This is a genomic window from Caulobacter sp. GW822-FHT01G02 (assembly GCF_058802865.1).
In genome coordinates this window covers 1-57,671 of record NZ_JBXAON010000012.1, presented here as the reverse complement: position 1 = coordinate 57,671, position 57,671 = coordinate 1, and the positions used below count along the sequence as shown (strand labels likewise).

Annotated in this window: 44 protein-coding genes (1 of these 44 running past the window's edge); 35 read left to right on the top strand and 9 right to left on the bottom strand. The window is 67.9% G+C overall.

Going from position 1 to position 57,671, the window contains the following annotated elements:
• Positions 1-1,254 carry the 3' portion of an adenosine deaminase family protein gene (locus tag AC1RNC_RS25045; RefSeq protein ID WP_492888715.1) on the top strand. The gene continues 345 nt to the left of window position 1, outside the view, so the window shows 1,254 of its 1,599 coding nt (coding positions 346-1,599); the start codon falls outside the window, past its left edge; the stop codon is at positions 1,252-1,254.
• 15 nt (positions 1,255-1,269) lie between these two features.
• On the opposite strand, the gene AC1RNC_RS25040 is transcribed toward AC1RNC_RS25045, so the two are convergent.
• Entirely contained in the window at positions 1,270-2,625 is a 1,356-nt protein-coding gene (locus AC1RNC_RS25040; RefSeq protein WP_492888714.1) for an NCS2 family permease, read from the bottom strand.
• Between the two features lie 459 nt (positions 2,626-3,084).
• On the opposite strand from AC1RNC_RS25040, the gene AC1RNC_RS25035 reads away from it, so the two are divergent.
• The 9 genes from AC1RNC_RS25035 to AC1RNC_RS24995 all read left to right on the top strand — a co-directional run bounded on the left by AC1RNC_RS25035 (position 3,085) and on the right by AC1RNC_RS24995 (position 15,807).
• Positions 3,085-3,540, top strand: coding sequence for an Lrp/AsnC family transcriptional regulator (locus AC1RNC_RS25035; RefSeq protein ID WP_492888713.1), 456 nt, complete (start codon positions 3,085-3,087; stop codon positions 3,538-3,540).
• Between the two features lie 122 nt (positions 3,541-3,662).
• Complete coding sequence (locus AC1RNC_RS25030) at positions 3,663-5,453, top strand: amidohydrolase family protein (RefSeq protein ID WP_492888712.1); 1,791 nt, start codon at positions 3,663-3,665, stop codon at positions 5,451-5,453.
• Between the two features lie 306 nt (positions 5,454-5,759).
• Entirely contained in the window at positions 5,760-8,846 is a 3,087-nt protein-coding gene (locus tag AC1RNC_RS25025; protein WP_492888711.1) for a TonB-dependent receptor domain-containing protein, read from the top strand.
• A gap of 208 nt (positions 8,847-9,054) precedes the next feature.
• Positions 9,055-10,518 (top strand): amidohydrolase, encoded by a 1,464-nt coding sequence (locus AC1RNC_RS25020; RefSeq protein WP_492888710.1) that lies wholly within the window; start codon positions 9,055-9,057, stop codon positions 10,516-10,518.
• Positions 10,515-11,804: an amidohydrolase family protein gene (locus AC1RNC_RS25015; protein ID WP_492888709.1), complete on the top strand. Its 1,290-nt coding sequence runs from the start codon at positions 10,515-10,517 to the stop codon at positions 11,802-11,804. Before AC1RNC_RS25020 ends, AC1RNC_RS25015 begins: the two co-directional genes overlap by 4 nt.
• Positions 11,788-12,894, top strand: a complete 1,107-nt coding sequence (locus AC1RNC_RS25010; RefSeq protein WP_492888708.1) for an amino acid ABC transporter substrate-binding protein — start codon at positions 11,788-11,790, stop codon at positions 12,892-12,894. Before AC1RNC_RS25015 ends, AC1RNC_RS25010 begins: the two co-directional genes overlap by 17 nt.
• Entirely contained in the window at positions 12,891-14,027 is a 1,137-nt protein-coding gene (locus AC1RNC_RS25005; protein WP_492888707.1) for an ABC transporter permease subunit, read from the top strand. Before AC1RNC_RS25010 ends, AC1RNC_RS25005 begins: the two co-directional genes overlap by 4 nt.
• A gap of 71 nt (positions 14,028-14,098) precedes the next feature.
• Entirely contained in the window at positions 14,099-15,073 is a 975-nt protein-coding gene (locus AC1RNC_RS25000; protein ID WP_492888706.1) for an amino acid ABC transporter permease, read from the top strand.
• The gene (locus tag AC1RNC_RS24995; protein WP_492888705.1) at positions 15,070-15,807 is read left to right on the top strand and encodes an amino acid ABC transporter ATP-binding protein; all 738 of its coding nucleotides are present in this window, start codon (positions 15,070-15,072) and stop codon (positions 15,805-15,807) included. The genes AC1RNC_RS25000 and AC1RNC_RS24995 overlap by 4 nt, the downstream gene beginning before the upstream one ends.
• A 28-nt stretch (positions 15,808-15,835) precedes the next feature.
• Here AC1RNC_RS24995 and AC1RNC_RS24990 read toward each other — a convergent pair whose 3' ends face one another.
• On the bottom strand, positions 15,836-16,480 hold the full coding sequence (locus AC1RNC_RS24990) for an RNA polymerase sigma factor (RefSeq protein ID WP_492888704.1): 645 nt from the start codon (positions 16,478-16,480) through the stop codon (positions 15,836-15,838).
• Between the two features lie 602 nt (positions 16,481-17,082).
• Between AC1RNC_RS24990 and AC1RNC_RS24985 the strand changes: the two genes are divergently transcribed.
• Positions 17,083-18,159, top strand: a complete 1,077-nt coding sequence (locus AC1RNC_RS24985; protein WP_492888703.1) for a PLP-dependent cysteine synthase family protein — start codon at positions 17,083-17,085, stop codon at positions 18,157-18,159.
• Positions 18,160-18,271: 112 nt separating this feature from the next.
• Here AC1RNC_RS24985 and AC1RNC_RS24980 read toward each other — a convergent pair whose 3' ends face one another.
• On the bottom strand, positions 18,272-19,441 hold the full coding sequence (locus AC1RNC_RS24980) for a citrate synthase family protein (RefSeq protein ID WP_492888702.1): 1,170 nt from the start codon (positions 19,439-19,441) through the stop codon (positions 18,272-18,274).
• Positions 19,442-19,563: 122 nt separating this feature from the next.
• Here AC1RNC_RS24980 and AC1RNC_RS24975 point away from each other — a divergent pair, with 122 nt between their 5' ends.
• Genes AC1RNC_RS24975 through AC1RNC_RS24960 form a run of 4 tightly spaced genes read left to right on the top strand, consistent with a single transcriptional unit; the run spans position 19,564 to position 24,834 of the window.
• Positions 19,564-21,735 carry a TonB-dependent receptor gene (locus tag AC1RNC_RS24975; RefSeq protein WP_492888701.1) on the top strand — a complete coding sequence of 724 codons (2,172 nt, stop codon included), beginning with the start codon at positions 19,564-19,566 and terminating at the stop codon, positions 21,733-21,735.
• A gap of 27 nt (positions 21,736-21,762) precedes the next feature.
• The gene (locus tag AC1RNC_RS24970; protein ID WP_492888700.1) at positions 21,763-23,079 is read left to right on the top strand and encodes a CitMHS family transporter; all 1,317 of its coding nucleotides are present in this window, start codon (positions 21,763-21,765) and stop codon (positions 23,077-23,079) included.
• Positions 23,080-23,111: 32 nt separating this feature from the next.
• Entirely contained in the window at positions 23,112-24,542 is a 1,431-nt protein-coding gene (locus AC1RNC_RS24965; protein ID WP_492888699.1) for an acyclic terpene utilization AtuA family protein, read from the top strand.
• A complete protein-coding gene (locus tag AC1RNC_RS24960) occupies positions 24,526-24,834 on the top strand; it encodes a DUF4387 domain-containing protein (RefSeq protein ID WP_492839893.1) in 309 nt (102 codons plus the stop codon). The genes AC1RNC_RS24965 and AC1RNC_RS24960 overlap by 17 nt, the downstream gene beginning before the upstream one ends.
• 171 nt (positions 24,835-25,005) lie before the next feature.
• Here AC1RNC_RS24960 and AC1RNC_RS24955 read toward each other — a convergent pair whose 3' ends face one another.
• Positions 25,006-25,929, bottom strand: coding sequence for a beta-1,6-N-acetylglucosaminyltransferase (locus AC1RNC_RS24955; protein ID WP_492888698.1), 924 nt, complete (start codon positions 25,927-25,929; stop codon positions 25,006-25,008).
• Between the two features lie 687 nt (positions 25,930-26,616).
• Between AC1RNC_RS24955 and AC1RNC_RS24950 the strand changes: the two genes are divergently transcribed.
• Both AC1RNC_RS24950 and AC1RNC_RS24945 read left to right on the top strand, forming a co-directional pair.
• A complete protein-coding gene (locus tag AC1RNC_RS24950; RefSeq protein ID WP_492888697.1) occupies positions 26,617-26,820 on the top strand; it encodes a hypothetical protein in 204 nt (67 codons plus the stop codon).
• The gene (locus AC1RNC_RS24945) at positions 26,817-27,002 is read left to right on the top strand and encodes a hypothetical protein (protein ID WP_492839896.1); all 186 of its coding nucleotides are present in this window, start codon (positions 26,817-26,819) and stop codon (positions 27,000-27,002) included. Before AC1RNC_RS24950 ends, AC1RNC_RS24945 begins: the two co-directional genes overlap by 4 nt.
• Before the next feature lie 42 nt (positions 27,003-27,044).
• Here AC1RNC_RS24945 and AC1RNC_RS24940 read toward each other — a convergent pair whose 3' ends face one another.
• The gene (locus AC1RNC_RS24940; RefSeq protein ID WP_492839897.1) at positions 27,045-27,509 is read right to left on the bottom strand and encodes a chemotaxis protein CheW; all 465 of its coding nucleotides are present in this window, start codon (positions 27,507-27,509) and stop codon (positions 27,045-27,047) included.
• Positions 27,510-27,532: 23 nt separating this feature from the next.
• Positions 27,533-29,041, bottom strand: a complete 1,509-nt coding sequence (locus AC1RNC_RS24935; RefSeq protein WP_492888696.1) for a methyl-accepting chemotaxis protein — start codon at positions 29,039-29,041, stop codon at positions 27,533-27,535.
• A 253-nt stretch (positions 29,042-29,294) separates the two neighbouring features.
• Between AC1RNC_RS24935 and AC1RNC_RS24930 the strand changes: the two genes are divergently transcribed.
• The 9 genes from AC1RNC_RS24930 (at position 29,295) to AC1RNC_RS24890 (ending at position 43,528) form a co-directional block, all read left to right on the top strand.
• Positions 29,295-29,681 (top strand): PAS domain-containing protein, encoded by a 387-nt coding sequence (locus AC1RNC_RS24930; protein WP_492888695.1) that lies wholly within the window; start codon positions 29,295-29,297, stop codon positions 29,679-29,681.
• 163 nt (positions 29,682-29,844) lie between these two features.
• Positions 29,845-31,116, top strand: coding sequence for a TetR family transcriptional regulator (locus AC1RNC_RS24925; RefSeq protein WP_492888694.1), 1,272 nt, complete (start codon positions 29,845-29,847; stop codon positions 31,114-31,116).
• Between the two features lie 174 nt (positions 31,117-31,290).
• Complete coding sequence (locus AC1RNC_RS24920) at positions 31,291-33,555, top strand: TonB-dependent receptor (protein ID WP_492888693.1); 2,265 nt, start codon at positions 31,291-31,293, stop codon at positions 33,553-33,555.
• Between the two features lie 91 nt (positions 33,556-33,646).
• Positions 33,647-35,254 carry an alkaline phosphatase D family protein gene (locus tag AC1RNC_RS24915; protein WP_492888692.1) on the top strand — a complete coding sequence of 536 codons (1,608 nt, stop codon included), beginning with the start codon at positions 33,647-33,649 and terminating at the stop codon, positions 35,252-35,254.
• Between the two features lie 8 nt (positions 35,255-35,262).
• Entirely contained in the window at positions 35,263-36,834 is a 1,572-nt protein-coding gene (locus AC1RNC_RS24910) for an alkaline phosphatase D family protein (protein ID WP_492888691.1), read from the top strand.
• Positions 36,835-37,018: 184 nt separating this feature from the next.
• Positions 37,019-37,552, top strand: coding sequence for an RNA polymerase sigma factor (locus AC1RNC_RS24905; RefSeq protein WP_492888690.1), 534 nt, complete (start codon positions 37,019-37,021; stop codon positions 37,550-37,552).
• Positions 37,539-38,591 carry a FecR family protein gene (locus AC1RNC_RS24900; protein ID WP_492888689.1) on the top strand — a complete coding sequence of 351 codons (1,053 nt, stop codon included), beginning with the start codon at positions 37,539-37,541 and terminating at the stop codon, positions 38,589-38,591. Before AC1RNC_RS24905 ends, AC1RNC_RS24900 begins: the two co-directional genes overlap by 14 nt.
• Before the next feature lie 70 nt (positions 38,592-38,661).
• On the top strand, positions 38,662-41,475 hold the full coding sequence (locus AC1RNC_RS24895) for a TonB-dependent receptor (RefSeq protein WP_492888688.1): 2,814 nt from the start codon (positions 38,662-38,664) through the stop codon (positions 41,473-41,475).
• Between the two features lie 10 nt (positions 41,476-41,485).
• The gene (locus tag AC1RNC_RS24890) at positions 41,486-43,528 is read left to right on the top strand and encodes a phosphocholine-specific phospholipase C (protein WP_492888687.1); all 2,043 of its coding nucleotides are present in this window, start codon (positions 41,486-41,488) and stop codon (positions 43,526-43,528) included.
• Positions 43,529-43,553: 25 nt separating this feature from the next.
• Here the strand turns inward: AC1RNC_RS24890 and AC1RNC_RS24885 are convergent, their stop codons facing one another.
• The gene (locus AC1RNC_RS24885) at positions 43,554-44,762 is read right to left on the bottom strand and encodes a TetR/AcrR family transcriptional regulator (protein WP_492888686.1); all 1,209 of its coding nucleotides are present in this window, start codon (positions 44,760-44,762) and stop codon (positions 43,554-43,556) included.
• A gap of 243 nt (positions 44,763-45,005) precedes the next feature.
• On the opposite strand from AC1RNC_RS24885, the gene AC1RNC_RS24880 reads away from it, so the two are divergent.
• The 9 genes from AC1RNC_RS24880 to AC1RNC_RS24840 all read left to right on the top strand — a co-directional run bounded on the left by AC1RNC_RS24880 (position 45,006) and on the right by AC1RNC_RS24840 (position 57,059).
• Complete coding sequence (locus AC1RNC_RS24880) at positions 45,006-47,297, top strand: TonB-dependent receptor (protein ID WP_492888685.1); 2,292 nt, start codon at positions 45,006-45,008, stop codon at positions 47,295-47,297.
• Positions 47,298-47,311: 14 nt separating this feature from the next.
• Entirely contained in the window at positions 47,312-48,388 is a 1,077-nt protein-coding gene (locus AC1RNC_RS24875) for a tyrosine-protein phosphatase (protein ID WP_492888684.1), read from the top strand.
• Positions 48,389-48,496: 108 nt separating this feature from the next.
• Positions 48,497-49,084 carry an RNA polymerase sigma factor gene (locus AC1RNC_RS24870; protein ID WP_492888683.1) on the top strand — a complete coding sequence of 196 codons (588 nt, stop codon included), beginning with the start codon at positions 48,497-48,499 and terminating at the stop codon, positions 49,082-49,084.
• A 78-nt stretch (positions 49,085-49,162) separates the two neighbouring features.
• Positions 49,163-50,098: a FecR family protein gene (locus tag AC1RNC_RS24865; RefSeq protein ID WP_492888682.1), complete on the top strand. Its 936-nt coding sequence runs from the start codon at positions 49,163-49,165 to the stop codon at positions 50,096-50,098.
• 83 nt (positions 50,099-50,181) lie between these two features.
• Positions 50,182-52,962 carry a TonB-dependent receptor gene (locus tag AC1RNC_RS24860; RefSeq protein ID WP_492888681.1) on the top strand — a complete coding sequence of 927 codons (2,781 nt, stop codon included), beginning with the start codon at positions 50,182-50,184 and terminating at the stop codon, positions 52,960-52,962.
• A gap of 15 nt (positions 52,963-52,977) precedes the next feature.
• Positions 52,978-54,117: a glycerophosphodiester phosphodiesterase gene (locus AC1RNC_RS24855; protein WP_492888680.1), complete on the top strand. Its 1,140-nt coding sequence runs from the start codon at positions 52,978-52,980 to the stop codon at positions 54,115-54,117.
• Between the two features lie 134 nt (positions 54,118-54,251).
• Positions 54,252-54,914 carry a TetR family transcriptional regulator gene (locus AC1RNC_RS24850; RefSeq protein WP_492888679.1) on the top strand — a complete coding sequence of 221 codons (663 nt, stop codon included), beginning with the start codon at positions 54,252-54,254 and terminating at the stop codon, positions 54,912-54,914.
• Positions 54,915-54,964: 50 nt separating this feature from the next.
• Positions 54,965-56,224, top strand: coding sequence for an acetyl-CoA C-acetyltransferase (locus tag AC1RNC_RS24845; RefSeq protein ID WP_492888678.1), 1,260 nt, complete (start codon positions 54,965-54,967; stop codon positions 56,222-56,224).
• Between the two features lie 70 nt (positions 56,225-56,294).
• Positions 56,295-57,059 carry an SDR family NAD(P)-dependent oxidoreductase gene (locus AC1RNC_RS24840; RefSeq protein ID WP_492839917.1) on the top strand — a complete coding sequence of 255 codons (765 nt, stop codon included), beginning with the start codon at positions 56,295-56,297 and terminating at the stop codon, positions 57,057-57,059.
• Positions 57,060-57,147: 88 nt separating this feature from the next.
• Here the strand turns inward: AC1RNC_RS24840 and AC1RNC_RS24835 are convergent, their stop codons facing one another.
• Together AC1RNC_RS24835 and AC1RNC_RS24830 are read right to left on the bottom strand one after the other, a co-directional pair.
• Positions 57,148-57,591: a MerR family transcriptional regulator gene (locus AC1RNC_RS24835; protein ID WP_492839918.1), complete on the bottom strand. Its 444-nt coding sequence runs from the start codon at positions 57,589-57,591 to the stop codon at positions 57,148-57,150.
• Positions 57,591-57,671: hypothetical protein (locus AC1RNC_RS24830; RefSeq protein WP_492888725.1), on the bottom strand; the 81-nt coding region annotated here is incomplete at its 5' end. The genes AC1RNC_RS24835 and AC1RNC_RS24830, both read right to left, overlap by 1 nt.

Below are 57,671 nucleotides of genomic sequence, written 5' to 3'. Positions count from 1 at the left end.
CCCGACCTCTACAGCGACATCGTCGATGCGCTCTCCACCCGCCGCTTCGAGCAGGGAGTAGGCGATCCGGAAATCTCCGGCCATCGTCGTTTCTTCCGCACCTTTGGTCGCTCGGGACGGGGCGGCGGCGAGGACCGCGGCGTGCGGATCCAGGCCGAGGCTCTACGCCAGGCCGCGCTCGACAACACCCTGTATCTAGAGCTGATGGCCGGCTCGAGCGCCTCGCGCGGGGTGATCGAGGCTTCGGCCGCCATCCCGTGGTCCGATCCCTGGGGCCGGACGGCCGACGGCTCGCCGCCCCAGCGCCTGGACGCCAGGATCCTTCAGGCCCGTCTCGACCAGCTGAAGCCGGCCATCGCCAAGGCCATGCCGGCGGCGATCGCCGGGGCCGACGCCAATGACAAGGCCATCGCCGCCCTCAATCGATGTGGGACTGCAAAGCCCGAGCCGGCCTGCGATGTGACGCTGCGCTATCTGCTGTCGATCTCGCGCCAGCGCCCGCCGGAGGTGGTGTTCGGCCAGATGGCCGCCGCCTTCGCCCTGGTGAAGGCCGATCCGCGCTATGTCGGGATCAATATCCTGGAGCCCGAGGACGGGCCGGTGTCGCTGCGCGACTACCGGCTGCACATGCGCCTCTTCGCCTTCTTCAAGACGCTGTATCCCGACGTGCCCCTGACCCTCCACGCGGGCGAGCTGGCCATGGGCCTGACGCCGCCGCGCGACCTGCGCTTCCATATCGCCGAGGCGGTCGAGGTGGCCGGGGCCCGCCGCATCGGCCACGGGGTCGACATCGCCTACGAGGATGACGCCGAAAAGCTGCTGGCGCGCATGGCCCGCGACAAGATCGCCGTCGAGATCAACCTGACCAGCAACGACGTCATCCTGGGCGTGAAGGGCAAGGACCATCCGCTGCCGCTGTATCTGGCGGCCGGTGTGCCCGTGACCCTGTCGACGGACGACCTGGGCGTCTCGCGAAGCGATCTGACTCACGAATACATGCGCGCGGTCCTGGAACAGGGCGTGCGCTACGGTCAGCTGAAACAGATGTCGCGCGACAGCCTGACCTACGCGTTCCTGCAAGGCGCGAGCCTGTGGGATGGTCCCTGCGCCGAGGCCAGCGGCCCGACGCCGTCTAGACCCTGCGCGGCGGTGCTGAAGACCAGCCCCAAGGCGCGCGATCAGTGGCGCCTTGAACGGGCCTTCGACACCTTCGAGACCGAGATGAAGGCCATTGTCCCGAAGCTCGCCCCGTAGAGCCTGTCCGGCGGTTCAGCCCGCCGTCATCCAGACGAAGCGGGCCACGAACAGTCCCGCGAGCACGAACAGCAGCCAGTCGCCGCGCCGGGCCTGGCCGCGCACGATCTTCAACGCCGCGAAGACAGTGACGCCGAACGCCAGGCCGTTGGCGATCGAGAAGGTGAGGGGAATGATGATCAGCGTCAGGAAGGCAGGCACGGCGGTGTAGGCGTCGTCCCAGTCAACCTCGGCCAGGGGCGCCATCATCAGCCCGCCGACGATGATCAGGGCCGGGGCCGTCGCCGCCGCCGGAACCAGTTGGGCATAGGGCGCCACGAACACCGCCAGCAGGAACAGGATGCCGGTCACCACCGAGGCCAGGCCCGTGCGACCGCCGGCCTGCACGCCGGCCGCGCTCTCGACATAGCTGGTCACGGTGCTGGTGCCGACCACGGCCCCGACCATGGTGGCGACCGAGTCGGTGGTCAGGATGCGGTTCAGGCCGGGGATCTTGCCCGACGCGTCGACAAGGCCGGCGCGCTTGGTCACCGCCACCAGGGTGCCGATGTTGTCGAAGATGTCGACGAACAGAAAGACGAAGATGATCTCGAGCAGGCCCAGACCGTGCCCGCCGAAACCCAGGGCGCCGGCGATATCCAGCTTGAACGCCGTCTGCGTCAGCGCGGTCAGGCTGTAGGGCTGAGGCGTGAACGCGACCTGGCCGCACAGCCAGGCAATGATGCTGGTGACGACGATGCCGATCAGCAGGGCGCCCTTCACGCGCCAGGCGCTGAGGCCGGCGATCAGCACCAGCCCCAGAAGCGCCAGGGCGGGGCCTGGCTGGCGCAGGTCGCCAAGAGCCACGAAGGTCGCCGGATTGCTGACCACGATGCCGGCGTTCTTCAGACCGATGAAGGCGATGAACAGGCCGATGCCGCCGGCGACGGAGGCGAAGAGGTGTACGGGAATGGCCGCGATGATCATCTGCCGGATGCCAGCTGCCGTCAGCAGCAGGAAGATCACACCTGACAGGAACACGCAGCCCAGGCCTACCTGCCAGGGTACGCCCATCTGCAGCACGACGGTGTAGGTGAAGTAGGCGTTCAAGCCCATGCCGGGCGCCAGGGCGAGGGGCACGTTGGCGACCAGGCCCATGGCCAGGGTGGCGAATCCGGCGGCGATGCAGGTGGCCACGGCCACGGCGGCGACCGGAAGGCCCGCATCGGACAGGATCGCCGGGTTGACCATGATGATATAGGCCATGGCGACAAATGTCGTGGCCCCGGCCAGGATTTCGGTCCGAACGCTGGACCCCCGCGCGCTGACGCCGAAGTGACGGTCCAGCGCCGCCGTCGTTCCTGTCGCGCCCTGCGAGGCCTTACCACTCATAGGTCTTCCCGATCCTTCGCCGCGCCCCCGAGGAGGGCGCCGGTACGCCAAATAAGAGGGCGCCTCGCGCGGAATGCGCGCGACGTCCGCGAAGCCAGGCGCGCCATGGCGACGGACCCTGTTCTTCGTCGCCAGACAGATAGCCGCGACGTCGCCGCGCGGGGTGTTGGATAATGAAGCTGTTACTTACTGGCGTGAAATCGGCGATCGATGCCGAATGTGTTGGCGCGTCGCGCCCGTCGCGCAGGCGCCGACTCGACGCGAGAAGAGGTTTCGCCGGGCTGAGTCACGGAGCCGGCCGGAGAGACTCGCCTTCACAAGTCCCTTACGCCATGTGGGCGATATCCCGCCGTTTTGGAGGCATGTGGTGAAAACCCTGGACTCTGTCGCGAAAGTCGAAAGACAATTTGGCTTCGCGGAGAAGGCTTGGGAGAATTTGATTTGGCGGCGGATGGTGGATTGGATCGGATAGACCGGCGCATCCTGGAGATCGTCCAGGAAGACGCCTCGCTGACGGTCAACGAACTGGCCGAGGCGGTCTCTCTGTCTCAGAACGCCTGCTGGCGTCGTCTCAAGCGGCTCGAGGACGACGGCTACATCCTCAAGCGGGTGGCGCTCGTCGACCCCGTCAAGCTCGGCTCGGCCATGGTGGTGTTCGTCACCGTCCGCGCGGCCGAGCATAGCGACGAGTGGCTGGCCGCCTTCGCCGGCGCGGTCCGCTCCATCCCCGAAGTGGTCGAATTCTACCGCATGAGCGGCGAGGTCGACTATCTCCTGAAGCTTCGCGTCAAGGACATCGCCGCCTATGACGGGGTCTACCGGCGCCTGATCAAGGCCGTGCGCCTGCTCGACATCAGCTCGGCCTTCGCGATGGAAGAGATGAAGTTCACCACCTCGGTGCCCATCGCCCTCTGACCGAGCGCGGCGGCGCAAAAAAAACTCATCCGAGCGCCGGCTTTCCGATGTGGCGAAGGGCGCGCGCTACGTCTTAGGAAGCGGCGCCGGGGCGCGTCGGGCGGATGAGCGAGCACAGAGCGATGGCGAACACGAAGCGGGGCTGGACCTGGCGAGCGGCGGCGGCGGTTTCGGCGTCCGTCTTGGCGCTGCACGCGGCCCAGGCGGCCGAGCGGCCGGCGGCGCCGATCGCCATCGTCGGGGCGAGCGTCTTCGACGCCACGGGCGCCGCGCCGCGCAAGGCCACGGTCGTCATCCGCGACGGGCGCATCGCCGAGGTCGGGCCGGACGTCAAGGTTCCGCGCGGAGCCCAGGTGATCGACGCCAGGGGCGAGGCCCTGCTGCCGGGCTTCTTCGATCTCCACACCCATTGGACCGGCGGCGGCGTTCCGGCGACCACGCCGCAGATCGCCACGGCTTACGTCTCGGTCGGCGTGACCACGGTCAACGACTTCAACGCCGCGCCGGAGTCATTCGCGCCGCGCCGCCAGTGGCTCTCGACCCTGGTGGCCCCGCACGTCAATTTCGCCGCGCGCGTCAGCACGCCCGGTGGTCATGGCGCCGACTGGGCCGATACGGCCACCACCAAGTGGGTCAACACCCCCGAGGCCGCCCGGGCCGCGATCCAGTCCCTGGCCCCCTACAAGCCCGACCTGATCAAGGCCTTCACCGACGGTTGGCGCTATGGTTCCTCGCCCGACAACACCAGCATGGACGGCTGGACGCTCAGCGCGCTGGTCGAGGAGGCCCACAAGGCCAACCTGAAGGTCTTCACCCACACCGTGACCGTCGAGCGCGGGGCGGTGGCGGGGCGCGCGGGCGTCGACGTCATCACCCACAGTCTGCAGGATCGCTTGCTCGACGACGAGGCGCTGGCCGCGATCAAGGCCGGCGGCACGGCCGACACCCCGACCCTGGCGGTCTATGAGCCCGTGAAGCCCGGCGAGCCCGCGCGCGATCCGGCCGATCCGAAGAACCGTCAGAGCTTCCGCAAGTTCGACTACGCCCTGGCCAACGCCAAGCGTCTTCACGACGCGGGCGTGACCCTCGGCCTGGGCACCGACGCGGGCATGCCCGGCGCTCCCCACGGCCAGGCCAGCCTGCATGAAATGGAGCTGCTGGTGCGCGCGGGCCTGACCCCAAGCCAGGCCCTGATCGCCGGCACCGCCGCCAGCGCCAAGCTGATGAACCTGCAAGCCGACCGCGGCACCATCGAGCCGGGCAAGCGCGCCGATCTCGTGCTGATCAAGGGCGAGCCCTGGACGAACATCGCCGACGTGCGCAAGACCGACCGCGTCCTGATCGACGGCAAGCTCGTCTTTGGACCAGGCGCCCCGCCGATGAGCGCCAACGTCGCCGCCAGCATGCCGGCCATCCCGGCCAAGGCCCTGATCGACGACTTCGAGCGCGCCGATGGCCGCTCGAGCCTGGACACCCTGCGCACCGACGACCCCGACGGCGGCATGGATCGCACCGTCGAGATCAGTCAGGTGATCTCGCGAGGCCCCCAAGGGCGCGCCCTGTCGATCGCCGCGCGCATGGCCATGAAGGCCAAGCCGAGCGCCGGAGTCATCATCCCGTTGACCCGCGGGTCCATCCAGCCGGTCGATGCGAGCGCCTTCAAGGGCGTGCGCTTCGAAGTGCGCGGCGAGGGCGCCTACGCGCTGGGCGTCACCACCGTCTCGGGTCGCTGGTCGGCGCCGTTCGAAGCCGGCGCGGACTGGCGCGTCGTCGAGATTCCGTTCTCGGCCCTGACGGCCGTGCGCGGCAAGGACGGATGGTCCGCCGCCAACCTGACCGAGGTTGAGTTCATGGGTGGCCGCAAGGGGGGCGAGAAGCTCTGGATGGAGATCGATAACGTCAGCTTCTACTGACGTTGAAGCGATCGGCCGACGACCGCGGGGCGGCGGCGTGGTCAAGGCGCCAAAGGCTCAGTTTCCCTGGCGCCGCTCCGCCAAAATCTGCCGCGCCGGCAAAAACCTAGAAGTTTAGTGGGGGTTTGGGAGCCAGTCGGCGCCCGCTTCCCGGGCGATGGGCGCCCAGCCCGCAGGCAACATCGGCGGCGGCGATTTTATCGTCCGACCCAGGTGGGGCAGCGGCGGCGGCTTACGTCTCAGAGCCTGTCGATCGAGAACGGCGCAAGCCTGCCGGCGGCGAAGCAAGGACCAGAGGGGATCAAGATGAACCAGCACACCAACCGCCGTGGGCGGACGATTTTGATGGCCACGACGGCCGCCTTCCTGGGCGCGGCCGTGGCCCACGCCCAGACCCAAGCCACGCCGCCCGCCGAGCCGCAGGACGCGGCCACCGTCGAGGAAGTGATTGTCGTCGGCAGTCAGATCGCCGGTTCCAAGGTCACCGCCGCCGTGCCGGTCACCGTGGTCGACGCCGCTCAGATCGCCTCCACCGGCGCGGTCTCGGGCGATGATCTGCTGCGTGCGGTGCCGCAGATGGGCAATGTCACCTTCAACAGCACCAATGGCGCCACCAGCAGCAATTTCGCCCGCGGCGACGTCGGCTCGATCAATCTGCGCGACCTGGGCGTGGGCAACACCTTGGTTCTGCTCAATGGCCGACGGGTGGCGACCTGGCCGGGCACCCAGGCCGACGCCAACCTCGCTCCCGTGCTGACCACCAACTCCAACACCCTTCCGGTCTCGGGCATCCAACGCCTTGAAGTGCTGCGCGACGGGGCCGCGGCCCTCTATGGCGCCGACGCCGTGGCCGGGGTGCTCAACACCGTGCTGCGCGACGACTTGGACGGCGGCTCGGTCAGCGTGCGCTATGGCGGCGCCGAGGGCACGGGTATGCGCGATTTCAACCTCAACGCCACCGTCGGCCATAATTTCAAGGAGCGCCGCGGCAACGTCACCGTGTCGGTCGACTACGCCTACCGCAGCGCCCTGAAGTCGACCGACCTTGACTACACCGCCAGCGGCGACAAGCGCCCGCTGTTCGCCGACACCAGCTTCGCCGGGTCCAACACGCTAGATCGTCGCAGCACGCTCAGCCCCTGGGCCGACCTGACGGTAGTCGGCCAGACCGGCGCGGTCCGCCAAGGCACGACCAATCTGACGACCGCCGCCGGCGTCTTCCACATCCAGCCCACCGCCGACGGCTCCTGCGCCTCGGTCCTAGCCAACGGTATCTGCATCGGCACGGGCACGCGCGCCACCGCCGGGGCCGCGCGCGACACCCGCTCGGACGGTCAGGCGACCTATGGCCTGTCGGTCATGCCCAAGCTGCGCCGGACGAACCTGTTCTCGACCTGGCGCTATGACCTGACCGACAACGTCACCGCCTATGGCGAGCTGGGCTACTACTTCTCCAAGACCCACAGCGTTCAGGACTCGGTCTTCACCATCGGCTCGACCAAGATCACGGTCCCGACCTCCAACTATTGGAATCCGTTCGGCCCGACCACCTTCGCCGACGGTACGGTCAATCCCAATCGCTTGGCTAACCTGAATATTCCCGCCTCCGGCCGCGCGGTGACCCTGACCAACTACCGGTTCGGCGACCTGGGCCCGACCAATGTCGACGTCAAGGGCAAGCAGGTCCGCGTCCTGGGCGGGCTGAAGGGCGACGCCTATGGCTTCCGCTGGGACAGCGCGCTGCTCTACACCGAGGCCGGCGTCACCGACGTCCAGGACGGCGTCAGCTCCACGGCCCTGCAGAAGCAATTGGCCCTGTCGACCCCCGACGCCTACAACCCCTTCAATGGCGGCGGCGTCAGCAACCCGACCGGCGCAGACACCACCCCCAGCAGCAAGGCCGCGCTCGACGCCATCCGCGTCAAGACCTATCTGAAGGGCCGCTCGACCCTGGCCCAGTGGGACTTCAAGGTCTCCAAGGCCGATCTGATCGCTCTGCCGGGCGGCGACCTTGGCCTGGCGGCCGGCGTCGAGCTGCGCCGCGAGACGATCAGCGACAACCGCGACGCCCGCGTCGACGGCTCCATCAAGTTCACCGACGCGGTGACCGGCGAAGTCCAGACGTCCGACCTGTTCGGCGTCAGCCCGACCCCCGACTCCAAAGGGTCGCGCAAGGTCGCCTCGGCCTATGCCGAACTGGCCGTGCCGATCATCTCGCCCGACATGAACGTGCCGCTGGTGCGCAATGTCGAGATGCAGCTGGCTGGCCGCTACGAGCACTACAGCGACTTTGGCGACGTGGCCAAGCCGAAGGTCGCCCTGGCCTGGGACCTGGTCGACGGCGTTCGCGTCCGCGGCTCCTACTCCAAGGGCTTCCGCGCGCCGAACCTGCTGCAGGTCAATTCCGCGATCGTCACCCGCGGCAACACCCGCACCGACTACATCTTCTGCGAAGCCGACCTGCGGTCCGGCAAGATCAGCACCTTCAGCGCCTGCTCGGCCTCGATCGTCGCCACCGCCCAGCGGGCCGGCAATCCCGACCTGAAGGCCGAGACCTCCCAGAGCCAGTCGATCGGCCTGGTGCTGCAGCCCAAGTTCATTCCTTCCGAGCTTGGCCGCTTCACCCTGACCGTCGATGTCTGGGACACCAAGCAGAACGGCATCATCGGCGTGTTCGGCGAGGGCAACGCCCTGATCCTCGACTACCTGATGCGGGTCCAGGGCTCGAGCAATCCCAACGTCATCCGCCTGGCCCCCACTGCCGACGATATCGCCCGGGTGGCCGGCACGGGCCTGGCGGCCGTCGGCCAGGTCACCTACGTCAAGGACCAGTACCAGAACCTCAATCCGCAGGATGTCCGCGGTCTCGACGTCGGCCTCAACTGGCGTCTGCACGGCACCCGCTTCGGCGATTTCGACGCCGACATCAATGTCGCCCACTTCAACAAGTTCTATCGCCAACCGTCGGCCGACATCGCCGCTCTGATCGCCGCGCGTGACGCCGGCAAGATCAATGCGGGCACCTCGATCACCGGCGGCGGCGATCTCCTGCGCCAGAACGGCACCCCCAAGACCAAGGTCTCGGCCTCGCTGACCTGGCGCTACGAGCAAGTGACCGTGGGCGCCTTCACCAAGTACATCTCGTCGATGGACGATACGAGCCTGCTGGCGGCCGACGGCACGCCCTGGCAGGTGGAGTCACAGGTCACCGGCAACCTCTATGGCCAGTGGACGGTCGCCAGCGGCCGGTTCGACGGCGCCAAGCTGCGGCTCGGGGTCAACAACATCACCGACGAGACCCCGCCGCTGTCGTCGGGGACCTACGGCTATCTGGGCGCGGTCTACCAGCCCTACGCCCGCTACTGGTACTTCAGCCTCAGCAAGTCCTTCTAGCCTCGAGGCGGGTCATGACGCCCCGGCGGACCTTCGGGTCCGTCGGGGGCGCTCTTGAAGGACGCTTTCTCCCCAGGGGCGTTCGGAGCGCATGACCGCCACGGCCCGCCGGGCGCTTTCTGCCCAAAGCGTCCGGCGGGGACCGCCTTCTTCTTCCCGCGTTGGCCGCCGGCCGGATTGGCCCGGACAGGTTCAGGAGACTCTCGTGTTGCAACAATCCAGACCCGTCCGGGACGCCCAGGCGCGTCGCCGCGCGCCCTGGCTCGCCGCCTCGGCGGTCCTGCTGCTGACGGCCTGCGCCGCCGCGCCCCGGCCGCAAGCTCCCGCCGCGCCGCCGCGTCCGGCCGCTCCCCCGCCCAAGGGCCTGGTTCCGGCCCGCGATCCCTATCCCAGCACCTACGCCCCCCCGGCCTCGGGTCTGGTGGCGATCGTCAACGCCAATATCTACACCGGCACGGGCCAGAAGATCCTCGGCGGCACAGTGGTGTTCGACGCGGGCAAGATCGTTTCGGTCGGCCCGAGCGCGGCCCCGCCGCCGGGAGCCAAGGTGATCGACGCCAAGGGCCGCTGGGTAACGCCCGGCCTGATCGACGCCCACTCCCACCTTGGCGTCTTTCCCGCGCCGGCCGTGACCGGCCAGATCGACGTCAACGAGAACATCGATCCCAACACCGGCTATGTCTGGGCCGAGCATAGCGTCTGGCCCCAGGGCGCCGGCTTCGAGCGCGCGCGGGCCGGCGGGGTGACCAGCCTGCTGGTCCTGCCCGGCTCGGCCAACCTGTTTGGCGGCCGCACGGTCGCCCTCAAGAACGTCCCGGCCGTCACCGCCCAGGGCATGAAGTTTCCCGGCGCGCCCTATGGCCTGAAGATGGCCTGCGGCGAAAACCCCAAGGGCCGCTACGGCGCGCGCGGCCGCACCCCCGCCACCCGCATGGGCAATGTCGCCGGCTATCGCCGCGGCTGGATCGAGGCGGCCGACTACGGCAAGCGCTGGAGCGCCTACGACAAGAAGGCCGCAAAGGGGGAGGGGGGCGACCCGCCCAAGCGCGACCTGACCCTGGAGACGCTTTCGGGCGCTCTGGACGGCGATCTGCTGGTGCAGAACCACTGCTACCGCGCCGACGAGATGGCCAATCTGATCGATGTCTCCCACGAGTTCGGATACCACATCACCGCCTTCCACCACGCGGTCGAGGCCTACAAGATCGCGCCCCTGCTGGCCCGCGAGCACATCTGCGCGGCCGTCTGGTCGGGCCGCTGGGGCTTCAAGATGGAGGCCTATGATGGCATCGAGGAGAACGCGGCCCTGCTGACCAAGGCCGGGGTGTGCGTCTCCCTGCATTCGGACGATCCCAACATCATCCAGCGCCTCAACCGCGAGGCCGCCGTGGCCCAGGCGGCGGGCCGCCGCGCCGGCATCGACATTCCCGACGCCGAAGCCATTCAGTGGATCACGCTCAACTCGGCCAAGATCATGGGCGTGGCCGACCGCACCGGCTCTCTGGAGCCCGGCAAGATGGCCGACATTGTCCTGTGGAGCGCCGATCCCTTGAGCATCTACGCCGTCGCCGACCAGGTGTTCATCGACGGTGTCCTTCAGTTCGACCGCAAGGCGCCGCGGCGTCCGTCCGACTTCGAGCTAGGCCAGAACCGCGGAGACCTCACCCAATGAAGCCCTTCAGCACCGTCCTGGCCGGGCTTCTGGCCGCCTCGGCGATCGCCGTCCCGGCCCTGGCCGGACCCGCCACCGCCATCGTCCACGCCCGCCTGCTGACCATGGGGCCGGCCGGGGAGATCGCCGACGGCGCGGTCATCATCCGTGACGGCAAGATCGTCGCGGTGGGCGCCAACCTGACCCCGCCTGCCGGCGCGACCGTCATCGACGCCAAGGGCGCGGTGGTGACGCCAGGCCTCTTCGCCGCCAACACCGTGCTGGGCGTGCGCGAGGTCAACTCGGTCAAGGGGACCGATGACGCCAAGAGCGCCTCGTCTGAACTGGGCGCGGCCTTCGAGCCGCAGTATGGCCTCAACCCAGAATCGACCCTGATCCCGGTCGCCCGTCTGGGTGGAGTGACCCGAGCGATCGTCGTGCCCGCCCCCGGCGGGGACGGCGAGGGCGGCGGCGACGAGGCCGGCGGATCGCTGTTCGCGGGCCAGGTCTTCGCCATCCGCCTGGCTGGAGACCTGCTCTTCAAGCCCCGCCTAGCGGTGGCCATGTCTTTCGGCGAGAACGGGGCGGGCGGCTCGCGCGGCGCCGAGATCGGCCTGCTGCGCGCGCGGTTCGACGAGGTGCGCTTCTACAAGCAAAACCGCGCCGCCTATGACCGCGGCGAGACCCGGACCCTGGCCCTGTCGCGCGAGGACCTCGAAGCCCTGATCCCCGTGGTCGAAGGGCGCGCGCCCTTGCTGGTGACGGTTCATCGCGCGTCCGACATCCGCCAGGTCCTGGCCTTCGCGCGCGAGCAGCGTCTTCGCGTGATCCTCAACGGCGCCGAGGAGGGCTGGCGCGTGGCCGCCGACATCGCCGCCGCCAAGGTCCCGGTGATCCTCAACGCCACCGCCGACCTGCCGCGCACCTTCGAGATCGTCGGGGCCAGCCTGGAGAACGCCGCGCGGCTGCGCGCGGCCGGCGTCGAGATCGCCATCGTCAGTCCCGATCCGGCCCACCGCGTGCGCGAACTGCGCTACGAGGCCGGGTCGGCGGTCGCCCAGGGGCTGCCTTACGCCGCCGCTCTGGAGGCCATCACCGTGGCCCCGGCGCGGATCTTCGGCCTGGCCGACCATCTGGGCTCGCTGCAGCCGGGCCGCGTGGCCGACCTGGTCGTCTGGGATGGCGATCCCCTGGAGCCGCGCACCCTGCCCACCGCGATCTATATCGACGGGATCGTTCAGCCCCTGCGCTCGCGCGCCCTCGACCTGCGCGATCGCTACGAGGCCGGCGATGGCGCGCCGCGCTAGAGCCTTCGCCGCCTGGGCGGCCTTGAGCCTGCTCACCGCCTGCGGCGATCCCGGCAGCGCGGTCGATGGCCCACCGCCCAAGGCGGTCGGCGTCGAAGGCGCGCCGGTGGCTCTCGCCGGAGGCGGGGCGGGGCAGGGGCGGACCCTGGCCGCGGTGCGCGGGCGGGGCTACCTCGTCTGCGGCGTGCAGCAGGGCCTCATCGGCTTCGCCTACGCCGACAACGCAGGCCGCTGGCGAGGCTTCGACACCGACTTCTGCCGGGCCACGGCCGCGGCCATCTTTGGCCGCGCCGAAGCCGCGCGCTTCGTGCCGACCTCCTCGACCGAGCGCCTGACGGTGCTGCAGGCCGGGGAGGCGGACGTCCTCTGGCGAAACACCTCGGCCACCTTCTCGCGCGACGCCAAGTTCGATTTCGCCGGGGTCAACTACTATGACGGCCAGGCTTTCATGGTGCGCAAGGCGCTGGGTGTGACGCACGCGGCCCAGCTCAACGGCGCGCGGGTCTGCATCCAGACCGGCTCGACCAGCGAGCTGAACCTCACCGACTATTTCCGCGCCCACAAGCTCACCTACGAGCCGGTGGTCTTCGACACCGAGGACAAGGCCCGCGCCGCCTACGGCCGCGAGCAGTGCGACGTCTACACCGCCGACCTCTCCAACCTGGCCGCCGCCCGCGCCACTCTAGCCAGGCCCGACGACCACCTGATCCTGCCCGAGGTGATCTCCAAGGAGCCCTTGGGGCCGGTCGTGCGCCAGGGCGACGACGGCTGGGGCAATGTCGTGCGCTGGACGCTCAACGCCATGATCCTGGCCGAGGAACTGGGCGTGACCTCGGCCAATGTCGAGGCCATGCGTCAGCACAGCGACAATCCCGAAATCCGCCGTCTGCTCGGCGCCGAGCCCGGCTATGGGGCGATGATCGGCTTGTCGGACGACTTCGCCTATCAACTGATCAAACAGGTCGGCAACTACGGCGAGGTCTTTGATCGCAACCTTGGCGCGGCCACGCCCTTGAAGATCGAACGCGGCCTCAACGGCCTGTGGAACGCCCAGCCGGCCGGTCTGATCTTCGCGCCGCCGATGCGATGAGCCGCCCGCCCGTTTCCCCCATCACCTCCGCGCGCCTGGCGGGCTGGGCCTGGCAGGGCCTGGCCCTGGCCGTTCTCGGCCTGGTTCTGGTCATGGCCGCTCGCACGGGCGCGGCCAACCTGCGGGCCAGCGGCCTAGCCTCGGGCTTTGATTTCCTGCACCGCGCCGCCGGGTTCGACATCGCCGAGACCGCCATCGCCTATTCGCCGCGCGACAGCAATGCGCGGGTGTTCTGGGTCGGCACGGTCAACACCCTCCGCGTGACCGCGCTGGCCGGCGTGTTCGCCACGGCCTTGGGCGTCGGGTTCGGCGTGGCCTCGCGGACCCGCGCGCCGTGGATGCGCGGCTTGGCGCGGGCCTATGTCGAGCTGACCCGCAACATGCCGCTGCCGATCCTGCTGCTGGTGCTCTACAGCCTCCTGGCCATGGCTCCGCCGCCGCGCGAGGCCATCGAGCTTGGCGGCCTGGGCTTTGTCAGCAATCGCGGGCTCTATCTGCCGCGTATCGAGTGGCGCTGGGGTTCTGGGACGGCCTTGGCCGGCGCCGGCCTGGCCCTGGCCGCGCTGGTCGGGATCTGGCGCGCCGCGCCCACGCGCCGCGTCGCCATGGCGCTGAGCATCAGTTGGCTCGGATTTTGCGGACTCGGGCTCGTGCTCTCGGTATCGGGCCTGGATCTCCCGCGCCCGCGGGGCTTTGGTTTCGTCGGCGGTAGTGTCCTTTCCCCCCCGCTGCTGGCCCTGGTCGCGGCGCTGTCGCTCTATAGCGGCGGCTACATCGCGGAGGTCGTCCGCGGCGGGCTGGCGGCGGTGGACGCCGGCCAGGTCGAGGCCGCCCAGGCGCTGGGCCTGTCGTCGATCCAGACCCTGCGGTGGGTGACCTTGCCCCAGGCCTTGCGCGTGGCCGCTCCGCCCCTGGCCAGCCAATATCTGAACCTGGCCAAGAACGCCTCCTTGGCGATCGTCGTCGGCTATCCGGATCTGGTGGCGCTGTTTGGCGGCACCGTCCTCAACCAGACCGGCCAGGCGGTCGAGACGCTGGGCATGATCCTGGGCTTCTATCTCGTGCTCAGCCTGTCGCTGAGCGGGCTGATCAATCTGTGGGCCGCGCGTCAGGCGCGATGGGCGGTGCGATGAGCGTCCGCCGTTTTCCGAGCCTTCCGGGGCGAGCGCGCCAGCCATGGACCGCCTGGGCGGCGGGGCTCGCCATGACCCTGGCGGCGCTTGTTCTCGCCGCGCCGGCGCTGCGGTGGCTCTTCTGGGATGCGACCTGGATCGGGCAAAGCCGGGCCGCCTGTGATCCCGCCGGCGCCTGCTGGGCGATGATCACCGCCCGCGCGCCGCAGATCCTTCTGGGCTTCTATCCGGCCGGCCATGGCTGGCGTGTGGGCCTGGCCGTGGCGATGGTGGCCGTCGGCCTGGCTCCCCTGGCCTGGCGACGCCGGGCGGGGCTGACCATGCTCACCGCGCCCGTCGGCGCGCTGGCTTGCCTGGCCTTGATGGGCGGCGCCGGCGTTCTGCCCGGCGTGCCCAGCGCCTATTGGGGCGGCTTGGCGCTGAACCTGATCGTGGGCGCGGTCAGCGCCATCTTCGCCCTGCCGATCGGCGTCCTCCTGGGTCTGGCCCGGCGCAGCCCCTTGCCAGTCATCCGGATCTTGGCCGGCGCCTATGTCGAGGCGGTGCGGGCCGCGCCCCTAATCGTGGTGCTGTTCGCCGCCGCCGTGCTCGTCCCGCTGCTCATTCCGCCCCAGTGGAGCCTCGACAAGCTGACCCGCGCGATCATCGCCATCACCTTCTTTGAGGCCGCCTACATGGCCGAAGCCGTTCGCGGCGGACTGATGGCCGTGCCCCAGGGGCAGCGCGAGGCCGCCCGCGCTCTTGGCCTGAAGGGCTGGCAGGTCCTGGTCTTTGTCGTGCTGCCTCAGGCGCTTCGCACGGCGACGCCGGCCCTGGTCAACAGTTTCATCGGCCTGCTTAAGGACACCAGCCTGATCTACGTGATCGGCGTGCTCGACATCACCGGCGTCCTGCGAAACGCCGTCAGCGACTACGCCTGGCAGGGGCTGGAGCCGGAGGCCTACATCTTCGTTGGCCTGACCTTCTGGCTGCTCTGCTTCGGCCTCTCGCGTTGGTCGGCGGCCTTGGAAAGGCGGGTCGCGCGCGCCCAAGGAGCCCCCTCATGAGCCAAGCCATGATCGAGATCGCCGACCTGCAGAAATGGTACGGCGACCAGCACGTCCTGCGCGGCGTGGACCTGTCGGTGCGGCCAGGCGAGCGCGTCGTGGTGCTGGGACCGTCCGGCTCGGGAAAGTCGACCCTGATCCGCACGGTCAATGGCCTGGAGCCTCACCAGGGCGGAACGATCCGGGTCGATGGCCATGACCTGGACGCCCGCGGCCAGGACGGGGCGGCCGCGCGCCGCGCGACGGGCATGGTGTTTCAGGCCTTCAACCTCTTTCCGCATCTGAGCATCCTGGACAACTGCACCCTGGCGCCGATCCGCGTGGCCGGCCTGGCGCGCGCTCAGGCCGAGGCTCAGGCGATGGCCCTGCTCGAGCGCGTGCGCATCGCCGATCATGCACGGAAGTTTCCGATCCAGCTGTCGGGCGGCCAGCAGCAGCGCGCGGCGATCGCTCGCGCCCTGGCCATGGCGCCCAGGGTCATGCTGTTCGACGAGCCGACCTCGGCGCTGGATCCGGAAATGGTCGGCGAGGTGCTGGACGTGATGTGCGGCCTGGCCGAGTCCGGCATGACCATGATGGTCGTCACTCACGAGATGCAGTTCGCCCGCGATGTCGCCGACCGGGTGATCTTCATGGACCAGGGACGGATCATCGAGTCCGGCCCGCCCGCCAGCTTCTTCGCCGATCCGCGCGAGGCGCGGACCCGCGCGTTCCTGGGACGGCTTCGCGCCTAGTCTCTGGAGGTGTCGTCCAGCGCGGCGATCAGCTCAGGGCTGGGGCCGCGCTCATGGCCAGGCGACGCACCCGGGCGCCCGCGCCCCAGCTGTCCGTGATCGGATCATCGCGGTCGTGGAGCTGGACCGACAGCGTGTTGAGCGCCCGGGTGATGTGCTTTTCGACCGCGCTGGTGGAGATGCCGTGGCTCGCGGCCACCTGCTTGAGGCTCTGGCCCTCCAGGCGCACGGCCAGGAAGATTTCGCGCGTCCTCTGGGGCAGGAGCGCCAGGGCCGCCCGGGCCGCCCGCACTTCCTCGCGCGCCTGCAGGATGCGGATCGGCGAAAGGTCGTCGCGAGGATGGGTCTCGGGCGACAGCTCGCAATGGTGATGGACGCAGCGGGAGCGGTTGCGCCGATAGAGATCCACCAGGGTCGAGCGGACCACCTGGTAGAAGTAGCGCTTGGGAAAGCGGATGTCCCAGCGGGCGTCGCGGGTATGAAGCTTCAGCATCACGTCCTGCACGACGTCGTCGATCTCGCCTCTGTCGAGCCGTTTGGACAGATAGCTCTTCAATTCCGGCACATAGCGCCAAAAGTAATCGGCGGGGCTCTTGACGAGCAAGGTGTCGAGCGCGGCGCTCGTAGCAATATAGTCGGACGCCAGCTGAGCCCCTAAAGCAGATTGCGACACGTTGTAACGCCCCCAGTCACGCGACCTATCGTCTTACTAATCTCAGAGTTGTCTTCATCTGTTGTTTGGCGCGGAGGCGTGGCCTGCGGTCTTGCTGACGCCTCCGCGAACCTTGTTCGTCACTGAACTGTTTCATAGAGGCGGCTGTGGTGTCATCCCAAACTGGATCGCTTGAAACTCCATCTGGTGGACAAAATTCCAACATTCCCGATCTGCATGGGTTTTTGTTCGGGTCTGGCGGTCCTGGGTGGGAATCTGTCTGGATCTGCTCCGCCGGGCGCTTGGGTTGCGACCGATATCTCAGGTCTCGTTCTTATCGGTGTTGAGGGTGTGGGATAAAACCATCGCACTTCGGTCATTTCTTGGGAAAATTTGGGAAGACATTTGACGCGGCGCTAGGCAGGTTCTGCGGCCTTGATCGAGGGTCTTGGCATGAGCGTTGCCCACCAAGCTGATTTGGCGCCGTCGGCGCCCAGGCCAGGGCGCTCGGGTCGCGGCCGTGGCGGGCGGCGGACCTTACCGGTTTGGCGCGGCCTGGCCGGTCAGGTCTGACGCTTTCAGGCGCGCCGTTCCGCGACGACACCAACAACAAAGGTCTTTTCATGCTTGCGAGTTCGATCGGCGCGGCCGACACGCGACGTTTCGCCAAGGCGCCGAACGCGCCCGCAAGGGGTTGCGACCAGGCGATCGCCGCGCTTTCGGCCATGTCGGGTCTTGTCGGGCGCACGCCGCTGCTGGCGATCGACCTGTTGTGGCGGGGGCGGGCCGCGACCGTCTTCGCCAAGGCCGAGCTTTATAACCTCACCGGCAGCATCAAGGACCGGATGGCCTGCAGCATCATCGGCGCGGCCTATGAGCGTCGCGAACTGGCGCCGGGTCAGGAGATCGTCGAGGCCACCAGCGGTAACGCCGGCATCGCCCTGGCCGCGGTCGGCCAGGCGCTCGGCCACCCGGTGACGATCTTCATGCCCGACTGGATGAGCCTGGAACGGCGGGCCTTACTGAGCAGCCACGGCGCGACCATCCGCCTGGTGTCGAAGGCCGAGGGCGGCTTCGTCGGATCGGTGCGCATGGCCGAGGCCTACGCCGCCGCCAAAGGCGCGTTCCTGTCGCGCCAGTTCTCCAATGACGACAACTGGCGGGCCCACTATCACGGCACGGCCGAGGAGTTGCTGACCCAGATGGCGGCCGAAGGCCTCGAGCCCGACGCTTTCGTCGCCGGCGTGGGAACGGGCGGAACGGTGATGGGCTTCGCCCGGCTGTTTCGCGACCGGCGGCTGGCCGCCAGCGTCCATCCGGTCGAGCCGGCCGAGTCGCCGACCCTTTCCACCGGCCACAAGGTCGGCGCCCACCGCATCCAGGGCGTTTCCGACGAGTTCATTCCCGACATCGTCAAGCTCAACGAACTGGCGCCGGTGATCGCCGTGCATGACGGCGACGCTATCCTGATGGCCCAGAAGGTCGCCCGGCAACTGGGTCTGGGCGTGGGTATTTCCAGTGGCGCCAATCTGATCGCCGCGATCAAGGTGCTGGAGGCGGGACGGCCCGACGCCCGGGTCGCCACCGTCCTTTGCGACAACCATGCCCGCTATCTCTCCACCGCTCTGGCTCAGGAAGAGCCTGTGCGGCCCGGCTATCTCAGCCCGCACGTCGAACTGATCGGCTGGCGGGCGCTGTAGGCGGCTTAGCGGCGTCAGCCTGTCCCCGCCGAATCCGGCCGACCGCGCGGGCTGATCTGTGCTTCGCCATATGCATATGATCAGCCGCCATGGCGGCGTCGCGCCTTAGCTCTCAGCCCGGCAGGCGTCCGACATAGGATGCGCGCGGGCGGAAAAGTTCGTTGTCCTGATACTGCTCCATGGCGTGAGCGATCCAGCCGACCATGCGGCCCACGGTCGAAATGGCGAGCTCTTCACCCTTCAGGCCCAGGATCTTGCCCAGGAACACCGTCGGCACGATGAAGTCGGGAGCCGCGCCCGTCAGATCCTCGACCGTGTCGGCGACAATCCGCAGGCGCGCGAAGAGGGGTTCGGGAACAACGCGCTCGAGCGCGACGATCAGCGCCTGGGCGCGGGGATCCTTGTCGGCGTAAAGGTGGCCGCCGAAACCGGGGATCGGCTCGCCGATCCGGAATCGGGCCAGCACCGCCTCGCGTGGATCGCCATTCATCGCCTCCTCGATAAACCGCGCCACGGTCTCGGCGCGGCCCTGGTGCAGGCGTCGTCCCCGGCCGGCGACCAGACCGGCCATCGCCGCGCCATAGGGGGTGACTCCTGCGTTCGCGGCGGCGCGGACGGCGTAGGTGGTCGGGTCCAGTTCATGATCGGCCGCCAGGACCATGCAGCGGCGAATGATATCCGCATAGGCGGGCAAGACGCCCAGATTGCGCGCCAGGACTTCGTGGATCGGCCCCGTTTCCGAGGGCGCGCCGCCGCAGACGATCGAGGCGAAGCAGCGGACGACGCCGGCGCCCGCGCGGGCATATCCACTGGGCGACAGGTCATGGGCGCGCGGGTTGGCCTGCTCCATCAGGCTGAACAGGGCGATGGCGCGCGCGGTGCGGGGCAGGGACGAGAAAACCCTGGCGGCTTCATCGTAGTCTGGCGGCAGCACCAGCGCCGTTGCGGCGAAGGCGTCGGGTGCGTTCCAGAGCAGGCCAGCGACCTCCTCGATGCCGCCTGTCTCGGCCAGGTCGATAGCCGAGACACCGCGGTAGAACGGGCCCTTGGCGGTCATCAGCGTGACGGCGGTCGACTTGATCAGGCCGGCCGAGGGATCGGCGGGCTTGCCGCGCTTTCGCGCCCGTTCGACGTCGGCGCGCCAGTAGCGGCGGCTCTTCGAGCCCGGCTGTTTTTCCGAGCGGATGCCCTTTCGGCTGACATAAGCATAGAGGGTGGTCAGGCTGACGCCCAAGGTCTCGGCGGCTTCGTCGGCGTCCATGAAGAGCGCGTCATCATTCATATTGATGATTTTCGTACAGATTGACGAGTCAGATCGGTAGGGCTCTGTATCATCTCAAGCGCGATATCAAAATATACATTGACGAAAATTGTCAATGTGAAAGCGCAGCGGAGGGAACACCCATGAATGCTCGTCACGCCTTGCTTGCATCCGCCTGCGCCCTGGCGCTTTCGACCGCTTCGGCGACGCAGGCCCAGACCGCGTCACCGACGCCGGAGGCCTCGATCATCGACGAGGTGGTGGTGACTGCCCAGAAGCGCTCGGAGAACCTGCAGGACGTGCCGCTGACCCTGTCGGTGTTCGGCGCCAAGGAGATCGAGCAGGCTCGCATCGTCCAGGTCCAGGACGTGGCCAACCGCACGCCGGGGCTCAATTTCGACACCTTCCCCAGCAGCCAGCCGCGCCCGACCCTGCGTGGCATCGGCTCGTCCGATCGAGGCGCGGCCGGCGACCCGTCGGTGTCGGTGTTCATCGACGAGGTCTACTATGGTCGCCCCTCCGCCGTCGCCTTCGACGCCTTCGACGTCGAGCGCATCGAGGTTCTGAAGGGGCCGCAAGGCACGCTGCTGGGCAAGAACGTTGTCGGCGGCGCGCTCAGCATCATCAACCACAAGCCCGAAACGGCCGCGTTCAACGCGGGCGCGTCGTTCACGGTCGGCAACTATTCACGGGTGGAGGGCGCAGGCTTCGTCAACGCCCCGCTGGCCGACGGCAAGGCGGCGGTCCGTGTCAGCCTAAGTTCGCGCAACCACGACGGCTACACCAAGAACGCCTTCGCCGGCGGCGCGGCCGAGGACCAGGCCACCAACAGCGGCCGCGTGCAGCTTCTGCTGAAGCCCAGCGAGACCTTCTCGGCGATCCTGGCCGTCGACGGCACGCGCGATCGCGGCAATGGCGACGCGCGCCACGTCGTGCAGGTGGATCCCAGCGTACCGGCCAGCGCCCTGTGGCGGATCAACGGCCAGCGCGACCAGTATTTCGCCGAGAACAACGGCCGCAACGACCGCGACACCTGGGGCGTGCGGGCCAATCTCAGCTGGGACCTGCCTTTCGCGTCCCTGACCTATATCGGCTCGTATCGCGACCTGACCTACCACTACGCCGAGGACTTCGACGGCGGCAATCCGAGCATCTACGCCCTGAATTTTCGAGGCGGCCAGGACGAGAACACCAACTTCCACAGCCATGAACTACGGGCCTCGGCGCTGCCCAGCTCGAAGCTGCGCTGGGTGGTGGGCGGCTATTATTTTGGCGCGGACACGCGGCGGACCGACAGTCTGCTGGCCGACATCAAGTCGCGCCCGACGCCGCCGGCCACCTACGCGGCCAAGGACCTGTTCCACCAGGACGCCCAGACGACCAGCTGGGCCCTGTTCGGCGACGCCACCTGGCCGGTGACCGCCCAGATCAATGTCTTCGGCGGCCTGCGTTATTCCAAGGACAAGAAGGACTACGCGCTCAACAACCTGGACTCCACGGCCCTGCTGCGCGCCGCGGCCCGTTACAGCATCGATACGAGCCACAGCTGGGACAAGCTGACCTGGCGGATCGGCGGCGACGTCTCACCCAGCGACAACGTCATGCTGTACGGCGTGATCTCGACCGGCTTCAAGAGCGGCGGCTACCAGGACACGCCATCAACGGCGACCTCGGCCGCCACCCCGTTCAATCCCGAGACCGCCACCCTCTACGAACTCGGCGCCAAGACCACGCTGCTGGATCGTCGCCTGACCTGGAACACCTCGATCTACCAGACCGACTACCAGGACCTGCAGGTGCGCAGCACCCGGGGCTTTGACACCATCACCACCAACGCCGGCACCGCGCGCATCCGGGGTCTGGAGACCTCGCTGGACGCGCGACTGAGCCCGCGGATGCGGGTCGGCGCCAGCTACGCCTATACGGACGGCAAGTTCCTGGAGTTGGTCGATCGCGGGCAGGATCGCTCGGGCAACCACATGACCCGCAGCCCCAGGCACAAGATCACCCTGTCGCCCAGCTACGCACGGCCCTTCGCTTCAGGCGCGCGCCTGACCGGAACCGTCGACCTCGCCTACGAGAGCAAGGTCTGGGACGATATCGACAACAACCCGATCACGGTCCGCAAGCCCAAGCTGCTGGCCGACGCGCGCCTAATCTACGACAGCGCCGATGGTCACTGGAACCTGTCGGTGTGGGGCAAGAACCTGACCGACCGCTACTATCGGACCCACCAGGTCGTGTTCCAGGGCGCGGACCTCGTCACTTTCGGCGCGCCGCGGACCTTCGGCGCGACCCTGAACTGGAAGTACTAGGATGATCGCCAAACCCTGGAGGCGGTCATGAACCTGGCGCTGCTCGGCTTCCTGATGGTGATCAGCTTCATGACGCTGATCATGACCAAGCGGTTGTCCGCCGTAACGGCCCTGATCGTCGTGCCGATCCTGTTCGGTCTGCTGGCGGGGGCGGGGCTCGATCTGGGCGGCATGATCATCAAAGGCGTCGCCCAACTGGCGCCCACCGCCCTGATGCTGGCCTTCGCGGTGCTCTATTTTGGCGTCATGATCGACGCGGGCCTGTTCGATCCGCTGGTCCGGCTCGTGCTGAAGACGGTGGGGGATGACCCCGTCCGCGTCACCGTCGGCACCGCCTTGCTGGCGATGGTGGTGTCGCTGGACGGCGACGGCGCGACCACGGCGCTGGTGACGATCTCGGCGCTGCTGCCGGTCTATCGCCGCTTGAAGCTGAACCCGCTGATCCTGGCCCTGCTGCTGGGGCTCAGCAACACGATCGTCAACCTCACGCCCTGGGGCGGACCGACCGCGCGCGCCGCCACGGCATTGCGTCTCGAGCCCAGCGCGGTGTTCCTGCCGATGATCCCGGCCATGTTGATCGGCCTGGCCGGCGTCCTGGTCCTGGCCTGGTGGTTGGGAAGCGGGGAGCGTAAGCGTCTGGGGCGCCTGGGGCTGGAGCCCGTCGTGACGGGGGCGGGGGGGAATCCGCGTCTCGACCTCCCCGACGATCCGACGATCAAGCGCCCCAAGCTGATCTGGTTCAACCTGGCCCTGACCCTGGCCCTGGTGGCCGGCTTGGTGACGGGTCTGGCGCCGCTGCCGGTGCTGATGATGGGCGCCTTCGCGATCGCCGCCATCGTCAACTATCCCGACATCGCCAGCCAGCGGAAGCGCGTGGCCGCCCACGCCAACAACGTTCTGGGCGTCGTCCTGCTGATCTTCGCGGCCGGGGCCTTCACCGGCATCCTTTCGGGGACCGGCATGGTCAAGGCCATGGCCGATGCGACCCTGGTGGCGATCCCGCCAAGCCTTGGGCCCTATCTGGCCCCGATCACGGCCCTGATCAGCATGCCGATGACCTTCTTCATGTCCAACGACGCCTTCTATTTTGGCGTCCTGCCGGTGATCGCCGAAACGGCCGCGAAATTCGGCGTGCCGGCCGAAGCGATCGCTCGCGCCTCGCTGGTCGGTCAGCCGGTGCACGGGCTGAGCCCCCTGATCGCGGCGATCTACCTGGTCACCGGTCTGCTGAAGGTCGAGGTCGGCGAGGCCCAGCGGTTCTCGCTGAAGTGGGCGATCGCCGCCTGTCTCCTGCTGCTGGTCGCCGCCCTGGCCACCGGCGCCTTCCCCTTGCGAGCCGGCTAGTGGCTCGAAACGATTTTCCGAAGGATGTCTCCATGTACGACGGCAAACTACCGGAGGGCGGCGTCAAGGTCCTGGTGCCTTGTGGGGCGCTGGGCGGCGGTGTGCGGCCCGACGAGGTCGAGGCGGGCCTGGCCGCCGGCGCCCACGCCATCGCCCTGGACGCCGGCTCCACCGACAGCGGCCCGGCGTATCTGGGCACCGGCAAGTCCAAGTACAGCCGCGCGGCGGTCAAGCGCGACCTCTCGATCCTGATGGCGGCCCGGGCCAGGGCCGGAATCCCGCTGCTGGTCGGTTCATGCGGCACCTCTGGTTGTGACGAGGCCGTCGACTGGACCCTGGAGATCGTGAGGGAGATCGCGGTCGAGCAGGGGATCTCGCCCAGGATCGCGGTGCTCTATTCCGAGCAGGACAAGGCCGTGCTGAAGGCCCGCAACGCGCAGGGTCGTATCCGTCCTCTACCGCCTCTGGGCGCGCTGGATGACGGCGTCATTGATGACTGCGCCCACATCGTCGCCCTGCTTGGGCCCGAGCCCTATGTCGCCGCGCTGCGGGCCGGCGCCGAGATCGTGCTGGGCGGACGCACCACGGATACAGCGGTCCTGGCCGCCGTGCCCCTGATGCTGGGCGCCGCCGCCGGTCCGGCCTGGCACGGCGCCAAGGTCGCCGAGTGCGGCGGGCAATGCACGGTCAATCCGATGAACCCCGGCATTCTGTTCTCGGTCGACGACGAAGGCTTCGACATCGCGCCGCTTTCGCCGGACAACCGCTGCGAGCCGCACACCGTCTCGGCCCACATGCTCTACGAGAACAGCGATCCGTTCCGTCTGGTTGAACCCGGCGGCGTGCTGGACGTCACCGGTTCGGTCTATCTCGCGTTGGACGATCGCAGCGTGCGGGTCACCGGCTCGCGATGGACGCCCGGACCCTACACCATGAAGCTGGAAGGGGCCGCTGGCGGGCCATTTCAAACGGTCATGCTGGTGGGGATCGAGGACCCCGCAGTGCTGGCCGATCTCGACGGGTTCATGGCGCGAATGGCGCAGGCGCTAAACGAGCGCATCCATCGCGCCATGGGCGACGCCGCCGGGGACTTCGACATTTCGCTACGCGCCTATGGCTGGAACGCTGTCTCCGGTCAGACGCCAGGAGCCGGAACCCCGCCGCCGCGTGAGGTGGGCCTGCTGTTCGTGGCCACGGCCGAAAGCCAAGCCCAGGCCACCCAGATCGCCAAGGCCTGCAACCCCTATTTCTTCCATTTTCCTGTCCGCATGGGCATCGAGCTGCCCAGCTACGCCTTCCCGTTCTCCCCGGCCGAGATCGAGCGGGGCCAGGTCTTCGAGTTCAAGCTCAATCATGTTGTCGAGACCACGGATCCCTTCGAACTGGTTCGCACGCGCTGGGTCGACCTTGACCAGGACAACCTCGAACAAGGCAAGGAGGCGGACCATGGTCACGCTGCGTGAGGTCTGCCACCAGGTGCGCTCGAAGAACGCCGGGCCCTTTTGGGTGACGATTGACGTCTTCTTCGACGGACCGGAGTCCTATGCGCGGTTCAAGGACGCGCCCGCGCTCTCGGCCGAGGCGATCGGCGAGGCCTATGGCGCCGATCCGACACAGGTGAAGCGCTTCGCCGTCGACTCCCTGAGCGTGCTGAAGATCTCCTATCCCAGGAAGTCGCCCCAAGGCGGCGTCGTAGAGCGCGATATGCACAGCGGTCAGCAGTATGTCCGCCTCCTGGACGTGTTGCTCGAATAGCGCGAGCTCTTAGTCGGCTGTCCATGTGCCCGCGGTGGCGGGAGCGGGATCTAGGGCGATGGAGACCTGGAGTCGCGGTCGCGCATAGCCGGGCGCCGGCTGGATGGCCTTCAGAAGGACGATCCAGCCGCGACTCCTTGATCGACTGAACGAGACACCGGTTCGCGGTGTCTAGGCCACCAACATCGCGAGCGGATCGGGGGCGGCCGCCAGCGCGCGCTCGCTGGCGACGAGCTGGGTCCGCAAATGGGCTTCCAGGATGTCGAGGATCTCCCCATCAACCTCGGCGTCGAACTTGCGCGCGAAGAGGTCCGAGCTCGACGTCAGCCTGTCCGCGTCGGCCTTGGTGAACGTGCGGGGGCGAAGCTTGATGTCTCCGTCGGGCACCCAGTCGATCATCCGCAGGTCGTCGTTGACGATCTCGCCATGCATGGCGGTGTTCATCATCACGGTCTGGAAGAAGCCCTCATCGGCGATGAAGGTGTTGCGGTAGAAGGCCTTGTAGCGATCGACCGACGGGTCATGGCAGACGAACTCGCAGAACGCCCGGCTGACGATCTTCCACTGATTGCCGATATAGGGCGTGGCGTCGTTCAAGAAGAGCCGCGTGACCAGGCTGTCGATGATGCGGCCGCCCTGTTCGACCACGTGCCCGAGAACGCGGCCCATGGTTTCGGGGCGACTCCTGGCCTGGTCGAGGACCCGGATGAACTCCCGGCCCCGGTTGGCGTCGAGAAAGTCCCGGATGCGGCCCTGCGTCGCGAGCGGAAAGTCCTGGCCGCTGAGGTTGATGAAGTAGTCCCACCGGGCGTCCATCTCGAGCAGCCGGGCCATGCCGCGCAGCTCGGCGTCGACCAGGCTGTAGCCGCCCCACAGGGCGCGCTTGCTCTCCAGGACGGCGGCGTTGGGATAGGCGGCGAGAAACGCGCGCAGGTCGTTCTCCAGCTCAGGGCCGGCGTTCTTATCGACATGGACGAGGTAGTGGTTGGCCGGATCGTGGATCGCCTTGAACAACCGCTTGAACTGTTCGGGATAGCGATGGACCAGGATCAGGTAGGCGATTGTCGGCGGCGCGCGGCGGGGGGCTTGGATCAAGACCTGGCGCCTCGCGGGGCGTGGGGGGCGATTGGATGGGGTCGGGAGGGCTGGCCGCTGGTCGAGCGGAGATCTTCCAAGCCCTTAGGGCCCGAGGGGCGAGTTCCGGGGTAGGTGTTCACGGCGTGGCCTTTTCGTCGAGCGCGCCGGTCCGCGGCGCTCGGTCGTCTGGGGGCTGGCCGCTACTTCTTGCGCGGCGCCAGGGTCTGCGAGAGCGTCGGGGGGGCGGCGGCGATCACCTTGGGTTTGGCGGTCTTGGGTTTGCGGACTTCACGATTGCCTTTGGACAAGAGAGTTTTCCTTTCAAGGGCTGTGGGGGAGGGGGGCGAGCGTGTGCGCGGAGGCCGGGCTAAGCCCGACCTGAAGCGGTCGACCGTGATTTGATGTCTGGAAGAGAGCGTCTGGGCGCCCCGGCTTCGGGACCTTGGGACCGTCCGCTGGGAGGGGCAGGGCCGGATGGCGTTACTGCGCGCCTCGGCAAGACCCTAGCACGCGCGGCCGCGGGGCGGGGAAAAGATTGCGTCGTGGGGAGCTATTGGCCTTGGATCGCGCTATCTTGTCCGGGCCACGGATTACCCCGCGCCATGCGGGCTCGTCGGCCTGAAGGGACGTCATGTCCTCCCCCTCGAACAGTCCGGCCCGCAAGCTCACGCGCGCGGTATTTCAATGAACCCGTGGGGCGCCGTGTTGGCGATCTTCGGCGTGCGCCAGGTTTCGATGCGGGATGTGCGGGCCGAGGCCTTCTTCCTTGGCGGTCGGCACAAGGGCGAGATCCGGGAGGGGGCGCAGAAGGAACTGCTGGCGCCGGGCCTCCATCCCGATCGCGCGGCCCTGCTGCGGGCGGTCATTCGCATGACCCCGCGGTCCACGATCGGGGAGGCGCGCCCATGACCGACGAAGACGCCCAGGCGATGCGTCGCGAGAACGACTATCTCAAGCGCCGGAACGCCCAATTGCAGAACGACATCACCAGCCTCGGCGGCCAGGTGCTGCGCATGCGGCAGGAACTGGAGCGGTCGAGCGGTGGCCACCCGGGTCAGGCGCCGAACCCGCTCGCGAGCGGACAATCGTAACGCTGGCCGCTCTTGATGGTGGGGGGCTGAAGCGAGTGCTTCCTATGCGACGAGGCGCTGGGCTGGGAGAAGCGCGCTCACGACCAGCCGGCTGAGCAAGCGATCCCCAATCGGGATGATGGCGTCGACGAAAAGGTCCGATGTCGTGGTTTCGATCTGCGGAGGCTCCTGCAGCACGCTGGCGTCCACTTGGAAGGTTTCCTGAACGCCGTCGACGAGGACGCCGGCCAACTGCGCGCCGTGCTGGATCACGACGATGACGTGGCGCGACGAGACTTCGGTCATGCCCAAACCCAAGCGACAGCGCAGGTCGATGACCGGCATCACCGCGCCCCGAAGGTTGATGACCCCCAGCATGTAGCTCGGGGTGTGCGGCATCTGCGTCGCCGCGGTCCAACCCCGAATCTCTCTCACGCTGCGAATGTCGATACAGAACTCTTGGCCGCCGATCTCGAAGGAGATCAGCTCCAGTTTGCCCGCGCTGGGCAGGCTGCTCTCGCTCACCATCTGGCCGTCTCCCTCGACGCGGGTCAGAACTCTTCCCAGGACTGCGCCGCCGCCTGAGCGCCGCCACCGGGCCGCGCGAAAGCGGCTATCCTGGCCTGGGCTCGCGCCACGGGATTGGCCGCTGGCGCATGACGACCAGGCTGGGCGCGTTCGACGCGCGTGGCGGGCGCGCCGGTCTGGAAGCGCGCGACCAGCGAGGCCAGCTCGGCGGCTTCGGTCTTCAGATTGGCGGCCGCGGCGGTGGCTTCCTCGACCATGGCGGCGTTCTGCTGGGTGACCTGATCCATCTGATTGACAGCGGTATTGACCTCATTCAGGCCGGTGGCCTGTTCCTGCGACGACGTGGCGATTTCGGAGATCAGGACATCGATCTCGGCGATCTTGGTCACGATCCCGGTCAGCGCTTGGCCGGTGTCGCCGACGAGCTTGACGCCCCGCTCGACCTGAGCGGTGCTGCTGGCGATCAGGGTCTTGATCTCCTTGGCCGCTTCAGCCGACCGCTGGGCCAAAGCCCGGACCTCCTGGGCGACGACGGCAAAGCCGCGCCCGGCTTCACCCGCCCGAGCGGCTTCGACGCCGGCGTTCAAGGCCAGGAGGTTGGTCTGGAAAGCGATTTCGTCGATCACGCCAATGATCTGGGTGATCTGACCTGAACTCTGCTCGATCTCGCCCATGGCGGAGACCGCGTCGCGCATGACCTCACCCGAGCGGGCGGCGTCGGTTCGCGCGCCCGAAGCGGCGGATGAAGCCTGCTTGGCCCCTTCGGCGCTTCGCTTGACGGTGGCCGTGATCTCGTCCAGGGCCGCAGCCGTCTGCTCCAGGCTGGCGGCCTGCTGCTCCGTGCGGCGCGACAGATCATCCGAAGCGCTGGAGATTTCATCGGCGCCGGCGCGCAAGCCGCCCGTCGTCGCCGTAATCCCACTCATGGCTTCGCGCAGGCTGTCGATCGCGGCGTTGAAGTCGTCCTTGATTTGCGCGTAGCGACCCAGGAATTGGGCGCTGATCCGAGCCGTCAGGTCACCTTGCGCCATGCGTTTGAGGCTTTCGGCGAGATTGGCGACAACCTCCTCCTGCTCTTCCGCCGCGCGTTGCCGCTCGCCCTCGGAACGCATTCGCTCATTCTCGATGGCCGTGACGTCGGTGGCGAACTTGATGACCTTATAGGGCTTGCCGTTCTCATCGAGCACGGGGTTGTACGAAGCTTGGATCCAGCATTCGGCGCCCCCCTTGCCGATTCGCAGGAACTTGCGCGCGACGAACTGTCCGCTGTTGAGCTCATTCCAGAAGGCGCGATAGTCGGCGCTCGCCGCTTCGGCTGGCGGGACGAAAATGCTGTGGTGTTTTCCGACGACTTCCTCCGCCCGGTAACCCAGGGCGTTCAGGAAGTTGGCGTTGGCCCGAAGGATCGTTCCATCGAGCTTAAACTCGATCACCGCCTGGGACCGGTCCATGGCGGCGACCTGAGCCTTTAGCTCGCGCAGCTCGGCGACGATGGCGGCTTGCTTGGTCTTGGCCGTATTCGAAAACAGCATGGCGGTTCGATTTCGCTCTAAGAACATTGTTGCATGAACGTTGCTGCAAAATACTAACGAGGTGCTAATTTCCTATTCAAAGGGCAGATATGACGCAGGCAAAGCCTCCCCAAACTGAGCAACCACCTGAAAGCGCGACGATTGGCCACGGTTAACAGCAAGTGAATTGCAATCTGGCCGATCTCATCTAAGCCGCAGTCGCGGTGGGTGAGTTCAGTGCGTGGGTTGTGAGAGTATGGGCTTAGAGGATTTAGTGGCCGCCCTGACAGCCGCCTCGGAGACGGCGGTGGTTGTCACGGATGGCGAGCTTTCGCATCCAGGGCCGACCATCCTGTACGTCAATGGCGCCTTCGAGCGCATGACCGGTTATTCGAGTTCGGAACTGGTGGGGCAAACGCCCCGGTTGCTTCAAGGCGAGAAGACCAGTCTCGCGACGCGCCGCACGCTGGCGCGCGCGCTGCGCGAAGGAAAGCGGATGAAGGTCGCCTTGATCAACTATCGCAAGTCGGGCGAGGCCTATCGGTGTGAGGTCGAGGTCTTTCCGATCCACGACAGGGACGGCGTGCTGGTCAACGCCGTGGCGCTGGAGCGTGAAGTGCGGCGACGACCGGGGCGACGTTCGGTGATGGGAGAGGCCTAAGGGGCCTTAAGGTGGTGCTCTGGGGCGGATCGGCCGATTGCGCCATGAGATCCGACTGACGCCGCCGAGCAACGGGCGGAATGTTGTCGGGCGGGCGAGCAGAAAGGCGCGGCGCGCGCCGGAATCTGGCTTACATAGCGCGATGCCAGCACGATCGGACCCGATGGCCTTCACCGCTCCTGACCGCGACGACGCCCGTGCGCGGACGGTGGCGGCGGCCATGGACATCGTGGCGGGGCAGGGGCTGGCGGCGCTGTCGGTGCGCGACCTCGCCGCGGCGATCGGCAAGAGCACGACCGTCATCTTCAATCTCTTCCAGACCAAGGCCGGGGTGCTGGGCGCCATGGTCGAGGCGGCGATGGAGGAAGATCTGGCGTTCCATGACGCCTTTCTGTCCCAGGTCGACGGACTGGTCCTGGATCAGCGACGGATGGTCGACATCACCGCGCGCTACGTCCTGGCGCGGGCCGAGCCCTCGGCGCGCTTCGCCCGGATCTGGGAAGAGGTTCTGATCGATCCCGAGGCCGCCCAAGCGGCGCGCGAACCGCTGGCGCGCTGGCTGGCGATGCGGCGAAGCAAGCTGGAGGGGCTGCTGGCCCGTGACGCCCGGCTCGCGCGCCTGGGCGCTGTCTATCTGCCCTATCTGCTGATGGAGGAGCTTTACGCCGCGGCCCTGGCGCGGCGGCTCGACTACGAACTGCTGCTTCGCGAGAGCCTGGAGGGGTTGTTGGCCATGGCGTTCGGTGAGCCGTCCGGCGGCGAGGCCAAGGTGGCGCGATGGTTCACCGACGCCCTGGTTCTGCCGGAGCCGCCCAGCAAGCGTCACGCGCCGGGGTCGGTGAAGATGCGTCTGCTGGACATCGCCGCCGACCAGATCCTGGAGCGCGGCATCGGGGCGGTCACCAACCGCGCCGTGACCCAGACGGCCGGGGTCTCGACCTCGACCATCCTCTATCATTTCGCCGACATGCGCTCGTTCCTGACCGAAGCGATCTGGCACAGCGTGTTTCGCGAGATCCCCGACTATCTGGACACCCGCAGCCCGCGCGACCGCGAGCGGCCGGCCGACCTGGAGGGCCTGGCGGCGCTGCTGGCGCCGACCTTGCGGCCGGGATCATCCGAGGACCCGGGGCGCGCCGGCTTCTACGTCAAGTACGCCCGCCTGATCGCGCAGATCTGCCTGATCGCCCGGCGCGACGCCGCCTTCGAGAACATGGCCATGCTGCTGCGTGGCCCCGAAGGCGGCGGCACCTATGCGCGGCGCGAGGCCGTCTGGCCGCCGACGTTCGACATGACCCGCCTCGGCGCCATGCGCTTCGCGATCTGGATCAAGGGCTCGGCCCTGTTGAGCGCGGCCTTCCCTGAGACCGAGGCTCAAGGGGCGGAAGCGCGGCTTGGCGCGGCGGCGCTGGCCCTGGTGCCCGTGACCGCGTAGCGCGTCGAACGAACGATATTATTCAGTTCTCTCATTGGTTGTGTTTTGCCCAGGGGCGCGTGAAAGAGTTCCTTTGTTCGGGCTTCATCAAAGCGACACGGGCCGCTCCTATATCCCCTTCGATGTCGAACAACTGATTTTTCCGGCCGTTTGTCGTCGGGAAGAGGGGGCGTGATGCGTGTACTGTCGAAAGTGAAATTCGTGGCTCTGCTGATGGGAAGCGCCGCGATCTTCGCGGGGCCGGCCATGGCGGCCGAGGCGGTCGCTCCGGCGGCGGATGAGGCCAGTTCCACCCGTCTGGACGAGGTCACGGTGACGGCGCGACGCCGCGCCGAATCCGAGCAGAAGGTCGCCGCCGCCCTGACCGTGGTCAGCGGCTCCGAACTGGACCGCCGCAACATCCAGACCGTCAACGACCTGGAAAACAGCGTCCCGAACCTGGAGGTCACCAGCCAACTGGGCGGCGGCCAGCCGCAGTTCCGCATCCGTGGCGTCGGCCTGACCGACTATGCCGCCAACAATACCGGCACCGTCGGCGTCTATGTCGACGAGGTCGCCTATCCCTACGGCTCGATGACCCAGGGCGCGCTGTTCGACGTGGCCCGCATCGAGGTGCTGCGCGGTCCGCAGGGCATCCTCTACGGTCGTAACACCACCGGCGGCGCGGTCAGCGTCATCACCAACGCCCCAACCCAGACCTTCGACGCGGGCCTGACCGCGTCTTACGGCCGCTTCAATGCCGCCCATGTCGACGGCTTCGTCTCGGGTCCGTTGACCGAGACCCTGTCGGCCCGCCTGGCCATGACCACCGACCAGGGCGGCGCCTGGCAGTATCACCGCGACACCCATGAAAAGCTGGGCGACAAGGACCGCTGGGCCGCCCGGCTGAAGCTGGACTGGAAGCCGAGCGACGTCACCGAGATCGACGGCTCGCTGCGCTACAACCGCGACAAGTCCGACGGCCTGGGCCTGCGTCTGGTCACCCGCGCCTTCCAGTCGCACAACTACGCCCCGATCGGTAAGATCTACCCGATCGACAGCGACCCGCGGATCACCGGCTGGGGCATCACGCCCTATTTCGCCAATCTGATCGGCGCCTCGACCAACGCCAAGCCGTTCCGCGACAACGAGGGCGTCGGCGCCAACGTCCGCCTGCGCCACGACTTCGGCTGGGCCGCCCTGACGGCGGTGGTCGGCTACGAGACCTTCAAGCGCCGCGAGTTCAACGACTGGGACGCCACGGCCTCGAACGAGGCCGGCACCTTCTTCTTCAACGACATCGACACCCTGTCGCAGGAAGTGCGCCTGGCCTCGCGCGGCGACCAGGCGTTCCGCTGGCTGGCCGGCCTCTACCACTCCACGGAGTCCGTCGACGGCGGCTTCTATTCGGACTTCTCGGAAGCCTCGACGCTGAAGAACTGGTTCTCGACCACCTACAAGCAGGACGTCGAGACCACGGGCGCCTTCTTCAACCTCGATTACGACCTGACCAGCCGCTTCACCCTGTCGGGCGGCCTGCGTTACGAGGACGAGACCCGCGAGCTGAAGGGCTTCAAGACCGAGATCCTGGCCCCGACCTACTCGCGGCTGGCCAACACCGACAAGGACCGCCACATGGGCGAATGGTCCGGCAAGGTCGGCGGCGAGTACCATTTCACCAAGGACGTGCTGGGCTATGCCAGCGTGGCGCGCGGCGTGAAGTCGGGCGGCTTCACCACCTACAACAGCGGCCTGCCCACGCAGCTGGACCCGTTCGATCCGGAGAAGCTGATCGCCTACGAGGCGGGCCTGCGCTCGGAGTTCTTCGACCGCCGCCTGCGCGTCAACCTGGCCGCCTTCTATTACGACTACCGCGACCAGCAGCTGCAGGGCGTGCTCTACACCCAGACCGGCCGCGTCGGCCGGATCATCAACGTCCCCAAGTCGCACATCCAGGGCGGCGAACTGGAGATCACCTGGAAGCCGACGGCGCGCCTGACGATCAGCCAGTCGCTGGGCTACAAGTACGGCCAGTATGACGAGTTCTTCTTCGTCAACGCCACAGCCACCGAGGCGGCCAAGGACCCGGTGACGGGCCAGTACAACAAGATCGTCTACAGCGACCGCTCGGGCGAGCGCCTGCCGTTCCCGCGCACCGACTACAAGGGCGCCATCAGCTACGTGATGGACGTCGGCGCCTGGCAGGTCGAGGCCGAGACCAACTACAACTACCGCAGCGACATGTTCAGCACGTCGTCCAACTCGGTGATCGGCGACTACTGGCTGTTCAACGCCAGCCTGACGGCCCGCCCGGCCAACGGCAAGTGCGCGGTCGGCGTCTGGGTCAACAACGCCACCGACGACTATTTCGAAGAGACCCGCAACGCCTTCATCTCGGCGGCGACGGCTTCGCCGCACGAGCCGCGCACCTATGGCGTTCGGGTCAGCTGGCGCTATTGATCGACGGCCGTTTGCCCTTCGGCCATCGGCCTCGCCGCGGCGCGCGTTTCGCGCCGCGGCGAGGTTTCCGCGTTCTGGATAGGAGCTTGTCATGACGGTGGATCGCAGACAGGTCGTGGGAACGGGCCTGGCCCTGGGCGCGGCGGCCTTGGCCTCTGGCGCGGAAGCCGCCGAGACCGCCTTCCGCCACGGCGTGGCCAGCGGCGAGCCGGGCTCGGACCGGATGCTGCTGTGGACGCGGGTCACGGGCCTGGGTGAAGTCGACGGCCGCTGGCGGATCGCGACGGATCCGGCCATGCGCAAGGTCGTGGGAGAAGGGCGCTTCATCGCCCTGGCCGAGCGGGACTTCACGGTCAAGGTCATGGCGCAAGGGCTGAAGCCCGCCACCGACTACTGGTACCAGTTCGAGGCTGGCGACCAGCGCTCGCCGGTCGGCCGCACCCGCACCCTGCCGGTCGGACGGCTGGACTATCTCGACCTCGTGGTCGCCTGCTGCGCCATGTACACCATGGGCTATTTCCAGGCCTATCGGGCCATCGCCGAGCGGCCGAAGCTGGATGCGGTGCTGTTCGTCGGCGACTACATCTACGAATACGGCGCCTCGAACTATCCCGGCCTCGACACCCTGCGGCCGGCCGATCCGCCCCACGACACCGTCACGCTCGACGACTATCGCCGCCGCTTCGCCCAGGCCCGGACGGACACGGATCTGCAGGCAGCCCATCAGCGCGCGCCGTGGATCTGCACCTGGGACGATCACGAGATCGCCAACGACGACTGGATGCACGGCGCCCAGCACCACGATCCGGCCAAGGACGGCGACTGGGAAACCCGCAAGGCCGCCGCCGTCCGCGCCTATTACGAGTGGATGCCGATCCGCGATCCTGACCCGGCCGATTCCTACGCCATCCAGCGCGCGGTGGCGTTCGGCGACCTGGCCACCCTGATCGTGCCCGAGACCCGGCTGAAGGCGCGCGAGGTGCAACTGGCCCTACCGAAGGATCTGGACCGTTCGCCGGACGGGCGTCCCGACCTCGACGGCTTCCGCCGCAAGATCGCCGACCCGGAGCGCCGGATGCTGGGTCAGCAGCAGGTGGACTGGATCGCTGGCGAGATGCGCGGCTCGGTCGCCGCCGGCCGCCCCTGGGTGCTCTTGGGCAGCGCCACGGTGATGGCCGACTACGCCTATCCGGACATGAGTCGCTGGGCTCCGGCCTCGGGCGCCCTGAAGGGCTTCTTCGAGCTGACCAGGCTCGATTTGCCGCTGCTGAACCTTGACGCCTGGTCGGGCTACGCGGCCGAGCGGCAGAGGGTCTATGACGCCATCCGCGCCAGCGGTGCGCGCACGGTGGTGCTGTCGGGCGACAGCCACATGGCCTTCGTCAACGAACTGCACGACGAGCAAGGGCGGGTGGCGGTGGAGCTGTCGACCAGCACGCTCACCGGTCCGTCGCTGGGCGTGGTTCTGGCCATGAAGGACGCGCCCTTCGGCGAGCGGGTGGCCGAGCGTAACCGCGACATCGTCTGGTGCGATCACCTGGCGATCGGCTTCGTCGCCGTCCATGTCACGCGCGAGGCGGTCGAGGCCAGCTTCGTCAGCGTCTCCAACCCGCGCGTCGCCGGCTCGCCCACCCCGGTGCAGCGCCGCGTGCGCGCCGTCGCCGAGGCCAAGGGCGTCAGCGGCTGGACTCAGCTCTAGGAGTCGTCATGTCTTCGCTTACCCTGAACCGCCGCGCGCTGCTGTCCGGCCTGATCGTCGCCCCGGCCGTGCTGCGCTTCGGCCAGGCCCAGGCCGGTGGCGCCTATGTCTTTCCGCTGGGCGTGGCCAGCGGCGATCCGGCCCCCGACGGCATGGTGCTGTGGACCCGCCTGGCGACCGATCCCCTGGCCGCCGACGGTCTGGGCGGCATGGGCGCCGCTGTCCCCGTGCGTTGGGAAGTGTCCGCCGACGAGGCCTTCCGCCATGTGGTCATGGCCGGCGATGCGATGGCCGAACCCGCCGCCGCCCATAGCGTCCACGTCGAGGTCTCCGGCCTGCGCCCCGACCGGCCATACTGGTACCGCTTCACCGCCCTGGGCCAGCAGAGCCTGGTCGGCCGCACCCGCACCGCTCCGGCCGCGAACGCTGAGATCGACCGCCTGCGCCTGGCCGTGGCCTCGTGCTCGCACTGGGAGCGCGGCTATTTCAGCGCCTATGGCCATATGGCCGACGAGAACCCGGACCTGACCCTGTTCCTCGGCGACTACATCTACGAATATTCGATGGGCCCCGACCGCAAGGACCAGATCGTCCGCCCCTACGGCCTGGAAGAGGCCACGACCCTGGCCGGCTATCGCAACCGCTACGCCCTGCATCGCACCGACGCCGACCTGCAGCGCCTGCACCAGGTCGCGCCCTGCCTGGCGACCTGGGACGACCACGAGATCCAGGACGACTATTCGGGGATCTGGTCCAAGACGCCGGGCGTCTCGCCGAATGCCTTCCTGCGCCGCCGCGCGGCCGGCTACCAGGCGTTCTACGAGGCCATGCCGATCCGCCGCACGCGGCTGGACGCGCGCCTGCAGATGCCGATCTACCGCCGGGTCCGCTACGGCAAGCTGGCCGAGTTCTTCATGCTAGATGGCCGCCAGTACCGCTCGCGCCAGCCTTGCGCCGACGGTCCCAACGGCGGCAAGGGCCAGATCGTCACCGACGCGGCCTGTCCCGACCGTCGCGATCCGGCCCGCACGTTCCTGGGTTTCGACCAGGAGCGCTGGCTGTATGACGGCCTGGCCAACACCCAGGCGCGCTGGACCGTGCTGGGGCAGGACCTGGTGATGGCCGGCCTGCGCTTCGGTGACGGCGGGCCCGACACCAAGTTCTGGACCGACACCTGGGACGGCTTCCCCGGCGCGCGCGACCGCCTGGCCCAGGCGATCACGACATTGAAGCCGCGCAACCCGGTGGTGCTGAGCGGCGACTACCACTCGTTCTGGACCAATGACGTCAAGCTGAACGCGGACGATCCGGCCTCGGCCACCATCGCCACCGAGTTCGTCGGCACCTCGATCACCTCGTCGGGGCCGCCGTATGAAGGTCTGATGGCGGCCATGCCCAACAATCCGCAGATCAAGTTCTTCGACAGCCGGGTGCGCGGCTACATGTCGATCGACGTGGGGCGAGGCCGGATGACGACCCGTTACAGGGCGATCTCGGATGTCCGCGACCCCCGCGCCACCGTCGCCACGCTGAACACCTGGGTCGTCGAGGATGGTCGCGCCGGAGCGGTCAGGGCCTGAAGCCCGCCGTCGACGCGCCCCTGGAAATGCGCGGCGGCGCGGCTGGGGCGAGCCTGAGCGGGACTGTCCGGGAAGAATTTCGCCGTTGGCTCGGGGGATATCCGTCACGCTGCGTCTTCATACCTTGGAGACGTCATCTGGCGCCGTGATCCTTGGGGGAAATGTGACGTGATGGGGGGCGGCGTTGAGACAGACTGATCGCCTGGACGCCCCCGTCGCGGCTTCGCTGGCCGGTTTGGCGCAGCTCTATCGCAAGCCGCTGCTGCGCTTCTTCGCCCGCCGGGCGCTGTCGCCCGAGACGGCCGAGGATTGCGTCCAGGACGTCTTCGTGCGCCTCGCGCGGGTGGCGGAGTCCGAGGTCGAGAACTCCGAAGCCTATCTGTTCAAGGTCGCCCGCCACGTCCTGATCGATCGCGCGCGCCGGGCCAACGTCAGGCGGGAAGGGCAGCACGACCCGATCGCGGACTTCCAGCTGATCAGCCCCGAAGGCTCGCCCTCGCGGATCCTGGAAGGGCGCGAAGCGCTCGAACAGGCGGCCAAGGCCCTGGGGGAGCTGCCCGAGCGGACCCGCAACATCTTCCTGCTGAACCGGCTGGACGGCCTGACCTACACCCAGCTGGCCGCCCGCTACGCAGTCAATGTGAAGGTCATCGAACGCGAGATGGGCAAGGCTCTCAGTCATCTTCGACAACGGCTTCCTGATCATGACCGACGCTGAACGCATTGAAGGAGAGGCCGCGGCCTGGGTCGTGCGCCTGCATTCCGATCAACGGACCCAGGCGGATCGGGAGGCCTTCAACGCCTGGCTGGAGGCGGACGCCGCCCATGTGGAGGCCTTCTCGGTTCACGTGACGATCTGGGATTCCGTGGCGGCGTGGGGCGACGATCCCAAGGCGCGCGCCGTGCTGCAATTCTCGCCCTTGTGGTCGGGATTTGGTCGGCGGCTGGCGCAATGGGGAGTCGGCGCGGGAGGGTTGGCCGCGGCCGCGGCGCTGGTCTTCTTCCTGGCGGGAGGGCTTCAGCCCACGCAGCACTACGCGACCGTGCCCGGCGAACTGCGGACCATCTCGCTGAGCGATGGGTCGACCTTGCTGATGAATACCGATTCCAAGGTCAGCACGCGCTTCACGCGGAGCGAGCGCCGCGTGCTCATGGAGCATGGTCAGGCCTATTTCCGGGTCGCCAAGGACAGCGCGCGGCCGTTCCGGGTGTTCGTCGGCGATGACGAGGTCCGGGCCGTCGGAACCGCGTTCGAGGTGCGGCGACTGGAGGACCGCGCCGAGGTGGTGCTGGAGGAAGGGCGTCTGGCGATCTTTCACGGCGTCGATCCGTCGGAAAGCAAGCGCCTCCTGGCGAGGTCCTCGACCGTTCCAGCCGTCAAGCCGGCGCTCTACCTGTCGGCCGGCCAGTCCGTGGATCTCGACGGCGCCAAACCCTCCGTCGCGCGGGAGGCCAACGTGGTTCAGTCCAGCGCGTGGCGGTACGGACGTGTCGTGCTGGACAATGTCAGACTGGACGAGGCGGTCGCGGACCTGAATCGCTACGGCGGCCCCCAGATCGTGCTGGCCGATCCTCGGCTTGGCGATATCCGGATCAGCGGCGTGTTCCATACCGGGCGACCTTATGACGTCGTGAGCGAGGTCGTCGGCGCCTTCCCGATAAGGATCGTCAAGAACGACGACAAGCAAATCGTCCTGGGATCGCAGGCCGCGGATGCTCGTATCCAGGCGCCAGATGTCGTCAAAAGTTCACGATAAGATTTCAGGGGTAAGGAGAGCGGGCTGCGTCTTCTGATCTGCCGGCGAGGACCGGTCGACGGGGATGACCATGCAGCAGAAATTCTTGCCCGCCCAGTTCATGGGCGGCTCGGCCTTGGCGATTGTCTTGGCCCTATCGGCTCAGACCGCCTGCGCTCAAACCCAGGCCCGTGCGTTCGAGATCACCCCGCAGGCGCTGGGCTCGGCGCTGCGTGTGTTCGCGCTGCAGAGCGGCAAGGACATCGTCTTCGACCCCGGTCTGGTGCGCGGCAAGACCGCGCCCTCGCTCAAGGGGCGGTATCTGAACGAAGAGGCCCTGCGGCGCCTGCTGGCGGGGTCGGGCCTTACGTTCGAGGGCACTGCGACGGGCGGCTTCATCATCCGGGTCGCCGCCCAGGGGGGCGCGACGGCGGCGCAGGACGTGGCCGACATCGGCGCGGTCGTCGTGATCGGCCGCCGCACCATCGATACGCCGCACGAGCAGATCAAGCGGCTGACCCCGGGGATCTCGGATTCGGTGACGGTCTCGGACATCGAGAACACGCCAGATACGACCCTGCCCGAAGCGCTGGACCGCGTGGTCGGCGTCAGCGCCGACAAGTACTACGGCACCAGCGACGGTGGGTATGTATCGGTCCGGGCGTTCGATTCCCGCTACAACAGCATGGACATCGACGGGAACCCGATCTGGTTCAGCAGCCAGAACAATCGCGGCGCGCAGATCGGCGTCTTCCCATCGTCGATCATCAAGGAAACCAGCGTCTACAAGACGGTGACGCCCGACCAGGACGGCAATTCGGTCGGCGGTCACATCTCGCTGCGCACCCTGCGCGCCTTCGACGGGGGCAGCCGGCCCTACCTGTCGCTGGGCGGCCGCATCGGCCGCTTCGACCAGGACAGCATCGTCAATTCCGGTCCGTCGATGCGCCTCTACGGGGCCGCGAAGGCGACCTTCGGCGCTGACCGTCAATATGGCGTGGTCGTGGGTTTCAACGCCCAGCGGATGCGAAATTCCGACAAATACGGCGGCGTCGACACCTATGCGCAGGTCAATGGCGAGGACCAGGTCAACGCCAGCAATCTCTACAGCAACAGTCTCTACGACAAGGACGTCAGGAACGCGGTCGGCTACGCCAAGGTCGAGATGCGCAAGAATGACGGGCTGTACGCCTTCCTGTCCGGCACGATCATCGACGACTCCCGGCGCCAGTACCTGGATCGGGAAGGGACCTACATCTACAACACCGCCGGCCGCACGACGAACTTCAGCAACGGCGCCGCCGACTTCAACAAGGCGATCGGCCAGACCAAGCAGTACGACTACGACATCAAGCGCAAAGCCAAGATGCTGGGCGGCGGCGTCGACTATCAGGTCGGTCGCGCGGGGGTGCTGGCGGTGCGCGCCAACTATACCGACTTCAACAACACCATCGTCACCCGTTATCCGGAGACGTTTCAGCTGAGCAATCTGTCGGGTCACTACGACCTGAACGGTGACTTGCCGACGACCCGGTACGACAGTCCGGCGACCTACAATGACCCGGCCAACTGGATCAACCGCAACACCACGGCCTCCTACGTCCGCGATCAGGACCTGCGCGACAAGGTCAGCGCGGTGAAGGCCGACTACAGTCAGAACACCTTCCCCGAGGCGCGGGGACTGGGTTTCGCGGCCGGCGCCAGCTGGACCCGGCTGGACCGCACCTATGACCAGGGCCAGGCCAACTATCTGCTACCCAAGGGTACGGTGTTGAAGCTGTCCGACGTGGCCGCGCCGGGCGCGACCATGGCCGACAACGCCGCGATCAGGATGAACTGGGACAAGTTCTGGACCTATGTCTACGCAAACGGAATCAAGACCACCGACCAGGCGCCGGCCTCGGACTACGCCCTGGTCGAGGATGTGTTCGCCGGTCACGCCGAAGCCTATCTGTCGGGCGAGCGCTATCGCCTGATCGCCGGCCTGCGTTACGAGAACACCCATGATCAGGACGACACCGCCGACACCGTCGGCGGCGTCTCGACCCCGTCGCGCCGGATCAACCACTACGGCAACTGGATGCCCAACATTCAGGGCAGCTACGACCTGACCGCGCGTCTGAAGCTGAAGGCGGCCTTCACCAAGACCATCGGGCGGCCCGACTTCGCGGACATCGCGCCGGGGCGATCGGTTGGGGTGGACGCCAACGGCAACCCCGTCATCAGCGGGTCCAACCCGAAGCTCGGCCCGCGCCTGTCCACCAACTACGACGCCAGCGTGGAATATTATCTCGCCGGCGGCTTCGTTTCGCTGGCCGTGTTCCACAAGGACCTGAGCCACGAGACCTTCAGCCAGAAGACCCTGACGCTGGACAGCACGGGTGCGGTGATCCTCACCCAGACCACGCCCCTCAACAGCGGCAGCGCCCGGGTCACGGGCGTGGAGGCCTCGTTCGCCAAGCGGCGGCTCGACTTTCTGCCCGCGCCGTTCAACCGTCTGGGGTTGAGCGCCAACTATACCTACCTGGACAGCCGCTGGACGGTGATCCTGACCGACGGAACGGTGCGGACCATCGACTCCCTGCGCAACCAGCCGAAGTATCTGGGCAACGTCGGGGTCAGTTACGACCTGGGACCGGTCGATCTGCATGTCGACTATCGGGTCCGGGGGCGCGCGTTCACCACCACCTTCGGAGCCACGCCGACCGGCGACCAGTGGATCAAGCCCACCGACCAGCTCGACGCCCAGATCAACTGGCGCCTGGCCAAGGGGCTGCAGGTGACGTTCGAGGCGCGCAACATCACCGACAGCTATACGACGATCACCACCGGCGCGACGGGCGCCATCTACAACAGCGTTGGCGGCGGGCGGAGCTATTTCGCCGGCTTCAAATACCGCTACTGAGGCCGGCCGGATGAGCGCGAACCAAGATGAAGCCACACGCCGCGCGTTTCTGCGCGCGGCGATGGGGCTGACCGCGACCGCCGAGCTCTGGCCCGGCGCGATCGCTCGGGCGATGGAGATCCCAGCCGCCCACCGCACCGGCACGATCATGGACGTCGAGCACGTCGTGATCTTCATGCAGGAGAACCGCTCCTTCGATCACTACTTCGGAACCCTGTCCGGGGTTCGCGGCTTCGCCGACCGCTTTCCCTGGACCTTGCCCGGCGGCGGCGCGGTCTGGCGGCAGCCGGACGGAAAGGGCGGCGCGGCGGCGCCGTTCAGGTTCGACACCAACGGCACCAACTTCCCTGTGATGAAAAGCCTGCATCACGACTGGGCCACCGGCCACGCGGCCTGGAACGAGGGGCGCTACGATAACTGGATCGCGGCCAAGGGCGGCCTCACCATGGGCTACCTGGCGCGGGAGGATATTCCCTATCACTTCGCCCTGGCCGACGCGTTCACGGTCTGCGACGCCTATTTCTCGTCGCTGCAGGGGCCGACCTGTCCAAACCGCCTCTATCTGATGACCGGCTGCGTCGATCACCACGGCAAGGGCGGCGGGCCGGTGATCGCGAACATCGATATCACCCAGAAGCCCGACGGCGTGGTGTTCGGGCCCGGCTGGAAGACCTATGCCGAGCGGTTGCAGGACGCCGGGATCTCGTGGCGCGTCTATCGGCAGGGAACGGACCTAGCCAGTGACGACGACAGCGACGGCGGCATGAACACCCTGATGGCGTTCGAGCGGTTTCACACCGCCAAGCCCTGCGACCCACTGTATCACGCCGGGGCCGAGCCGCGTCGGCTGGAGGCCCTGAAGGCCGACGTCCAGAACAATCGCCTGCCGCAGGTGTCGTGGATCACGCCGCCGCGCATCTTCTGCGAACACCCCAACTGGCCGCCCGCCTACGGCGTGGAATATCTGGCCCGCATCCTGGACGCCCTGACCTCCAACCCGGAGGTCTGGAGCAGGACCGTCTTCCTGGTCATGTATGACGAGAACGACGGCTTCTTCGACCACGTCGTTCCACCGACGCCGCCGCTGAACCGCGAGCAGGGTCTCAGCACCGTGCCGACCCACGACGAGCGCCACCCCGCGACGGGGCAGCCCTATGGCCTGGGCATGCGGGTGCCGATGCTGGTGATCTCGCCCTGGAGCCGTGGGGGCTGGGTCTGCTCGGAGGTGTTTGACCACACCTCGGTCATCCGCTTCCTGGAAGCGCGGTTCGGCGTGCGCGAGCCCAATATCAGCAAATGGCGTCGGACGGTCTGCGGTGACCTGACGGCCGCCTTCGACTTCAAGACGCCGAACGGCGAGCCGCCACGCAAGCTGGCCACGATCAGCGCCGATCTGGCTCTGCCAGACCAGGCGGCGTTCAATGCCTATAAGGCGGTGATCGGCAAGCGGCCCAAGCCCGTGGCGCCGGCGACGCCGCCGGATCCGGTGGTGGAGCCTGGGCCGCGCAATTGGCGGCCGCTGCCCTACAGGCTGGCCGTCGACCTTCGCCAGGCCGAAGGCGGCGTCGAGCTGGATTTCGTCAACGACGGCAAGGCGGGCGCCAGCTTCTACGTGTCCGATCGCCTGGCGCCCGAGGCGCCGCCGCGGCGGTTCACGGTCGGCTCCCGGCGTTCGCTCTCCGATCTGTGGAAGACGACCCAGGGGCGACACGCACTGATCGTGCAGGGCCCCGCGGGCTTCTATCGGGCGTTCGAGTGCGGAGAAGAGGTCGGTTTGGAGGTTCGTCTGCGAGCGTTGGCCAACGGCGGGTTGAAGCTCTATCTCCGCAATCGGGGCGCGGGCCTGTCGGACCTGGAAATTCGCGATCGGTATGGCCTCGCGTCGCAATCCCTGTCGATCCGTTCCGGCGCACGGGTCATTCGGTCCCTGAGCCTTGAGCAAAGCGCCCACTGGTACGATCTCGAGATCAGCGCCGCCGGGCTGAGCTATCGCTTGGCGGGGCACGTCGAGGCGGGGAGGGCCAGTTTCAGCGATCCCGCCTCGTCGCGCTGACGAGCAGCGAGGTCCGCAACCCGCTCTACCCGCCGCCCGCGCCCTCGGTTCCTGGCGGCGTCAGCCGGGCGCGCAGGCGTGTCTCGATCCGATCGAACACGGCCGTCCGCGCCCGCGCCGGCTCAGCGTCGCCGGCGCAGGCGAACCAGATGGCCGAGAGCAAGCGCGACACCACGCTGGCATGTAGAACCAGGTCGCTCTCTGGCAGGCTGAAGATCCGCTCCAGGGTGTCGCGCGTGGTGCCGCCCTGTGAGAAACGGATGACCGCGCCCGAGGCGGCCAGATCCTCGCGCCGGACGGCGGCCAGGAACAGGCGTCGGCGACGCAGGACTGGGCTGGGCGGCGCTCCGGACGCCACGTGGTGGCGCAGAGCCTCGAAATATTGCTCGACCGTCTGAATCTCGTCGACCGAGGGCGGCGGATTGCTCTGGGCGCGCACCTGTTCGGTCATCAACTGCACCTGACCGCGGATCGCGCCGGCGACGAGGTCCTCGATCGAACGGAAGTGGTGGGTGACCGAGCCGGTCGTCACGCCCGCGCGGGTGGCGACGGCGCGGTGGGTCAGTCCTGTCAGGCCTTTTTCCTCCACAACCTCGGCGGCGGCCTTCGCGATGCGCAAGGCTGCTGGCGGCACGGAATTGTACGGACGGGCGCCGGCCGCCTCCGCGGCCAGGGCCGCCGCGCCCCAGGGCGCGCGAGGGGGCGTGTCGAGCCAGATCGAGGCGAAATGCTCGACCATCTCGGTCAGCGCCGCGGCCTCCAGGGCCGGCGACCAGGTCGACAGGTGATAGAGCGCCTCCGACTCGAAGAGGACATGCATCATTCGGCCATCGATCGGATCCAGCTCGAACAGGGCCGCCGTCTCCGTCCAGAAATCCTGCCACAGGCGCGTCCAGGCGGCCGCGGCGCCCTGGCCCGCGTTCGCGGCGAGGGCTTCCTGGTAAACAAGCGCGCGTGAGCGGCCCTGTGAAGTCCACGCCAGGATCACGTGTGTCAGCGCCCACACCGCGCCGTCGGCGGTGCGGGGCAGGGCGGCGATCTCGCGCGTGCGGCTGGCCAGCCAGACGCGGGTCTCTTCGACGCCTTGCTCGAAGACGGTCAGTAACAATCGTTCTATGTTGCCAAAATTGTAGTTGATCGCGCTGGCCGAGGATCCAGCCTGAGCGGCGATCGCGCGCGCCGAGGCGGCGGCGATTCCGCCCTCGGCGATCAGGGCCGCCGCGGCGGCGATCAAGCGCTGTCGTGTATTGTCCTGAGGTTCCAGAACGCTCGCGCTGGCGGATGATCTGGCCGAGGAGGAATAGGGCGGGCGCAAGGGCATGTCGCATATTCCCTGGTCGGACGAGGATCGCAAGCTTGGCTGCTGGATAACGCCCAGCTTCATGGAACTGAAACATAACATTCGTTCTAAGTTCATGTGCGAAGCCTAGATGCCGCCTCGACGCCGACAGTCGTTCGGGCATCCAGGGGACACACCATGAATCGGGGATTTGAGACGTCGGCGTTGCGCGCCGGCCTGCTGGCCGGCGTGGCCGCTCTGGCGCTTTGCGGCGCGGCCCACGCGGCCGAGCTCAGCGCCGCCGCACCCGCCGCCGCGGATAGCGCGGTGAGCCTCGAGGAGGTCGTGGTCACAGCCCAAAAGCGCAAGACCAACCTGCAGGACACTCCGATCGCGATCTCGGCCATGGATAGCGAGGCCCTGAAGGCCCGCCACGTCCAGTCGATCGAGGACCTGGGCGACGGCTCGATCCCGACCCTGCGCGTGGCCCCGTTCTTCTCGCGCAAATCGGCCCTGACGATCGGCATGCGCGGCGTGGGCTCGTCCGGCGACGCCAACCAGCCGGCCCGCGACCAGGCGGTCGGCGTCTATATCAACGGCGTCTATCTGGGTCGTGCTCAGGGCCTGGGCTCGGCGCTGTACGACGTCGAGCGCATCGAGGTGCTGAAGGGACCGCAGGGCACGCTGTTCGGCCGCAACACCGAAGGCGGGGCGATCAGCATCGTCACCAAGGCGCCGACCGGCGTGTTCGGCGCCAGCACGACGCTGGGTTATGGCAACTTCAATTCCTACAAGGCCGAGACCCACATCGACCTGCCCGAGTACAATAACGTCAGCGTCAAGGTCGACGCCTTGCTCAGCAAGCGCGACGGCACGGCGGAGAACCCCACCACCTCGGGCCAGCCGGACTTCAACAGCTACGACAAGCGCGGCTTCCAGATCGAAGCCCTGTGGAAGCCCGTCGACGGCTTCAGCGCCGACTACGCCTTCGACGATTCCTACGACGGCAGCACGCCCTATCTGGTGCAGCTGATCTCGAAGGGCCTCTATCCGACCGCCCCGATCGCGCCGCCGCAGCCCGACCGCGCCAAGGCGGCCACCGTCGGCGTGCCGCTACGCCTCAGCGAGGGCTTCACCTGGGGCCATCGCCTGAGCCTGAACTGGAAGGTCAACGACGCCCTGGAGCTGAAGTCGATCAGCTCTTACCGCAAGCTCAAACAAGGCCAATACGACAACGCCGGGGCGATCCTGGGCGTGTTCGCGCCCAACGCGCCGTTCGCTCGCTACAGCATCGCCAACACCTACCAGAACCAATACAGCCAGGAGTTCCAGGCGATCGGCAAGCTCGACCGTCTCGACTACGTCCTGGGCGCCTTCTACTTCCGCGAGAAGGTCAGCGACAGCGCCCAGACCCCTAACAGCCTGCAGTGGAACGCCACGGGCACGGGCTACAGCGTTCTGTCGCTGAACCTCAACGCGGTGCCCTTCGACCGCTTCAGCCACGTGCGGACCACCAGCTACGGCGTGTTCGGTCAGGCGGTGTGGACGCCGCCGGTGCTGGACGACGCCCTGCATGTCACGCTGGGCGGTCGCCTGACCAAGGACGCCAAGAAGGGCTCGCTGGACGTCGTCAACGGCGCGATCCCCAGCTATGTCGACGCCAACAAGAACACGATCGTTGGCGTCATCCCGCTGGACGAATCGTGGAGCCACTTCGACCCGCTGGTCACCCTGGCCTATGACGTCGCTCCCAGCGTCCACGTCTATGGCCGCTGGAGCACGGGCTATAAGGCCGGCGGCGCCAACTCGCGCTCGCTGACCTACCGCCCGTTCGATCCAGAAGTGGTCAAGATGTACGAGCTTGGCGCCAAGACTGAGTTCTGGGACCGCCGCGCCCGCCTGAACGTCGCGGCCTACAGCGGCGATATCAAGGACGCCCAGGTCGACTTCAACGTCCTGATCCTCAACAACAATCGCGGCACGCTGGAAACCACCAACGCCGCGACGGGCAAGACCAAGGGTTTCGAGGCCGACTTCACCCTGGCGGTGATGGAAGGCCTGACGGTCACGGCCGGCTACGCCTACACCAAGACCACCCTGTCGGACGCCTTCAACCCGTTCATCAACGCCCGCTCGAAGATCTATCCGATCTTCACGCCCAAGAACGCCGCCAGCCTGGCGGTCGACTATGAGCGCCCCGCCTTCGGCGCGACCCTGAGGGCCCACCTGGACGCGGCCTATGCCGACGCCCAGTACGCCAACACGGCCGATCCGACCCTCAGCGACGACTCGATGATCGTGAACGGTCGCCTGGCCCTGACCGACATCCGGGTCAGCGAGGACGGTCCGGCCATGCAGGTCTCGCTGTGGTCGCGCAACCTGCTCAACGAGTCCCACCTGTTCATGCGAGCCTACAACGCCGCCCTGGGGACCTACGGGATCTACAACGAGCCGCGCACCTACGGCGTCGAACTGAACGTCAAGTTCTAAGCGGAGGGATCACCATGGATCGTCGTCTCTTTCTCACCGCGGCCGGCGCTCTGGCGCTGGCCCCGGCCGCCCGCGCCGCCACTGTCCTCGACGCCAAGGCCGCCCGCACTTCGCCGACAGCCGTTCGCCTGGACTGGACCGGCGCTCGGGCGGTTTCGGTCCTGGTCTCCGCCGACCCGGACGCCAGGAAGCCGGCCATGCGCCCGCTGAAGACGGCCGCCGGCGCTTCGGCGGATCTGGACGCCCCGATCTCGCCGCGCCCGTATTTCCTGGTGACGGCGGCCGACGGTCGCCAGACTCGGGTCGCCGAACGCCTGCTGCCGCTGGAAGGCGGCCGCAATTTCCGCGACGTCGGCGGCTGGCGTGTCGCCGACGGCCGCCAGATCAAGTGGGGCAAGATCTATCGTTCGGGCGTGATGAGCGGTCTGACCCTGGCCGACTACGCCTATCTGTCGAAGCTGGGCGTCACCGCGATCTGCGATCTGCGCAGCCCGCAGGAGCGCGCCTCCGAACCGAGCCCGTTCCTGGGCAAGGCCGGCGCGCCGAAGGTCGTGGCCACCGACTACGACATGAGCGCCTCGATGGCCGCCTTGGCGCGAATGACCACGCGCGAGGAGGCCATCCAGGGCTTCGCCGACAGCTACGTGTCGTTCCTCGACATGCTGACGCCGCACTATACCGACCTGTTCGCGCGCCTGGTCGCCAACGAAGGCCCGCTGGCCTTCAACTGCAGCGCGGGCAAGGATCGGACGGGCATGGCCTCGGCCCTGATCCTGTCGGTGCTGGGCGCGCCGCGCGCGACGGTGATCGAGGACTACGCCCTGACCCAGGTCTATACGCCGCCGTCCTACTACATGAAGCAGATGGCGAACGGCGCGGCCAACGCCAGCGTCTCGGCCCAGCAGGCCCAGGCGTTGGCCAAGCTGCCGCCGGAGGTGTTGCAGGTGATCATGGGCTCCGACCCCGAGGTCATGCGTCGGGCCCTGGCGGCGATCGACGCCAGGTTCGGCGGACCGGTCGCCCTGGTGAAGGCGCGCTTCGGCATGACCGATGCGAAGATCGCGATGTTGCGAGCGACCTACCTGGGATAGTCGGCCGGCCAAAGGGCGATCTTCGGTTCGACGCGGCGGATCGCCCTTCATACAGGTGACATAGGCCCCTCTTAAGTCCCGACGGAACGTCGTCAGGATCGCCTCCACATGTCATATCTACGCGACCTGGACCGATGGTTCATCGAGGAGGTGCTGCCGCACGAGGCGACCTACTTGGCCCATGCGCGGCGCTTTTGCGGCAATGCCGACGACGCGGCCGATCTGGTGCAGGACGCCTACGCCAAGCTGTTCGGGCTGGCGAATTGGAGCGGCCTGGCCAGCCCGAAGGCCTATGCGCTGACCATGATCCGCAATCTCGCGATCCAGAAGCTGCGGCGGGCGCGGGTGGTTAGCATCCGACAGATCGCGGGTCTGGACGCCGGCGATCTGGCCGACGAGGCGCCCAACGCCCAACGCCAGACCATTGACCGCGAACAGCTGCGGCGCCTCTTGAAGGCGGTGGAGCGGCTGCCGGACCGCTGCCGCCAGATCGTCGTCATGCGCCGCTTCGAGGACAAGCCGCCGCAGGAGATCGCCCGGCAACTGGGGCTGAGCCTGTCGACCGTGGAAAAGCGCCTGGCGCGGGGCATGTTCCTGCTGTCCCAGGCCATGGACGCCGACGTCCGGGCGGCGGTCGAGACGCCGCCTTCGGCGGCGGCGGGGAACAAGCTCGGACGGCGCGTTCGCGGCGATTGAATAATACCCAGGCGTCAAAGTGGAGGTGCGTCGCGGTTCGCGCGTCTCTAGGGTGAAATCGCGACCGAGACCCTGCCTGTGCCCGATTCCCTTCCGCCACCTCCGATGGACGACGCTCCGGATTCCATCGCCGCCCAGGCCGCCGCCTGGCTGGCGCGACTGGACACGGGCGTGGCGGACGAGGCGGAGTTCGAGCGGTGGCGGAGCGCCGATCCGCGCCACGCGGTGGCGTTCGCCAAGGTCGCGGCCCTGTGGTCTGACCTGGCCCGCGTGGGAAGGGCGGTGGCCGCGCCCGTCGCCGCGCCCGCGCGCGGGCCATCGCGTCGGCGACTGCTGGAGGCCGCCGGGATCGGCGCGGTCGCGATCCTGGGCGGCGGCGTCGCCACGCGCGCCTTCGCCCGCCAGCGCGTCGTCACCGGCGTGGGCCAGCGACTGGACCGCAAGCTGGCCGACGGCGCGGTGATGACCCTGAACACCGACACCGAGGTGCGCTGGCGCGAGGGCCGTGACGGCGTCGAGGTGTGGCTGGAGCGGGGAGAGGTCGGCCTGATCGCCGCCGGCCGGCCCTTCCTGCTGCGCGCGGCGGCCGAGACGGCGCGACTGCGGCCGGGCGGCCGCTACAACGCCCGCATGCGGGGACCCGTCATCGACGTGACGGTGCTGAGCGGTCAGGCCGCCGCGTCTTCCGTCGCCGCGGCGCCGGCCCACAACCTGACCCTGACGGCCAGCGGCGCCCTGACCCGGCCGACCGCCGCGCCCGAGCTGCAGGCCATCGAAGCCTGGCGGCGCGGCGAGGTGGTGTTCGAGGACGAGCCGCTGGCGGCCGCGGTCGAGGAATACAACCGCTACCTGACGCGCAAGCTGATGATCGTCGACCCGCAATTGGCCGCGGTGCGGGTCGGGGGGCGCTTCACCTCGTCGGACCCGGCCGACTTTCTGCAGGCTCTGTCGGCCAGCCTGGGGGTGACCTCTCGCCAGGCCGGCGACGACGTGATCCTGACCCGCGCGAAATAATTTCCGCCGAACTTGGCGGTGGCCGCGCCCCTGAGCGTCTCCCCATCGACCGCGCCGTGGCGCGAGGCTTTCGGGGAATTTCGATGACTTACAGGGACATCAGCTACGCGGCCCTGCTGGCCGCGACGGCCGCCGTCGCCGTTCATGCGCCAGCCTTGGCCCAGGCTCCGGCGGCGACCTTCGACATCCCGGCCGGCGACCTGACCGCGGCGCTCAACGCCTTCGCGCGCCAGGCCGGCGTACAGATCTTCTTCCCCTCGGCCGAACTGGCGGGCCGCAAGGCTCCGGCTATCAAGGGCTCGATGCCGGTCCGCGCCGCGCTGTCGAAGCTGCTGGCCGCTGGGGAGCTGGAGATCGCCGCCGACGACGGCCGCACCATCTCGCTGCGCCCGGCCCGGCGCGACGCCGCCGTGGCCCTGGACGAGATCCTGGTCACGGCCCAGAAGCGCGAGCAGAAGACCATCGACGTGCCGTTCGCCCTGACCGCCTACAGCGGCAAGGCGCTGGAGCGGCTGGGCGTCACCAACTTCCGCGAGCTGTCGACCCACGTGCCTGGCCTGATGGTCGAGGACCAGTCGCCCAACAATCCGATCTTCGTGATGCGCGGCATCACCTCGTCGGGCGGGGACTCGTTCACCGAGCCGCGCGTGTCGGTGTTCCAGGACGGCGTGTCGATCTCCAAGTCGCGCGGCTCTTACATCGAGCTCTATGACAACGCACGGGTCGAGGTGGCCAAGGGGCCGCAGTCGACGCTGTTCGGGCGCGGCGCCCTGATCGGCGCGCTGAACGTGATCCAGAACAAGGCCGGTCCGGACCTCGACTGGTCGGTGGCGGGCGAGGCCGGCAACCTGGGCTACTACCAGCTGGACGGCATGCTGAACCTGCCGCTGTCCGACACGGTGTCGCTGCGCGTGGCGGGGCGGCGCAAGAGCCGTGACGGTTATGAGAAGAACCTCAACCCCAACGCCGACGGCGACCTGAACGCCATCGACACCAACGCCTACCGGGTCGCGCTCGGCTTCAAGCCGAATGACCGCTTCAGCGCCGACCTGATCTACAACCACCAGGACGACAAGACGAACGGCACGGGCTTCAAGTCGATGTATGTCAGCCCGACCGACCCGGCGACGGGCAAGGTGCTGGCGGGCGCGCGGGTGAACGATCCGGTCTGGCTGTCCAAGCCCGCCGACTTCGCGCTCGGCCACCCTCTGGGCGTCGACCAGTACCAGAACGGCGTCATGGCGCTGGTGAAGTACAAGCTCACCGAGGCCCTGACCCTGAACGCGACGACCAGCTACCGCGACATCGACGCGGTCGAGGTCTACGACGCCGACGGCACGTCGCTGCCGCTGTTCACCAACAAGGAGGATGTCGGCGGCACGCAGTTCAGCCAGGAGATGCGCCTGAACTACGACAAGGGGGGCCGCGTCTCGTGGTTCGCCGGGGCCAACTATTACCGCGAGCGCTCCAAGGCCCGGGTCGATGTCCGCTTCGACGAGCGGATGCTGCTGGCCCAGGCGGCGGGGATGCTGAGCGGCGGACCGTTCACCGGCCTGCCCAAGACCACGCCGGCCCCGGCCGCGCTTTTCGACAACACCGCCTTCACCGGCGCGCTGCTGCAGGGTCTGGTCGCCCAGTCCAGCAAGGGCAATCTGGTGCTGACCAGCGCCGAAGCCGCCGCCCTGGCCGCGCGGCTGGACCCGCGCCACGTCGAGACCTCGCGCAACGAGTCCGACCTCGACGCCTATGACCTGTTCGGCGACATGACCTTCCGCCTCACCGACCGCTTCGAGCTGTCGGGCGGCCTGCGCTACAGCCGCGACGAGAAGACCACGATCTGGGGGAGCTCGGTGCAGGGGCGCAGCATCCTGGGCGGCGCCATCGGCGCGGCCGGCCTCGCCGCCACCGGCGCGCCGGCCGGCATCGCCACGGCCCGCGCCCTGATCCAGGGCATGAGCTTCTATGGCGCGACCTTGGACGGTCCGGTTCCGCTGTTCGGGGTGTCGGCTCAGCCCACGGCTCATAATGGCGACTTCACCAGCCGCGACCTGAGCGACGACGGCGTCACCTGGCGCCTGACCGGCCGCTATGCGCTCAGCCCGACCGCCAACCTCTACGCCAGCTATTCGCGCGGCCGCCGGCCGGGGGTGTTGTCGGCCGGGGCCCCGGGCGCGCCGGACGGGACGCCGATCTTCGCCATCGCGCCGGCAGAGACGGCGCAGGCTTATGAGACCGGGATCAAGGCCGACCTCTTGGATCGCCGCCTGCGGATCGACGGCTCGCTCTACTACTACGACTACGACAACTTCCAGACCCGCGAGCAGCGCGGTTCGACCTTCGTGACCACCAATGCCGGCACGGCGCGGGCCTACGGGTTAGAAAGCCAGGCCGACTTCGCGGTGACGCCGAACCTCGACCTGTTCGGCGGCTATGCCTACAACCACGCCCGCTTCACGCGCGGCGCCTATGAGGGCAACCACTTCGCCCGCTCGCCGGACCACATGGTCTCGTTGGGGGCGTCGGTCCGCTGGACGGGCTTGGGCGGCAAGTTCGACTTCCGGCCGACCTACACCTGGCGCTCGAAGATCTTCTTCGCCGACGACAACGACCGGCCCGAGCTGCAGGCCGGCCTGTTGGTTCCCGACGCCGGCCAGGACGAGTTCCAGGACGACTTTGGCCTGCTCAACGCCCGGATCAGCTACGCGCCGGAACGGGGCGACTGGGAAGTGGAGGCCTTCGGCAGCAACCTGACCGACGAGATCTACCGTAAGGGCGCGGGGAGCGCCGGCAAGTCGATTGGCCTGCCGACCAACGTGCTGGGCGAGCCGCGCGTCTATGGCCTGCGCCTGACCATCCACCACTAGGGAAGAGGCCAGATCATGCGACGCCTTCTGCTGTCGGCCGCGGCCTTGTTGGCCTTCGCCGTCCCCGCCATGGCTCAGACGCCGGCCGCCGCGCCCATCGTCATCGGTCACCGGGGCGCCAGCGCCTACCGGCCCGAGCACACCGCCATGTCCTACAAGCTGGCCATCCAGATGGGGGCTGACTTCATCGAGCCGGACCTGGTCATGACCAAGGACGGCGTCCTGGTGGCGCGGCACGAGAACGAGATCGGCCGCACCACTGACGTGGCCAGTCATCCCGAGTTCGCCGACCGCAAGGCCACGCGCACCATCGACGGCGAGACCTTCACCGGCTGGTTCGTCGAGGATTTCACCCTGGCCGAGTTGAAGACCCTGCGATCGCGCGAGCGCCGGCCCGAGGCGCGACCCGGGAGCGCTCGGTACGACGGCCGGGAGTCGGTGTTCACGCTGCAGGAGATCATCGACATCGCCAAGGCCGGCGCCGCGCGCGGCCGGCCGGTGGGCCTCTATGTCGAGCTGAAGAACCCGGACTATTTCCGGCGTATCGGCCTGCCGATGGAGAAGGCGCTGATCGACGTCCTGGCGGCCAACGGCCTCAACACCGCCGACGCGCCGGTGATCATCCAGTCGTTCTTCCCGTCGGCGCTGATCGCCCTGCGCCAGATGACGCCGATCAAGCTGATGTTCCTGGTCAACAGTCAGCCGCCGCCGGCCTCGATCCTGGCCGCCAACCATATCGCCAGATGGTCGGATGTGTGGTCGCCGGACGGCCTGAAGAAGATCGCCGCCTTCGCCGACATTGTCGGGCCCGAGACCCAGATCATCCTGCCGCGCGACGCCGAGGGCCGCAGCCTGCCGCCCAGCGCCTTCGTGGCCGACGCCCACGCGGCGGGGCTGAAAGTCCATGTCTGGAGCGTCAATCCGGAGAATCTGGACCTGCCGGTCGATCTGCGCTGCGGCGATCCGACCAAGCCCGGCTTTGACCACCGGTCCGGCGACGTCCAGGCCGAGGCCCGGCGCCTGTTCGCCCAGGGGATCGACGGGGCGTTCAGCGACGCGCCGGACATGTTGGCCAAGGTGCGGTCCGAGGGGCCGAAGGCATGGGCGGCGGGCCTGGCGTCTGCGCGGTCGTGCCCGTCGGCCAAGGCGGGCTGATTTCTCGACCAGGCGACACTGAAACATGCTCGCGCCCGTCGCCGAAGTCTCTCCGGCCGAGACTTGAAGCCAAATCTGATTGACGTTTCTAGTCAATCGATTAGCTGAGTCCAATCTCGGAGGTTGGATGAAGCATGGCGCGAACGCGAGCTAAGGATGCGGGTCTCGAGCGGCGAGATTCCCGAGCCACTCTGTTTGACGCCACCGCGGCGCTGCTTTCGGAGCGATCCACGATCGAGGTCTCGCTCAGCGAGATCGCGCTGAGATCCGGCCTGAACTCGGCGCTGATCAAGTACTATTTTGGCGGCAAGGAGGGCTTGCTGCTGGCGCTATTGGAGCGCGTGGCCGAGCGATCGATGGCCGATCTGGCCAGCCTGGTCCGCATGGAAATCTCCGCCGAACAGAAGCTGCGCATCCACATCGGCGGCATCATCAACACCTACTACCGATCGCCCTACGTCAACCGTCTGATCAACTACATGATCGTCCGGGGCGACAAGGCGTCCAGCGAACGGGTGGTCAAGATCTTCGTCGAGCCGATGATCGCCGCCTATCGCGCGATCGTCGCTCAGGGCGTCGACGACGGGACGTTCCGGCCGCTCGATCCGGGCATGCTGTATTACAGCGTCGTCGGGGCCTGCGAGCACATCTTCTACGCCGGTTACGCGCTGCCCACCACGCTGGGCCTGTCCGAACTGACCGAGCAGGTTCGTCAGCAATACGTCCAGCACGTCATGGACCTGGTCTTCCATGGCGTCCTGGCGCGCCCCATTCGCAAACCGCTTGACGACAATTAATCGAACAATTAATCGCTCGAATAACGAATAAGACGCGGGAGGAGACGGCCATGGCCGAGGCTTTGATCATCGACGCCGTGCGTACGCCGCGCGGCGTCGGCAAGGTGGGGAAGGGGGCTCTGGCGCACCTGCATCCGCAGCATCTGGCCGCCACGGTCCTCAAGGCCATCGCCGAGCGCAACAAGCTCAACACGGCCGATGTCGACGACGTGATCTGGTCGACCTCGACGCAGAAGGGCAAGCAGGGCGGGGACCTGGGACGCATGGCGGCGCTGGACGCCGGCTATGACGTCAAGGCCTCGGGCATGACGCTGGACCGCTTCTGCGGCGGCGGCATCACCACGGTGAACCTGGCGGCCGCCCAGATCATGAGCGGCATGGAAGACCTGATCGTCGCCGGTGGCGTCGAGATGATGAGCCTGACCGCCGCCATGGCCGCCAAGGAGCAGGCGGCGGGCTTTCCGCCGGGCCTGATGGGATCGGGCAACGAACATCTGGACACGGTGCATCCGCAGTCGCACCAGGGCGTCTGCGGCGACGCCATCGCCTCCATGGAGGGCATCACCCGCGAAGAGCTCGACGCGCTTGGCCTCGAGAGCCAGAAGCGCGCCGCCCGCGCCATCGCCGAGAACCGCTTCGCCAAGTCGATCGTGCCGGTGTTGAACCATGACGGCAGCGTCGCCCTGGACCACGACGAATATCCGCGTCCCGAAACGACCGCCGAGGGGCTGGCCCAGCTGAAGCCGGCCTTCACCGCCATCGCCGACTATCCCTATGACGCGAAGGGCTCGACCTTCCGTGGGCAGATCAATCGCCGCTATCCGGACCTCAAGATCGAGCACGTCCACCACGCCGGCAACTCGTCGGGCGTCGTCGATGGCGCGGCGGCGGTGCTGCTGGCCTCGCAGGCCTACGCCGAGAAGCATGGCCTGAAGGCTCGCGGCCGTGTCGTGGCCATGGCCAATATGGGCGACGACCCGACCCTGATGCTGAACGCGCCGGTTCCGGCCGCTCGCAAGGTGCTGGCCAAGGCGGGTCTCAAGGTCGAGGACATCGATCTCTGGGAGATCAACGAAGCCTTCGCCGTCGTCGCCGAGAAGTTCATCCGCGACCTGGGTCTCGACCGCGCCAAGGTCAACGTCAACGGCGGCGCCATCGCCCTGGGCCATCCGATCGGAGCCACCGGCGCCATGCTGATCGGCACGGTGCTGGACGAGCTGGAACGCACCGGCGGCCGCTATGGCCTGGTCACCATGTGCGCCGCCGGCGGCATGGCCCCGGCCATCATCATCGAACGCATCCAGGGCTGATAGAGAGCTCCGTGATGCTTTGGTCGCCGTCGTCACGGGCGGCGACCGGGCGAGGCTCGAGGCGAGAGACATGAGCAAGATCCAGCGATTGGCCGGCCGCACGGTGCTGATCACCGGCGCGTCTTCGGGCATCGGCGCCCGGTTCGCGCGCGTCGTGGCCGACGAGGGCGCGGCGGTGGTGATCGGGGCGCGGCGCGTCGATCGGCTGGAGGCCCTGCGCGACGAGATCGTGGCGGCGGGCGGGCGGTGTCTGGCCGTGGCTCTGGACGTTGCGGACGAGGCTTCGACGATCGCCGCCTACGACGCCGCCGAAGCCGCCTTCGGGCCGGTCGACAGCGTCGTGGCCAATGCGGGGATCACGGCCGAGGGGCTGGCCGCGGATCTCTCCGTCGAGGATTTCGACCAGGTGTTCGCGGTCAATGTCCGGGGTGTGTTCCTGACCGCCCGTGAAGGCGCGCGGCGAATGCGCAAGGCCGATATCGCCGAGCGCGGCCGCATCGTGCTGGTCTCGTCGATCACCGCCAGGATGGTGACGCCGGGTGTGACCGCCTACAGCGCCTCCAAGGCCGCCGTCAGCCACATGGGCCGCCACCTGGCGCGCGAATGGGCGCGGACGGGGCCCAACGTCAACAACCTCTGCCCCGGCTATATCCGGTCCGAACTGGCGGGCGACTGGTTTGACACCGAGGGCGGCCGCAAGCAGATGAGCAAATGGCCGCGTCGCCGGATCCTGGACGAGGACGCCTTGGACCCCATGCTGGTCTATCTGCTGTCCGACGAGAGCAAGGGCGTGACCGGCGCCGACTTCACCATCGACGACGGCCAATCGCTGTGAACGCCGCGCGCGGCGATCGCCCCGCGCGGCGATCGCCCCGCGGGGCGATAGGGCTCACCGTAACGCCTGCACGGCCGGATCACGGCGTTCAGTCGGGCGACGGACTCGTCGTCGGCCACGCGGCGGAGGCGGCTTGCAGCCCGGCGATGGCCGGTGGCAGCCCCGCGTCGTCGGTGGCGACGCCATCGGCCAGGGCCGCCAACCGTTCGATTTGGGCCTGCTGCTCGCGCAGCGCCTCGGCCAGCGCCGAACGCAAGGCGCGACGCTGCGCGTCGGGCTGATCGCGCAAGAACAGAATGGCGCGGATGGCGGCGACCGGCAGCCCGACCGCCCGAAGCGCGACGATGGCCTTGAGCTGCTCGATGGTCGCGAGGTCGTAGCCCCGGACATTGCGGGCCAGGCGATGAGATCGGATCAAGCCCTGATCCTGGTAGTAGCGCAGCGTACGCGTGGTGACGCCCAGCCCGCGAGCGGCGTCGCCGATGTCGATCAGGCGCTTTGGCGCGTAGGGGTCACGAGCCAGGTAATTCATCAGGCGAACTCCACCAGCACCTCATCGGCCGCGACGGGATCGCCGGACTTGGCGTTGACCGCCTTGACGACGCCGTCGCG

Excerpts from the sequence above, each read along its gene's own strand:
- AC1RNC_RS24855 (WP_492888680.1), top strand. The coding sequence starts at position 52,978 with ATGCGACGCCTTCTGCTGTCGGCCGCGGCCTTGTTGGCCTTCGCCGTC.
- AC1RNC_RS24980 (WP_492888702.1), bottom strand. The coding sequence starts at position 19,441 with ATGAATGATGACGCGCTCTTCATGGACGCCGACGAAGCCGCCGAGACC.
- AC1RNC_RS24895 (WP_492888688.1), top strand. The coding sequence starts at position 38,662 with ATGCAGCAGAAATTCTTGCCCGCCCAGTTCATGGGCGGCTCGGCCTTG.
- AC1RNC_RS25040 (WP_492888714.1), bottom strand. The coding sequence starts at position 2,625 with ATGAGTGGTAAGGCCTCGCAGGGCGCGACAGGAACGACGGCGGCGCTG.
- AC1RNC_RS24995 (WP_492888705.1), top strand. The coding sequence starts at position 15,070 with ATGAGCCAAGCCATGATCGAGATCGCCGACCTGCAGAAATGGTACGGC.
- AC1RNC_RS25010 (WP_492888708.1), top strand. The coding sequence starts at position 11,788 with ATGGCGCGCCGCGCTAGAGCCTTCGCCGCCTGGGCGGCCTTGAGCCTG.
- AC1RNC_RS24835 (WP_492839918.1), bottom strand. The coding sequence starts at position 57,591 with ATGAATTACCTGGCTCGTGACCCCTACGCGCCAAAGCGCCTGATCGAC.
- AC1RNC_RS25005 (WP_492888707.1), top strand. The coding sequence starts at position 12,891 with ATGAGCCGCCCGCCCGTTTCCCCCATCACCTCCGCGCGCCTGGCGGGC.
- AC1RNC_RS24870 (WP_492888683.1), top strand. The coding sequence starts at position 48,497 with ATGTCATATCTACGCGACCTGGACCGATGGTTCATCGAGGAGGTGCTG.
- AC1RNC_RS24840 (WP_492839917.1), top strand. The coding sequence starts at position 56,295 with ATGAGCAAGATCCAGCGATTGGCCGGCCGCACGGTGCTGATCACCGGC.
- AC1RNC_RS25025 (WP_492888711.1), top strand. The coding sequence starts at position 5,760 with ATGAACCAGCACACCAACCGCCGTGGGCGGACGATTTTGATGGCCACG.
- AC1RNC_RS24970 (WP_492888700.1), top strand. The coding sequence starts at position 21,763 with ATGAACCTGGCGCTGCTCGGCTTCCTGATGGTGATCAGCTTCATGACG.
- AC1RNC_RS25000 (WP_492888706.1), top strand. The coding sequence starts at position 14,099 with ATGACCCTGGCGGCGCTTGTTCTCGCCGCGCCGGCGCTGCGGTGGCTC.
- AC1RNC_RS24940 (WP_492839897.1), bottom strand. The coding sequence starts at position 27,509 with ATGGTGAGCGAGAGCAGCCTGCCCAGCGCGGGCAAACTGGAGCTGATC.
- AC1RNC_RS24935 (WP_492888696.1), bottom strand. The coding sequence starts at position 29,041 with ATGCTGTTTTCGAATACGGCCAAGACCAAGCAAGCCGCCATCGTCGCC.
- AC1RNC_RS24860 (WP_492888681.1), top strand. The coding sequence starts at position 50,182 with ATGACTTACAGGGACATCAGCTACGCGGCCCTGCTGGCCGCGACGGCC.
- AC1RNC_RS25015 (WP_492888709.1), top strand. The coding sequence starts at position 10,515 with ATGAAGCCCTTCAGCACCGTCCTGGCCGGGCTTCTGGCCGCCTCGGCG.
- AC1RNC_RS24875 (WP_492888684.1), top strand. The coding sequence starts at position 47,312 with ATGGATCGTCGTCTCTTTCTCACCGCGGCCGGCGCTCTGGCGCTGGCC.
- AC1RNC_RS24850 (WP_492888679.1), top strand. The coding sequence starts at position 54,252 with ATGGCGCGAACGCGAGCTAAGGATGCGGGTCTCGAGCGGCGAGATTCC.
- AC1RNC_RS24915 (WP_492888692.1), top strand. The coding sequence starts at position 33,647 with ATGACGGTGGATCGCAGACAGGTCGTGGGAACGGGCCTGGCCCTGGGC.
- AC1RNC_RS24985 (WP_492888703.1), top strand. The coding sequence starts at position 17,083 with ATGCTTGCGAGTTCGATCGGCGCGGCCGACACGCGACGTTTCGCCAAG.
- AC1RNC_RS24910 (WP_492888691.1), top strand. The coding sequence starts at position 35,263 with ATGTCTTCGCTTACCCTGAACCGCCGCGCGCTGCTGTCCGGCCTGATC.
- AC1RNC_RS24945 (WP_492839896.1), top strand. The coding sequence starts at position 26,817 with ATGACCGACGAAGACGCCCAGGCGATGCGTCGCGAGAACGACTATCTC.
- AC1RNC_RS24975 (WP_492888701.1), top strand. The coding sequence starts at position 19,564 with ATGAATGCTCGTCACGCCTTGCTTGCATCCGCCTGCGCCCTGGCGCTT.
- AC1RNC_RS24890 (WP_492888687.1), top strand. The coding sequence starts at position 41,486 with ATGAGCGCGAACCAAGATGAAGCCACACGCCGCGCGTTTCTGCGCGCG.
- AC1RNC_RS24965 (WP_492888699.1), top strand. The coding sequence starts at position 23,112 with ATGTACGACGGCAAACTACCGGAGGGCGGCGTCAAGGTCCTGGTGCCT.
- AC1RNC_RS24900 (WP_492888689.1), top strand. The coding sequence starts at position 37,539 with ATGACCGACGCTGAACGCATTGAAGGAGAGGCCGCGGCCTGGGTCGTG.
- AC1RNC_RS25030 (WP_492888712.1), top strand. The coding sequence starts at position 3,663 with ATGGCGAACACGAAGCGGGGCTGGACCTGGCGAGCGGCGGCGGCGGTT.
- AC1RNC_RS24960 (WP_492839893.1), top strand. The coding sequence starts at position 24,526 with ATGGTCACGCTGCGTGAGGTCTGCCACCAGGTGCGCTCGAAGAACGCC.
- AC1RNC_RS24920 (WP_492888693.1), top strand. The coding sequence starts at position 31,291 with ATGCGTGTACTGTCGAAAGTGAAATTCGTGGCTCTGCTGATGGGAAGC.
- AC1RNC_RS24925 (WP_492888694.1), top strand. The coding sequence starts at position 29,845 with ATGGCCTTCACCGCTCCTGACCGCGACGACGCCCGTGCGCGGACGGTG.
- AC1RNC_RS24880 (WP_492888685.1), top strand. The coding sequence starts at position 45,006 with ATGAATCGGGGATTTGAGACGTCGGCGTTGCGCGCCGGCCTGCTGGCC.
- AC1RNC_RS24845 (WP_492888678.1), top strand. The coding sequence starts at position 54,965 with ATGGCCGAGGCTTTGATCATCGACGCCGTGCGTACGCCGCGCGGCGTC.